47 protein-coding genes, 1 tRNA gene, 2 pseudogenes and 1 riboswitch (1 of these 51 running past the window's edge) are annotated in these 57,671 nt (G+C 49.3%); of the genes and pseudogenes, 34 read left to right on the forward strand and 16 right to left on the reverse strand.

The features are described from left to right. Positions 1-182: 182 nt before the first annotated feature. From nagB to ICL55_RS35120, 8 genes and pseudogenes are all read right to left on the reverse strand, one after another. Positions 183-2,114: pseudogene (gene nagB, locus ICL55_RS26415) on the reverse strand (glucosamine-6-phosphate deaminase); the annotation flags it as partial. Between the two features lie 257 nt (positions 2,115-2,371). Further along, complete coding sequence (locus ICL55_RS26420) at positions 2,372-4,660, reverse strand: glycoside hydrolase family 20 protein (protein WP_188103225.1); 2,289 nt, start codon at positions 4,658-4,660, stop codon at positions 2,372-2,374. Between the two features lie 26 nt (positions 4,661-4,686). Next, a complete protein-coding gene (locus tag ICL55_RS26425; protein WP_188103234.1) occupies positions 4,687-5,460 on the reverse strand; it encodes an endonuclease/exonuclease/phosphatase family protein in 774 nt (257 codons plus the stop codon). A gap of 96 nt (positions 5,461-5,556) precedes the next feature. Beyond that, positions 5,557-6,441: an alkaline phosphatase family protein gene (locus ICL55_RS26430; protein WP_188103237.1), complete on the reverse strand. Its 885-nt coding sequence runs from the start codon at positions 6,439-6,441 to the stop codon at positions 5,557-5,559. An 80-nt stretch (positions 6,442-6,521) separates the two neighbouring features. Next, positions 6,522-7,286 carry a copper homeostasis protein CutC gene (locus tag ICL55_RS26435; protein WP_246496647.1) on the reverse strand — a complete coding sequence of 255 codons (765 nt, stop codon included), beginning with the start codon at positions 7,284-7,286 and terminating at the stop codon, positions 6,522-6,524. A gap of 95 nt (positions 7,287-7,381) precedes the next feature. Then, a complete protein-coding gene (locus tag ICL55_RS26440; RefSeq protein WP_188103241.1) occupies positions 7,382-8,434 on the reverse strand; it encodes a glycosylasparaginase in 1,053 nt (350 codons plus the stop codon). Between the two features lie 32 nt (positions 8,435-8,466). Beyond that, positions 8,467-9,432 (reverse strand): ROK family protein, encoded by a 966-nt coding sequence (locus tag ICL55_RS26445; protein WP_188103243.1) that lies wholly within the window; start codon positions 9,430-9,432, stop codon positions 8,467-8,469. Then, positions 9,404-11,323: an MFS transporter gene (locus tag ICL55_RS35120; RefSeq protein ID WP_223151615.1), complete on the reverse strand. Its 1,920-nt coding sequence runs from the start codon at positions 11,321-11,323 to the stop codon at positions 9,404-9,406. The genes ICL55_RS26445 and ICL55_RS35120 overlap by 29 nt, the downstream gene beginning before the upstream one ends. A 195-nt stretch (positions 11,324-11,518) precedes the next feature. Between ICL55_RS35120 and ICL55_RS26455 the strand changes: the two genes are divergently transcribed. Both ICL55_RS26455 and galK read left to right on the forward strand, forming a co-directional pair. Further along, positions 11,519-12,838, forward strand: a complete 1,320-nt coding sequence (locus ICL55_RS26455; protein ID WP_188103246.1) for a sugar MFS transporter — start codon at positions 11,519-11,521, stop codon at positions 12,836-12,838. Between the two features lie 304 nt (positions 12,839-13,142). Further along, a complete protein-coding gene (gene galK / locus ICL55_RS26460; RefSeq protein ID WP_188103247.1) occupies positions 13,143-14,318 on the forward strand; it encodes a galactokinase in 1,176 nt (391 codons plus the stop codon). A gap of 93 nt (positions 14,319-14,411) precedes the next feature. Here the strand turns inward: galK and ICL55_RS26465 are convergent, their stop codons facing one another. Further along, positions 14,412-15,806: a Gfo/Idh/MocA family protein gene (locus ICL55_RS26465; RefSeq protein WP_188103251.1), complete on the reverse strand. Its 1,395-nt coding sequence runs from the start codon at positions 15,804-15,806 to the stop codon at positions 14,412-14,414. Positions 15,807-16,068: 262 nt separating this feature from the next. On the opposite strand from ICL55_RS26465, the gene ICL55_RS26470 reads away from it, so the two are divergent. The 16 genes from ICL55_RS26470 (at position 16,069) to ICL55_RS26540 (ending at position 31,744) form a co-directional block, all read left to right on the forward strand. Further along, a complete protein-coding gene (locus ICL55_RS26470) occupies positions 16,069-18,126 on the forward strand; it encodes an alpha-L-fucosidase (protein ID WP_188103253.1) in 2,058 nt (685 codons plus the stop codon). 414 nt (positions 18,127-18,540) lie between these two features. Continuing rightward, positions 18,541-19,335: a GNAT family N-acetyltransferase gene (locus ICL55_RS26475; protein WP_246496649.1), complete on the forward strand. Its 795-nt coding sequence runs from the start codon at positions 18,541-18,543 to the stop codon at positions 19,333-19,335. A gap of 57 nt (positions 19,336-19,392) precedes the next feature. Continuing rightward, positions 19,393-20,583 carry an argininosuccinate synthase gene (argG, locus tag ICL55_RS26480; protein WP_188103255.1) on the forward strand — a complete coding sequence of 397 codons (1,191 nt, stop codon included), beginning with the start codon at positions 19,393-19,395 and terminating at the stop codon, positions 20,581-20,583. A 15-nt stretch (positions 20,584-20,598) separates the two neighbouring features. Beyond that, complete coding sequence (argC, locus tag ICL55_RS26485) at positions 20,599-21,582, forward strand: N-acetyl-gamma-glutamyl-phosphate reductase (protein WP_188103257.1); 984 nt, start codon at positions 20,599-20,601, stop codon at positions 21,580-21,582. A 33-nt stretch (positions 21,583-21,615) separates the two neighbouring features. Next, entirely contained in the window at positions 21,616-22,740 is a 1,125-nt protein-coding gene (locus ICL55_RS26490) for an aspartate aminotransferase family protein (RefSeq protein ID WP_188103259.1), read from the forward strand. 5 nt (positions 22,741-22,745) lie between these two features. Further along, entirely contained in the window at positions 22,746-23,696 is a 951-nt protein-coding gene (locus ICL55_RS26495; RefSeq protein WP_188103261.1) for an N-acetylornithine carbamoyltransferase, read from the forward strand. A 2-nt stretch (positions 23,697-23,698) separates the two neighbouring features. Beyond that, on the forward strand, positions 23,699-24,487 hold the full coding sequence (argB, locus tag ICL55_RS26500; protein WP_188103264.1) for an acetylglutamate kinase: 789 nt from the start codon (positions 23,699-23,701) through the stop codon (positions 24,485-24,487). Positions 24,488-24,490: 3 nt separating this feature from the next. After that, on the forward strand, positions 24,491-25,555 hold the full coding sequence (locus ICL55_RS26505; RefSeq protein WP_188103266.1) for a M20 family metallo-hydrolase: 1,065 nt from the start codon (positions 24,491-24,493) through the stop codon (positions 25,553-25,555). Positions 25,556-25,628: 73 nt separating this feature from the next. Continuing rightward, the gene (argH, locus tag ICL55_RS26510; protein ID WP_188103269.1) at positions 25,629-26,963 is read left to right on the forward strand and encodes an argininosuccinate lyase; all 1,335 of its coding nucleotides are present in this window, start codon (positions 25,629-25,631) and stop codon (positions 26,961-26,963) included. A gap of 68 nt (positions 26,964-27,031) precedes the next feature. After that, positions 27,032-27,385 carry a hypothetical protein gene (locus ICL55_RS26515; protein WP_188103271.1) on the forward strand — a complete coding sequence of 118 codons (354 nt, stop codon included), beginning with the start codon at positions 27,032-27,034 and terminating at the stop codon, positions 27,383-27,385. A gap of 52 nt (positions 27,386-27,437) precedes the next feature. Then, complete coding sequence (locus ICL55_RS35125; RefSeq protein ID WP_223151616.1) at positions 27,438-27,956, forward strand: hypothetical protein; 519 nt, start codon at positions 27,438-27,440, stop codon at positions 27,954-27,956. 37 nt (positions 27,957-27,993) lie between these two features. Beyond that, on the forward strand, positions 27,994-28,791 hold the full coding sequence (locus tag ICL55_RS26520; protein ID WP_188103273.1) for a hypothetical protein: 798 nt from the start codon (positions 27,994-27,996) through the stop codon (positions 28,789-28,791). Between the two features lie 21 nt (positions 28,792-28,812). Then, on the forward strand, positions 28,813-29,400 hold the full coding sequence (locus tag ICL55_RS26525) for a hypothetical protein (RefSeq protein WP_188103275.1): 588 nt from the start codon (positions 28,813-28,815) through the stop codon (positions 29,398-29,400). Between the two features lie 18 nt (positions 29,401-29,418). After that, the gene (locus ICL55_RS26530) at positions 29,419-29,910 is read left to right on the forward strand and encodes a hypothetical protein (protein ID WP_188103277.1); all 492 of its coding nucleotides are present in this window, start codon (positions 29,419-29,421) and stop codon (positions 29,908-29,910) included. A gap of 20 nt (positions 29,911-29,930) precedes the next feature. Next, on the forward strand, positions 29,931-30,728 hold the full coding sequence (locus ICL55_RS26535) for a hypothetical protein (protein ID WP_188103279.1): 798 nt from the start codon (positions 29,931-29,933) through the stop codon (positions 30,726-30,728). 74 nt (positions 30,729-30,802) lie between these two features. Further along, entirely contained in the window at positions 30,803-31,744 is a 942-nt protein-coding gene (locus ICL55_RS26540; RefSeq protein ID WP_188103281.1) for a hypothetical protein, read from the forward strand. 23 nt (positions 31,745-31,767) lie between these two features. Here ICL55_RS26540 and ICL55_RS26545 read toward each other — a convergent pair whose 3' ends face one another. Beyond that, complete coding sequence (locus ICL55_RS26545; RefSeq protein WP_188103283.1) at positions 31,768-32,037, reverse strand: hypothetical protein; 270 nt, start codon at positions 32,035-32,037, stop codon at positions 31,768-31,770. Positions 32,038-32,195: 158 nt separating this feature from the next. Between ICL55_RS26545 and ICL55_RS26550 the strand changes: the two genes are divergently transcribed. Next, the gene (locus tag ICL55_RS26550) at positions 32,196-32,825 is read left to right on the forward strand and encodes a type 2 periplasmic-binding domain-containing protein (protein WP_188103285.1); all 630 of its coding nucleotides are present in this window, start codon (positions 32,196-32,198) and stop codon (positions 32,823-32,825) included. 80 nt (positions 32,826-32,905) lie between these two features. On the opposite strand, the gene ICL55_RS26555 is transcribed toward ICL55_RS26550, so the two are convergent. Next, a complete protein-coding gene (locus ICL55_RS26555) occupies positions 32,906-35,281 on the reverse strand; it encodes a TonB-dependent receptor (RefSeq protein WP_188103288.1) in 2,376 nt (791 codons plus the stop codon). A 316-nt stretch (positions 35,282-35,597) separates the two neighbouring features. On the opposite strand from ICL55_RS26555, the gene ICL55_RS26560 reads away from it, so the two are divergent. From ICL55_RS26560 to ICL55_RS26580, 5 genes are all read left to right on the forward strand, one after another. Next, entirely contained in the window at positions 35,598-36,005 is a 408-nt protein-coding gene (locus tag ICL55_RS26560) for a single-stranded DNA-binding protein (protein ID WP_188103290.1), read from the forward strand. Between the two features lie 107 nt (positions 36,006-36,112). Continuing rightward, positions 36,113-36,184 (forward strand) — tRNA-Met (locus ICL55_RS26565). A 115-nt stretch (positions 36,185-36,299) separates the two neighbouring features. Beyond that, positions 36,300-37,169, forward strand: coding sequence for a GTPase Era (gene era / locus ICL55_RS26570; RefSeq protein WP_188103292.1), 870 nt, complete (start codon positions 36,300-36,302; stop codon positions 37,167-37,169). 104 nt (positions 37,170-37,273) lie between these two features. Continuing rightward, positions 37,274-38,587: a ribosome biogenesis GTPase Der gene (gene der, locus ICL55_RS26575; protein ID WP_188103294.1), complete on the forward strand. Its 1,314-nt coding sequence runs from the start codon at positions 37,274-37,276 to the stop codon at positions 38,585-38,587. 87 nt (positions 38,588-38,674) lie between these two features. Beyond that, positions 38,675-38,902 (forward strand): hypothetical protein, encoded by a 228-nt coding sequence (locus ICL55_RS26580; RefSeq protein ID WP_188103296.1) that lies wholly within the window; start codon positions 38,675-38,677, stop codon positions 38,900-38,902. 160 nt (positions 38,903-39,062) lie between these two features. Here ICL55_RS26580 and ICL55_RS26585 read toward each other — a convergent pair whose 3' ends face one another. Together ICL55_RS26585 and topA are read right to left on the reverse strand one after the other, a co-directional pair. Then, positions 39,063-39,935, reverse strand: coding sequence for a transglutaminase-like domain-containing protein (locus tag ICL55_RS26585; RefSeq protein ID WP_188103298.1), 873 nt, complete (start codon positions 39,933-39,935; stop codon positions 39,063-39,065). 27 nt (positions 39,936-39,962) lie between these two features. Then, positions 39,963-42,317: a type I DNA topoisomerase gene (gene topA / locus ICL55_RS26590; protein ID WP_188103300.1), complete on the reverse strand. Its 2,355-nt coding sequence runs from the start codon at positions 42,315-42,317 to the stop codon at positions 39,963-39,965. Positions 42,318-42,661: 344 nt separating this feature from the next. Between topA and ICL55_RS26595 the strand changes: the two genes are divergently transcribed. The 4 genes from ICL55_RS26595 (at position 42,662) to ICL55_RS26610 (ending at position 45,673) form a co-directional block, all read left to right on the forward strand. Continuing rightward, the gene (locus tag ICL55_RS26595) at positions 42,662-43,426 is read left to right on the forward strand and encodes a Rossmann-like and DUF2520 domain-containing protein (protein WP_188103303.1); all 765 of its coding nucleotides are present in this window, start codon (positions 42,662-42,664) and stop codon (positions 43,424-43,426) included. 151 nt (positions 43,427-43,577) lie between these two features. Continuing rightward, positions 43,578-44,099 carry a KdsC family phosphatase gene (locus ICL55_RS26600; RefSeq protein WP_188103305.1) on the forward strand — a complete coding sequence of 174 codons (522 nt, stop codon included), beginning with the start codon at positions 43,578-43,580 and terminating at the stop codon, positions 44,097-44,099. Further along, positions 44,086-45,054, forward strand: a complete 969-nt coding sequence (locus tag ICL55_RS26605; RefSeq protein ID WP_281392606.1) for a geranylgeranylglycerol-phosphate geranylgeranyltransferase — start codon at positions 44,086-44,088, stop codon at positions 45,052-45,054. Before ICL55_RS26600 ends, ICL55_RS26605 begins: the two co-directional genes overlap by 14 nt. Before the next feature lie 40 nt (positions 45,055-45,094). Then, positions 45,095-45,673, forward strand: a complete 579-nt coding sequence (locus ICL55_RS26610) for a Maf family protein (RefSeq protein ID WP_188103309.1) — start codon at positions 45,095-45,097, stop codon at positions 45,671-45,673. Between the two features lie 224 nt (positions 45,674-45,897). On the opposite strand, the gene ICL55_RS26615 is transcribed toward ICL55_RS26610, so the two are convergent. Both ICL55_RS26615 and ICL55_RS26620 read right to left on the reverse strand, forming a co-directional pair. Next, on the reverse strand, positions 45,898-47,079 hold the full coding sequence (locus ICL55_RS26615; protein WP_188103312.1) for a homoserine dehydrogenase: 1,182 nt from the start codon (positions 47,077-47,079) through the stop codon (positions 45,898-45,900). 67 nt (positions 47,080-47,146) lie between these two features. Continuing rightward, positions 47,147-48,325 (reverse strand): trans-sulfuration enzyme family protein, encoded by a 1,179-nt coding sequence (locus tag ICL55_RS26620; protein WP_188103314.1) that lies wholly within the window; start codon positions 48,323-48,325, stop codon positions 47,147-47,149. Positions 48,326-48,504: 179 nt separating this feature from the next. Further along, positions 48,505-48,623, reverse strand: a riboswitch (SAM riboswitch). A 129-nt stretch (positions 48,624-48,752) separates the two neighbouring features. On the opposite strand from ICL55_RS26620, the pseudogene ICL55_RS26625 reads away from it, so the two are divergent. Next, positions 48,753-49,880: pseudogene (locus ICL55_RS26625) on the forward strand (DUF2851 family protein); the annotation flags it as partial. A 314-nt stretch (positions 49,881-50,194) separates the two neighbouring features. On the opposite strand, the gene ICL55_RS26630 reads toward ICL55_RS26625, so the two are convergent. Further along, entirely contained in the window at positions 50,195-50,602 is a 408-nt protein-coding gene (locus tag ICL55_RS26630; RefSeq protein ID WP_188103318.1) for an OsmC family protein, read from the reverse strand. 186 nt (positions 50,603-50,788) lie between these two features. Here ICL55_RS26630 and ICL55_RS26635 point away from each other — a divergent pair, with 186 nt between their 5' ends. The 5 genes from ICL55_RS26635 to ICL55_RS26655 form a co-directional block, all read left to right on the forward strand. Beyond that, positions 50,789-51,625 (forward strand): hypothetical protein, encoded by an 837-nt coding sequence (locus ICL55_RS26635; protein ID WP_188103320.1) that lies wholly within the window; start codon positions 50,789-50,791, stop codon positions 51,623-51,625. Between the two features lie 36 nt (positions 51,626-51,661). Beyond that, positions 51,662-52,561 carry a lipoyl synthase gene (lipA, locus tag ICL55_RS26640; RefSeq protein ID WP_168869667.1) on the forward strand — a complete coding sequence of 300 codons (900 nt, stop codon included), beginning with the start codon at positions 51,662-51,664 and terminating at the stop codon, positions 52,559-52,561. A 388-nt stretch (positions 52,562-52,949) separates the two neighbouring features. Beyond that, positions 52,950-54,284 (forward strand): TolC family protein, encoded by a 1,335-nt coding sequence (locus ICL55_RS26645; protein WP_188103323.1) that lies wholly within the window; start codon positions 52,950-52,952, stop codon positions 54,282-54,284. Positions 54,285-54,302: 18 nt separating this feature from the next. Next, a complete protein-coding gene (locus ICL55_RS26650) occupies positions 54,303-55,439 on the forward strand; it encodes an efflux RND transporter periplasmic adaptor subunit (RefSeq protein WP_188103325.1) in 1,137 nt (378 codons plus the stop codon). A 29-nt stretch (positions 55,440-55,468) separates the two neighbouring features. Continuing rightward, a protein-coding gene (locus ICL55_RS26655) for an efflux RND transporter permease subunit (protein ID WP_188103327.1) crosses the window boundary here: on the forward strand, positions 55,469-57,671 show its 5' portion. 980 nt of this gene lie beyond the right edge of the window; only the first 2,203 of its 3,183 coding nucleotides appear in the window; it begins with the start codon at positions 55,469-55,471; the stop codon falls past the right edge of the window.

Here is a 57,671-nt window from a genome sequence, read left to right on the forward strand (position 1 = left end):
TAAGAAAAACAAAGGGGCGAAGATCAATTTTTCACGCAAAGGCGCTAAGCAGCCAAGTGACAAAGGATATTAAGCGAGCTAAGAAAATAAAAGGAGCGAAGACCGCTATGATCTCCGCTCCTTTGTTATCTTATAAATCTTAAAAATTCTTTGCCGCTTTGCTGCTTAGCGCCTTTGCGTGACTACATGAAGTGGTAACGTACAAACGCTTCCATCGCGGAGTATTTCTGCAGACCCAGCTGGTCGTACAGGTTAGCGGTATTGGCGTTACGGTCTTCCGCACGTTGCCAGAATTCGCGCAGGTCGGTACCCTGGAAAGGCACCACGTCTTTCTGGCTCTGGTGGATGAAGATACCGAGGCGTTTCTGCAGCACCTGGTCGGGGCTCATGGGAACAGCCATTTCGATTTCATGGATATCCCATTCCTGCCATGCGCCTTTGTAGAGCCATACCCAGCAGTCTTTCATCCATTCTTCGTGTTTCAGTCTGTCGAGTGCAGCGAAGATGATGTCCAGGCATACTTTGTGGGTACCATGCGGATCGGCGAGGTCACCGGCGCAATAGATCTGGTGAGGTTTTATTTTGCGGAGCAGGTCTACTGTCAGCTGGATATCTTCTTCACCCATTGGTTTCTTTTCCACGAGACCTGTTTCATAGAACGGCAGGTTCATGAAGTGGGCGTTTTCTTCGGCGATACCAACGTAGCGGCAGGTAGCTTTTGCTTCACAACGACGGATCAGGCCTTTGATGGCGCGGTTTTCCGGCGTATCCTTCTGGCTCGGTTTTTTACCACGGATAAATGCTTTGGCTTCTTCCAGGATCTGGGAGCTCTTGCTTTTATCGATGTCGAACATGCCTTCGAAGCCTACGGCGAAATCGATGAAGCGCAGCAGGAACTCATCGGTAACAGCGATGTTGCCGGAAGTCTGGTAAGCTACGTGTACATCGTGGCCTTGTTCGTGCAGACGGATAAAGGTACCGCCCATGGAGATGATATCATCATCAGGGTGCGGAGAGAAGATCAGCACACGTTTTTTAGCGGGCTCGGAACGCTCAGGGTGATTAGGCAGCTGAGGACCGGGTTTGCCACCAGGCCAGCCGGTGATGGTATCGCGGATGGCGTTGAATTCTTTGATATTAAGCTCATAGGCAGAACCATACTGTACGATCAGGTCGTTGAGGCCATTTTCGTTATAGTCTTTATCTGTGAGCATCAGGATGGGTTTGTTCAGCTTCAGGGCCAGGCTGGTCACGGCTTTGCGGATCAGGCCGGGAGTCCATTCGCAGTCGCCGGTGAGCCAGGGTTCTTTGAAGCGGGTGAGCTCAGCAGAAGCCTGTTCGTCGATCACGAATTTGCAGTTAGGATGCTGTTGCAGCAGGGAAGCAGGCACCTGGTCAGTGCTGTGGCCTTCTACAGAACGGCAAACGATTTTAGCTTTATGAGAGCCCCATGCCATCAGGATTACCTTTTTGGCTTTGAAGATGGTGCTCAGGCCCATGGTGATGGCCAGACGAGGCACCTGGCTCATATTGGGGAACTCGTAGGCGTTAGCCAGACGGGTGCTGTTGTCCAGCGTTACCAGGCGGGTGTGAGAGTTGATGTTGGAACCCGGCTCATTGAAGCCAATGTGGCCGTTGTTGCCGATACCCAGGATCTGGATGTCGATACCACCGGCTTCTTCAATACGTTTGTCGTAATCAGCGCAATATTGTTTGATCTGATCTTTCGGTATGGTGCCATCAGGAATATGGTATTGTCCTTCCGGTATATCGATGTGATTGAAGAGATGTTCTTTCATAAAGCGATTGTAGCTCTGCAGCGCATCCGGCTCTATGGGATAGTATTCGTCGAGGTTAAAGGTGATCACATTTTTGAAGCTCAGTCCTTCCTCTTTGTGCAAACGAACCAATTCGGCGTAGAGATATTTAGGGGTAGAGCCAGTAGCCATACCCAGCACGCATTTTTGATTGGCAGCTGCTTTTTCGCGAATTAACGCGGCTATTTCATGGGCCGCTGCTTTGGAACCCTCTTTCGCAGAAGGGTGGATCTCCACAGCAATTTGTTCAAAGCTGTCAATCAGTTCGATTTCCTGATGATTAATCGTCATTTGTAAACGTTTTTGATTAGATGCGGTTTAAAAACGAGCCGGAAAATTAAATAAAATACTGCTAATCTTTGCTAAATTTTAGCTCTTATTTAATTTAAATTTATTTTAACTTAATAAGAGCGTTTTTTATATTGTAATACATTCTTATCCGGCGTTGTTTTCCCGGGACTAAAGTCCAGGGCCGCAACATTCCTGTTAATATTGGTGTAGGAGTCATTCATAAATAAAATCGCCCGGCCTGTAAGCCGGGCGATTTTGCTATGTTACTGTATGATCATTTCATCTACGAAGAGCCAGGCAGGACTACCGGCGCCTTCGCCTCCGGCCGGAATAGTACCGAAGTTGGTGGCGCTGAGTTTTACAAAACGTCCGCGGGCTTCCACCTTGCCTCGTACCTGGTTAATACCGGTTTGATTGAAGGCGGTCTGTTTGTATACCTCTTTATAGGTTTTGCCGTCTTCGGATACGGAGAAGGTGACCTGTTTGGGCGGATATATCCAGTTGGGCCGCAGGTTCAGCGTGTTCAGGCCCACCAGCCGGATGTCCTGGATGCTGTCCAGTTCCACCACGGCTTCCATGTTTTTGCCATTGTAGCCAAACCACTGACCGTCATTATAGGAGGCGATGCCTTCGATACCGTTTACCAGTGCGAAGGGGGTGCCCGGGTCATAGTCCTTGCCGGGCGGGGCTGCGAGGGTTACTTTTTTACCCAGGCCTTTATGGAACACAAAATGCTGGCTGTATTCATTGCCGAAGGGCTTATCGCCCTCAAATACCTGCGCCCGCAGGGTACCGGACTGTTGTATCTGTACCGGTCCGCTATAGGCTTTTGATTGCAGGGAAGGAGCGCTGCTGTCGAGGGTATATACTATTTTGCCGCCATCCAGCTTGCTGTCGAGCTTTACTTCCACGCCGCCTTTTTTAGTATCCGCTACCACGCCGGTCACTTCAAATACGTGTTTGGCGTAGTTTACCTTTTTCTGATCGAGGCGTTTTACATGTACTTTCAGCCTGTCCACGAAGTTATCGTAGTTGCGTTTGTCGGCTGGTGTCCACAATACTTCTGCCAGTGCGGAAGCGCGGGGATATACCATGTACTCGAGATAGTCGGTATTGGCGATGTATTCGGTCCATAGGTTGGCCTGTGCGCCTTTGATGTATTTGGCTTCTTCTTTGGTCAGTTCTGTGGGCACGGGTTCGTAGCTGTATACTTTGCTGACAGGGGTGTAGCCGCCGATCGCCAGTGGTTCGTTGTGGCCCTGTGACTGATAGTGGTCAAAGTAGCAATAGCTGCCCGGTGTCATGATCACGTCGTGGTGCTGTTTGGCGGCGGCGATACCGCCTTCAATGCCGCGCCAGCTCATCACGGTGGCATTAGGGGCGAGGCCTCCTTCCAGGATTTCATCCCAGCCGATGATCTGCCGGCCTTTGCTGTTCAGGTATTTTTCCATGCGCTGTATGAAGTAGCTCTGCAGGGCATGGGCATCTTTCAGGCCTTCCTGTTTCATGCGGGCCTGGCATTTAGGACATTTTTCCCAGCGTACTTTAGGGCATTCATCGCCGCCGATGTGGATGTATTTGCTGGGGAACAGCGGCAGTACTTCGTCCAGTACATCCTGGAGGAAGGCGTACACGCTGTCGTTACCGGCACAGTACACGTCGTCATACACGCCCCAGCGGGTACCTACTTCGTAGGGGCCACCGGTACAGCCCAGGTTAGGATAGGCGGTGAGGGCCGCGAGTGCGTGGCCGGGCATCTCTATTTCCGGGATGACCGTTACAAAGTGGTCGGTAGCGTACTTCACCACTTCTTTCACCTGTTCCTGTGTATAGAAGCCACCATAGGGTTTTCCGTCGTACTTGTTGTCAGCATAACGGCCTGCCATGGTTTCTTTACGTTTGGAGGCCACTTCCTGCAGCCGTGGATATTTTTTGATCTCGATGCGCCAGCCCTGGTCCTCTGTGAGGTGCCAGTGGAAGGTGTTGTATTTGTGCATCGCCAGCAGATCGATATATTTTTTGATGAATTCCACGGGGAAGAAGTGACGGCCCACGTCGAGGTGGAGGCCACGATAGGCGAAGCGGGGAGCGTCGGTGATGCTGACACCGGGAATGTACATGGCATCGGCCTTTTGTACGGGTAGCAGCTGTATGAGCGACTGTACGCCGTAGAACGTACCGGCGCCGCTGTTACCGTTGATGGTAACCCCTTTGCTGTCTACATTCAGCGTATAGCCTTCAGCGTGGGTGCTGTCATTACCGGTATGCAGGGTAATGGCGTTTCTGTCGCCTGTTTCTTTGATATCCAGTTCATAACCGGTCAGTTCTTTCAGCCAGGCGTTGAAGAGGGCCGCTGTTTTGCGGTCTGCTTCGCCGGTGGCGACGAGCACGGTATGTTTGTCGAGCAGGAATGAATCCTGTTTCTCGGTCACACTGGCCGGCATCGGAATGATGCTTACTTTTCCTTTGGGCGCATCTGTGTGGCGGGATCCCGAGCAGCTGCCCAGGGCGGCTGCGCCACCCAGAAGGCACAGGTAGAATAATTTTTTCATTGACACTTTTAGCATTTCGATGATCGTTATTTCAGTTCCAGTTCACTGAGCATGGGGCGATGGTCAGAAGCCACGGCTTCTTCGATGATCCTTGCTCCGGTGACGCTCCAGCGGTTTTGTGGGTGTACCATGATATAGTCCAGTTTCACCCGTGGGGAGTCGGCCGGAAAGGTAGGTCCCATCTGCTGGGTGGCGTCAGTGAATATCTTTTTTAATGTTTTAATTTCTTTGCTGGCGGGAGGTGCGTTAAAGTCGCCGGCGAGTATCACGGGTGTTTTTGTTTCCCTGAAGTAGGTCACCAGCTGGTTGGCCTGTGCGATACGGTTGGCAGCGGGCTTTTCCGCGTCGAGGTGCGCGCTCACAAAGTGCAGCAGGCTGTCACCCGGGAGTTTCACGGTGATGATACCGGCCACGCGTGGTTCCACTTCTTCCTTGGTGACGGAGGGCAGCGGGAGCGTGATGGCTTCTGTGATGGGGAAGCGGGAGAGTATACCGGTGCCATAACCGCCGCCGTCAAAGTTCATGGCTTTGGCAAAATAAGTGTACATGCCGGTGATCGCTGCGAGTTCTTTGAGCTGATCGGTGTTTTTAGTGCGTTGGGTAGCACTGTCAACTTCCTGCAGGGCTACCAGGTCCGGATTGGTAGCGAGGATCACGTTGGCGATCCCCTGAAGGTCCAGCAGGCCTTTCATGTTTTCGCCGTGATGGATGTTGTAGGTCAGTACTTTCACCTTTTGCACCTGGGCTGTGAGTGATAATCCTGTCAGACAAACGACGGTGACGAGCAGCAATCTTTTCATAACACTTAGATTTAGATATTTTCAAATTTGGTTATTTGATCATTGGTATAAGGAGTCTTGCATACTTTCCAATAGCCAAATTTCAAAATAACCCCATTACTTAAAAGCCTCTTTCACAGGTCTTCCGGTCCATACCTGTGGTGTTTTCAGGCCAAAGATCCAGGCGAGGGTGGCGGCGGTATCGTACGTAACAACACTGGTGCTTAGCTCTTTGTTTGCCTTCACGCCCGGGCCGCGGATAATCCATGGAATCTGCATTTCTTCCATGGTTTTGCCGCCGTGGCCTTTTTTGATACCGCCATGATCGGCGGTGAGGAGGATAATGGTGTTATCCCATATGCCGGCATCTTTGACGGCTTGCAGAATTTTGCCCAGCAGCTCGTCATTCTTTTTCACCTGATCGAAGTAAGGCTGGATATTGTGACCAATATTGTGCCCAACACCGTCGGGCTGGTCGAAATGTATAAAAAGGAAGTCTGGTTTTTTCTCTTTGATGTACGCTACAGATGCTTCAGTAGCCAGACTGTCATTGTCTTTGGTGCCGAGGTCTTTGTTGACCGCTGCTTTGGGGAAGAGGTATCCGATACCTTCCCAGCTGTAGATCACGCCGATTTCCGCGTTGGGCTTTTGTTCGCGCAGGATGGTGTAGATAGAAGGGAACATGCCGTATTGATCGAGTGTACGGGACGGCAGTTCGGGCTTACGGCTGTCCCATTCCGTATAGCCGTGCACTTCAGGGCCTGCGCCCATCACCATGGAAGCCCAGTTGACAGCGGAGGAGGAAGGCAGTACGCTGCGTGCCTGCAGTGTCCAGGCGCCTTCTTTCATCAGCTGTTTCATGTTGGGATTGTCCACCTTCGGAAAACAATAAGCGCCAAAGCCGTCCATGCCTATCAGGATGACATGTTTTACGCCTTTGACCTGTGCCTGCGCGAATAGACCGCCCAGCAACAGTCCGGTTGCAATGATCAGTTTTTTCATTTCGTTGTTCACTTTTAAAAGGCTTGCACGGCCGTATAGGGGCCGTGCAGCATAATAGGTTTGTTCTCTGCTAAGATAGCCTACTGATTGCTCTCCTGCAAGGCTTTTTCCCCTCTTTCACGAATTAATAATACTTCCTGGCGTTGGGTTTGGGAGATGCCGTATTCCGGCACGCCGGGGATGCCGCCCATGCTTACATTGGGATTGCGGTATACCATGCCGCTTTCTTCATAGGCTTTGGCGGTGGTGTGGTATTCTGTGACGCCGGTGGTGTTGATGAGCTCCGCGATATTATGCGCCCTGACGCCGGAACCGGCCATGATAGCGACGCGGTCGTTGGCACGTTCCACCAGGTCTTTCAGCAGGGAAGCGCCTTCCACGGCGGTATTACGGGCGCCGGAAGTGAGAATGCGTTCACAGCCGATTTCAATGATCGCTTCCAGTGCTTCGAACGGGTTGTCGGTCATATCGAATGCGCGGTGGAAAGTAACGCCCATCGGCCATGCCAGGTCTACCAGTTCTTTGCAGCGGGGTTTGTCTACCCGTCCGTCTGGTGTGAGGATACCGATTACCACGCCATTGCAGCCGAGTTGTTTGCAAATAGCGACATCTTTTTTCATCACTTCAAATTCCAGGTCGGAATAGAGGAAGTCGCCGCCTCTGGGGCGTATGATGGGATAGAGATCTATTTTTACTTTTTCGCGTGCTACAGCGATGGTGGCGTAGCTGGGGGTGGTACCGCCTTCCAGCAGGTTATCGCACAGTTCTATGCGATTGGCGCCGCCTTCTTCGGCTGCGATGCAGGAAGCTACAGAGGCAGCGCATATTTCGAGGACAAAAGACATAAGCATTTGGATATTTGATTATTTGGTTATTTGATTATTTAAAAGAGCTCAGCGTCCTTCAAATATCAAAATAACCAAATAACCCAATGGCAAAATTAGAAATAGTGTTTCCCGTCTATCAGCGTGTTGTTCACCTCTTTGTTGAGGACAGCGTAGCTGAATCCTTTCTGGAGGCAGTAAGCGCCGTATTGTCCTTTTTTATTGAGGGCGAGGAAGCCTACCTGTATTTCTTTCGCTTTGGAAGGGCTTCTTTTCACGATGCGTTCTACCGCTTCTTTGCAGGCTTTTTCCGGGGGGTATCCCTGGCGCATCAGTTCCACGACGAGGTGGCTGCCGACGATTTTGATGACTTCTTCGCCGACGCCGGTGCTGGTAGCGGCGCCTATTTCGTTGTCCACATATAGTCCTGCGCCGATGATGGGGGAGTCTCCCACGCGGCCGTGGAGTTTGAAGGCCATACCGCTGGTGGTGCAGGCGCCGGAGAGGTTACCTTCCGCGTCCATGGCCACCATACCGATGGTATCGTGGTTATACACATTGCCTGGCAGCATCAGCGGGTTGAAGGCAGTGGCACCGTTGGTGGGTGTGTACGATTTGTTTTCTATGTTGATGACCGGTTTATATTCAGATGTTTTGAGCCATTCTTTCCATGCTTTCTCTGCCTCGGGGGTGAGCAGGTTTTCTTTTTTGAAACCGTTGGCCAGCGCGAATTGCAGGGCGCCGTCGCCTACCAGCATGACGTGCGGTGTTTTCTCCATCACGAGGCGTGCCACGGAGATGGCGTGGGTAACATGCTCGAGTGCTGCCACAGAGCCGCAGTTGCCGTGTTCGTCCATGATGCAGGCATCGAGGGTTACGCGGCCGTCGCGGTCCGGATAACCGGAATAGCCTACGGTGTGGTTATTGGGGTCGGCTTCAGGGACGCGTACGCCGGCTTCCACTGCATCGAGGGCGCGACCGCCTTTTTTGAGTATTTCCCATGCGGCTTCATTGGCGGCACGGCCGAAATCCCAGGTGGAGATCACGATGGGTTTTCCTTTTACGGGTGCTTTGGCTTGTGCGCGTGCAGCCGTGGATGTTACACTGTCTAAAGAGAAAACAGCGGCACCAAGGGCCGCTGTTTTCAGAAAACTTCTTCTATTTTTCATATTATTTTTATTAGCTGTCAGGTAGCCGTGGGCTAGTCTTTCATTTCCCAGGCCAGGGCGCTGGCACCGAGGATGGCGGCGTCGCTTTCCTTCAGTTCAGAGAACAGCAATTTAACTTTATTCTGGAAGATGGGCAGCAGATTTTTTTCCATGTGCTCTCTTACCGGTTTCATGATCACATCGCCTGCCTGTGTGAGGCCACCAAAGAGGATGATGGCTTCAGGGCTGGAGAACATCACGAAGTTGGCCAGGGCAGCGCCCAGTATCTGGCCGGTGAACTCGTATACTTCCATGGCCAGCGGATCGCCTTTCATGGCAGCTTCGTAGATCAGTTTGGAATTGATTTCCTCTTTGGTGTGCTCGCGCATGATGCTGGGCACATCCGGACGGGTGGCGAGGAATTCGATCGCGGTGTTGGTAACGCCCGTGGCAGAAGCGTAGGCTTCGAGGGAGCCATAGGCGCCGGTACCAGGGTGGTAGCGGCCACCAGGGATCACGATAATATGACCCAGTTCACCTGCAAAACCATCATGACCATATATCAGCTGGCCGTTGGCCACAATACCGCTGCCTACGCCGGTGCCGAGGGTGATCACGATAAAGTCTTTCATACCGCGGGCAGCACCGTAGATCAGTTCACCCAGTGCGGCTGCGTTGGCATCATTAGTTAATACAGCCGGGAGCCCGAATTTTTTCTCGAGCAGGCTGGCTAAGGGAACTACGCCTTTCCAGCGCAGATTCGGAGCATATTCAATATTACCGTTGTAATAGTTGCCGTTGGGTGCACCAACGCCGATACCTTTGATATTTTCGATCCCTCCTACCGCTGCTATCAATGTAGACAGCTGTTGGTGAAGTTCATCCAGAAAGCAGTTTACGTCTTCATGTTTATTCGTTAACATACGACCATCACACAAAATATTACCTCTGCGATCTACAATGCCGAATTTGGTATTAGTCCCTCCGATATCAATGCCCACCACTAGTTGCTGACTCATAATCGATTCCTTGAGATTTTAATATGTTTTTAACTCTGAATGCAAAAAATGCAAGATAAGCGAAGCACAGCGCCGGAATAACATAAGAGGCGTGGATGCCGATGCTTGGGATGTCTGCCAGGCCGCCCTGTACCGGAGGTACGAGAGAGCCGCCGAGGATCATCATGATCAGGAAAGCAGAGCCCTGACCGGTGTATTTACCCAGGCCGCCGATAGAGAGGGCGAAGATGCTGGGCCACATCACGGAGCAGAACAGGCCGCCGCTGATGAACGCGAAAGTGGCGAGCGCACCGCTGGTGAACAGGCCTACCAGTACGGTACCTACCCCCAACAGGCCAAATACCATGAGGGTTTTAGCGGGTTTATCCTGACCGGCGAAGAAACCGATGATCTGGATAACGATGCAGATAGCATAAGGATACAGTGCGCTGACATCGTTGCCTTTGATCACGTTGGCACCGAGGATAACGCCATAGGCCACGAAAGGTACGATCACGCACAGAATTTTACGGGTAGTTTTAGATACGTTGAATACGCTGATGGCGCCGGTCCAGCGGCCGATCATCATACTGCCCCAGAAGAGCGACACGTACGGGTCCAGCTCAGATTCCGCCAGTCCTTTCGGTGTGAGGAAACCCGGATGTTTCAGCAGGGCGCCGAGGTTGCTGGCGATGGTTACTTCCACACCTACATAGATGAAGATGGCCAGCATACCGAGGGTGAGCTGCGGATATTTCATGGCGCCCCATCCTTCGCTGCCACCGGCAGATGACATTTTAGCAAAGAAGAGGATGCCGATGATACCTACGATACCGGCAACGAAGAAAGGCAGTTCATATTTCAGTACCAGTCCGAGGAGGATCAGGATAAACATGAGGGTGATGCCTATGATGGATTTGGTTGCTTTCGGAGATGTTTCGAATGCTTCATCCTGGTCCTGGCTTTCCGGCATTTTCACGAAGGCGAAGATAGCTGCGGCCACGAGGAACAGTACGATGAGCAGGATATAGAGCGTGTTGATTTTGCTGATGTCGGTGCTCACGTCGCCGCCTTTGATGTTACCAAACAGCAGCATGCTCACGATGATGGGGCCGATGGTAGTACCGAAGGAGTTGATACCGCCGGCGAGGTTGAGACGGTGGGAGCCTTTGGCAGGGTCGCCCAGCAGGATGGCAAATGGATTGGCCGCTGTTTGTTGCAGCGAGAAACCGAGCGCCACAATAAAGAGGGCCATCAGGATCAGGGCAAAGTAACCGAAGGTCACTGTTTGCTGGTGGTCAGCAGAGAGGGTGTTGATCACTTTCTCCAGGCTGGATTTGTTGAAGATACCAGCATATTGATGATGTTCTTCGTCTTTGGTGAATCCCTGCGGTATGGCTGCCAGGAGGTGTGGGTTGTTGATGTATTTGTCAGCGCCCTCATTACCGGAGATCAGCAAAGCATACGTGTCTTTTTCTTTCTCACGACGGATTTTCACCTGACGGTCAGACGTTTGCAGTTGCTGCTCTACCTGGAAACTGCTGATGTCGCTCAGGGTTTCCTGAATAGGAACGATCTTTTCTTTGTTGACACAAGGGATCATAATTGCGGACCCCAGTACAGAAATTAATAAACCGTAAATAATACCCTTCTTATATCCTATTTTATTGAGGATATCTACTTTTCTTGCTGCAGATGCCAGATACAGGATGAGGGAGCCGATAAAGTAGGCACTGTAAAAGGAGAAGTCAATCAGCTGAGACTCAAGTTGGGTAAGGTTGAAGTGAGATTTACAGAAAGGGATAAATATACTGTTGGATGCAGCCAGGAAACCCCAGAAAAAGAACACCAGTATAAGCACAAAAAACGACGGGTGTGTACTTTGTGCGCCTTGCTTTGTTTGCTGAGCCATAAACGTGTTAAGTTACAATGAAATTTTGCCGGATAAATGTATAATATTTTTTTAAGGAATTTCTAAAAAACCGAATAAACCGTTGCATTTTTTTTCGATAGTAAAACGTTTTAGCTAATATATTTATGAATTATAGCATAAAATATAACGGAGTTTCACTATGTTCGCGTTTATCTAAAAATCAAACAGACAGCTATGTCCAACCAAACAGCAACAATGAATATACCCAAACAGGCGGGGTACGGCCAGGCGATGGCGATCATCTGTATTTTGTTTTTCGTGTTCGGCTTTGTTACCTGGCTTAATGGAACGCTGATCCAGTTTTTCCAGATTGTGTGTGAACTGAACGTGTCGCAGGCGCTGCTGGTAACAATGGCCTTTTTCATGGCTTATTTCTTTTTATCGATCCCTTCCTCTTTTATCCTGAACAAAACAGGGTTTAAAAATGGTATGGCGTTAGGGCTGCTGATCATCGCGATCGGTTCGCTGGTATTCATCCCTGCGGCTAACGCCCGTAGCTTTGGTATGTTCCTCACCGGCCTGTTTATTCAGGGGGCGGGACTGGCATTGCTGCAAACAGCTTCTAACCCGTACGCCAGTATTATTGGTCCCAAGGAAAGCGCTGCCAAACGTATTTCTATTTTGGGCATCTGTAACAAAACTGCCGGCGCGCTGGCTCCGCTCATCCTCGGCTCTATCATCCTGAAAGGTGCAGAGAAACTGGAGGCAGACATCGCTGCGGCAGTAGATCCTGTACAGAAATCAGCGCTGCTCGACAGCCTGGCTTCCCGTGTGATCAGCCCTTACGTGGCGATCGCCATTGTACTCACCATCCTCGCTTTCCTGCTGAAACGTTCCTCCCTGCCGGAAATCGACACCGACGCAGAAGACGCGACCACTGCGGCTTCCACTAACGGAAAAACCAGCGTGTTCCAATTCCCGCAACTGGTGCTGGGCGTGATCTGTATTTTCATGTATGTAGGCGTGGAAGTAATGGCCGGCGACGTGATCGGTCAGTATGGTAAAGCACTGGGCATGAGCATCGCAGACACCCGCTACTTCACCACTTTCACCCTGGTGGCCATGCTGGCAGGTTATGTGATTGGTATCGCTACCATTCCGAAATACCTCACCGGTAAAAAAGGTCTCCAGATCTCCGCTGTACTGGGCGTATTCTTCACCATCGGCGCTTACCTGAACACCGGCTTCTCTGCGGTGACTTTCATCGCGTTGCTGGGTCTGGCCAACGCACTGATGTGGCCTGCTATCTTCCCGATGGCTATCGACGGCCTGGGCCGCTTCACCAAAATCGGTTCCGCCCTCCTCGTGATGGGTATCGCCGGCGGTGGCGTCATCCCACAGATCTACAGTGGTATGTTCGATCAGCACAGCATGTTCAGCTTCCTGTACAGCAGCAGCATCGACTTCAGACATGCGTTCCTGTATTGCATGGTGCCCTGTTATCTCTACATCCTGTTCTACTCACTGGTAGGAGACAAGATCGGCAGAAAATAAGTCCTGCATCAACCTGAAAAATAACAACACCCGGGGGCTATTCCAGGGATAGTAAATGATATATAACAGCAGCGGTCTATGCAGGCCGCTGCTGTTGTCCTTTAACCCCCAGGGTTACGAGGCTGTATTGATGCCCAGGGCATGATGATAGGTTGGTATAGTGGCGACTACGTTTGCACAATGTAATGAGGGAGCGGCTAACCACCTTTTCGACAAAAATCTTTTCATCTTCCGCAGAACATCCTTCTCTTTTATTGTTTTTTTTATATTTTTAGGCGTAAAATTTACGTTTAATAATTTTCTGATGATACAGCAAACAAGGGAGAAATTCATCCAGTTATTCGGAAAAGAGCCGCTGATCGTAGTTTCCCCGGGAAGAATTAACCTCATCGGCGAACACACCGACTATAACGACGGCTTTGTGTTGCCCGCCGCCATCGATAAAAAGATTGTATATGCGGTAGCGCTGAACGGTACCCGCAAATGTAACGCCCACGCGGTTTTTACGCATGAAACGGTTTCATTCGATCTCGACAATGTGGTGCCTACTCCCGGATGGATCAACTATCTCATGGGCGTGGTGTATCAGCTGCAACAAGGCAATTATCCGGTGGAAGGGTTCGACTGTGTGATTGCCGGTGATATTCCTGTCGGTGCCGGCATGTCTTCTTCCGCAGCAGTGGAAGGTGGACTGGTAGCGGCACTCGACGAAATTTTCCAATACGGCATGAGCCGCATGGACATGGCTTTGCTGGGCCAGCGGGCAGAACATTCGTTCCCCGGCGTGAAATGTGGTATCATGGACCAGTTTGCCAACCTGCATGGTAAAAAAGACCAGGTGGTACGACTGGACTGTCGCAGCCTGGAATACGAATACTTCCCGTTCGATTTCCCGGAATACCGTATTGTACTGTGTAATTCCATGGTGCATCACTCTCTCGCTTCATCAGAATACAACGTGCGCCGCCAGCAATGCGAGGAAGGTGTGAAAACCATCCAGGCGCAGCATCCGGAAGTAAAGTCGCTCCGCGACGCCACCCTGCCTATGCTGGAAGCCGTAAAAGCACAGCTGCCTGCCAAAGTATATGACCGCTGTAAATATGTGATCGAAGAAATTCAGCGTGTACAGGACGCTACAGCGCTGTTGAAAAAGGGAGACCTGCAGACTTTCGGTCAACTGATGTATGCTACCCACGAAGGATTGAGTGTGCTTTACGAAGTTAGTTGCCCTGAACTGGATTTCCTGGTATCTCTTGCTAAGGAGCGACCGGAAGTGACCGGCGCCCGTGTGATGGGTGGTGGTTTCGGCGGTTGTACTATCAACCTGGTAAAACAGGACAAGGTAGATGCTTTCCGTGATTTTGTGACGGCACGTTATCAGCAACAATTTGGCAAAACACCGGAGATTTATGTGACAACGATAGAGAATGGCACTACGGTGGAGAAAGTTGCGGCCAGCGCGTCTGATGCGCGCGTATAAAGATGGATAACCGAAGGTTATTGTTCATATTGTATTAAAAAGAAAATCGCCCATTGACTACTGTCAGTGGGCGATTCTTTTTTATGTTCATCACTAGTACTGATCGTCCAGTGCGAAGATCGGTTTTCTGTTCATCCAGCGACCGCGGGTGAAGTCGGGGATGTACTGCACGCTGCCGCCTTCGAGAATAGATTGTTCGCTGAGCGGAGTGATGGCGTACCAGGTAGCCATATCGTATACGTCGAGCTGATAAGGAGCGCCGCGTTTGATGCTTTCCACGAAGGAGTTGAGCACGTACCAGTCCATACCGCCGTGGCCTGCGCCTTTAGCGTCGCTGGCGTAACGTTTCCACAGCGGGTGGTCGTACTTACCGAAGTAGCTGTTGGCATCTTCCGGTTTACCGGTTTTTTCCCACTCATCGTATGGGCTTTTCTTTTCGATATATATGGAGTCCTGATCATCCATCCACAGGCCGTTGGTACCCTGAACGCGGAAGTTGAGGGAGTAAGGGCGAGGGGAGTTGGTATCGTGCGACAGCATGATGGTTTCACCGTTGCTGGTCGTCATCAGGGAAGAAACGATATCACCGAGTTTGAATTTCACTTTTGCGTTCGGATGGCTTTCGCTGCTGTTGTCCACGATGTATTTGTGGAGGCCGCGGGATTTGGTAGCCACGGAAGTGATGGTCATGAGGCGGTTGCCGCGGTTCATGTTGATCACGTTACCGATAGGACCGAGACCGTGAGAAGGGTACAGGTCAGCGTTGCGGTGAACGGAGTGGTTCGTTCTCCATTTTGCTTCAGACAGCGCGTTTTCACCGAATTCCACGCCACCGCCGTAGTATTGTTTGCCGTTGTTGAATTTCACCCCGCGGAGATCGTGCTGGTAGCCGCCCTGCAGGTGGGTGATTTCGCCAAACAGGCCCTGACGCGCCATGTTCAGTACCGCCATGACGTCTCTGCGGTAGCATACGTTTTCCATACCGAAAACCTGCACGCCGGTGTTTTCGCTGGTGTTCACCAGTTCCCAGCATTCCTGGATATCGGAGGCGCCGCAAACTTCCACCGCAGGGGTTTTGCCGGCTTTCATCGCAGCAATGGCCATGATGGAGTGCCATTCCCAGGGGGTAGCGATGATCACCGCATCGATGTCATCTCTTTTCAGCAGGTTATGGTAATCTTCCGGACCGTTGGTGTATTCAGCCACTTTTCTTTTGCCGCCGTATACCTTGGTGATCATATCTCTCGCTTTCGGAACGGTGTAAGCAGTGTCGGGGTCCGCAAAAGCTATTACGTCTACGTCTTCGCGATGCAGGCAGAGGCTGAGATGACTCAGGCCGCGGGCGCCTACGCCGATCAGACCAATTCTTACCTTGGGTTTCTTTTCATTGGCAAACAGTTTTGCAGAGGAGCCGAGCATAGAGAGTCCTATACCTGCGGCCGCCGTGTTTTTGAGAAAACTTCTGCGATGCAGTGGTTGTTTATTCATTGTTCAGTTTTTAATATCGTATAATGATACGTTGTGAAGGGACTAAATTTATAAAATTTGCCCCGTGTAAACCAACCCGGGTAGGTTTTTTATTACATTTTTGTGATAAACGGCGAAAAACGCAACCGATTGTTGGTTAATATTGAATTATGAATAGAGAATACCCGATCATCTCCGATAAAGGATGCGGATTATCTTCGCTCAGCATGAAGTAGGGAAAAGATTTTGGCGCTGACCTGTAATCCGTAATTTATCCAGTGAAATGAAAAAGACCAATTTATTATTAGCCGGCTTGTTTGCCTGTGGCATGGCCTCGGCGCAGAAGATCCAGCCTTATGGCGCGCTGCCGTCCCAGGCGCAGGTAGCCTGGAATGACATGGAGTATTACATGTTCATCCACTTCGGGCCCAACACCTTTACCAACAAAGAGTGGGGACATGGTGATGAGGATCCGAAAGTGTTTAACCCTACCCGTCTCGATGCCCGTCAGTGGGCGCGTACCGCCAAAGAGGCCGGTATGAAAGGTATTGTGATCACGGCCAAACACCATGACGGTTTTTGTTTGTGGCCTTCTAAATACAGTACCCATACTGTTCGCGAGAGCGCGTGGAAAAATGGCAAAGGGGATGTACTGGCAGAACTGTCAGCCGCCTGTAAGGAATATGGCCTGAAGTTCGGCGTGTACCTGTCGCCATGGGACCGTAACCATCCTGAGTATGGTACCGCCACTTATAACCAGGTATTTGCCAATACTTTGGAAGAAGTGCTTTCCGGCTACGGCCCTGTATTTGAGCAGTGGTTCGACGGCGCCAATGGTGGTAATGTGAAACAACCTTATGACTGGGACCTGTTCCATAAAGTAGTGTACAAACACCAGCCCAACGCCGTTATCTTCAGCGACGTAGGACCGGGCTGCCGCTGGGTAGGCAATGAAAACGGCATCGCCGGCACCACCAACTGGAGCACGCTGAATGTAAAAGGATTTTCACCCGGCGCTGGCGGTCCTCCCACCAAGTCGCTCAACGAAGGCAACGAAGACGGGGAGAAATGGATACCGGCAGAATGCGACGTGTCTATCCGTCCGGGATGGTTTTACAGCCCCGATACAGACGATAAGGTGAAGTCTGTAAATACGCTCCTCGATATTTATTACGGCTCTGTAGGCCGCAATGGCAACCTGATTTTGAATGTGCCTATCGACCGGGAAGGATTGATCCATCCAAATGATTCCACCCGTTTGATGGAGCTGCGTCGTGTACTGGATGCCACCTTCAAAAACAACCTCGCGAAAAATGCGGTAGTAACGGCAACGGATACACGTAAAGATAATCCGGAAGTAAAAGTATCTCATCTCACAGATGGCACGAATGCTACCTATTGGGCTACGCCGGACAACGTTACTAAAACAACGGTGAAGTTGACATTTAAGCAGCCCGTGACTTTCAACCGGGTGGTGTTGCAGGAGTATATCGCGTTGGGGCAGCGGGTGAGCGCTTTCAGCGTGGAGATCCTGGACAAAGGCGTGAAGAAGGAGATCGCCCGGGAAACCACTATCGGGCACAAGCGCATCCTGCGCCTGCCTGACTACACCACTACGGAAGTATATATTAATATATTAGACGCCAAGGCGGCGCCGGTGATCAGTGAAGTGCAGCTGTATGAAGCGCCGGGCATGCTGGCCACGCCGGAGATCCGTCGGGCTAAAGACGGCAAGGTGACTATTACCGCCGCTTCTGCCGATCCGGAAATACATTACACCACCGATGGCGCTACACCGACGCTCCGCTCTCCGCTGTATACGCCGAAAACGGTTATCAGCCTGCCACAGGGCGGCGAGGTAAAAGCCAGGGCATTCCTGCGCAAAACGAACGCTGCCAGCCCGGAAGTAAAAGCTATTTTCGATGTGGCGCCTGCCAAATGGAAGGTAGTGGCCCCTGCTACTGCGGACGCGGCTAAGGCCATCGACGGCAATCCTGCTACCGTGTGGGCATCTGACAAAAAAACGACACAATACCCACATCAGCTGGAAGTAGATCTGGGTGAAACGTTGACACTGAAAGGGTTTACCTACACGCCCACCACCAATGAGCACATCAGTGGAGTGATTTATGGTTACGCCTTCTACACCAGCGCCGACGGTAAGAGCTGGGGGCAACCGGCAGCTGCCGGCAGCTTCGCCAACATCAAAAATAACCCGGTACAGCAGACCATTAATTTTGCGCCGGTGAAAGCCAGATTTATCCGTTTGGTGGCCACCGCACCCGCCACCGAAAAAGATAATCAGGCCAGTGTGGCCGAATTGGGGATTATTACTAAATAGTATATAAATAATTAAAGTATAAGACGGCTGGGTCCTGACGAGTTGGGCACAGCCGTCTTTTTGTTAACGGTTTGAAAAAAATCGGCATTCCCCAAAAAAAATTCGATTGATTAAAAAGATATTATTATAACTTTGCGGTTAATCTAAACTAAAGACAATATTTATAACAATTTAACGCTGAACTGAAGTTGGAAAAAACCGCAACTCATACCAACATCTCTGCATATCATCCCGCTTTAAATAAAGGGGTATATTCTGTTGGGTTCAATGTCTTTAGATTCCTTTCCCGACGACCCAGGATTTGATAGCGCTTGTCATACAACCGCTATCGCGCCGGATATCCCCATGTCCGGTGAATGTTCCGTAATGGAAGACTTCAATCTATTTATTGATTCACGATTTCAATTTTAAAAGTTGGAAAATCAGCATATCATCGTTAGGGTAGCCACACCTGACGATATACACTATTCAAAAACCATCACTGATGAGATGGAGGCGTCTGCAAAAGCGCGTGGGACCGGTATTGCGAAACGTTCACCGGCTTATGTGGAGCTTAAAATGCAGGAGGGAAAGGCTGTTATTGCGTTAACCGAAACGGGCGACTGGGTAGGCTTTTGTTATATAGAGGCCTGGGGTCATGGAAAATTTGTTGCCAATTCCGGGCTGATCGTGAATCCCGCCTTCCGTGGGCATGGCGTGGCTAAGTCCATCAAACACAAAATCTTTGAACTGTCAAGAGAAATGTACCCCGAGTCCAAAATCTTTGGCCTCACTACCGGTCTTGCTGTAATGAAGATCAACTCTGAGCTGGGTTATGAGCCCGTTACCTATTCCGAACTGACTGACGACGAGGAATTCTGGAAAGGCTGCCGTAGCTGTGTGAACTTTGATATCCTCACCAGCAAACAGCGGAAGAACTGCCTGTGCACCGCAATGCTGTATGATCCGGCTGAAAAGCTGAAAGAAGCAGAAGAGCGGGCGATGGCTGATGCCAAAGCCAAACAGGAAGCGGCAGCTACCGCTGCACAGCCTGTCAACCAGCTGTCTGTGACTGCTGCCGGCCAGATCCACCACGAGAAAAGACGTCGGAGATTTAAAGGAAACATAAAGCTCTACGAGCGTTGGTTAAGATTTAAAAGATTTGTTTTGCTCAACAGCAAAAAAGAAGGTGGCGCTACCGGCACCAGGAAAAAATTTTTCCTGTTCTGAAGTCTGCCACACACCGTCTGAAAATATAGTTCTGAAAATATAAATGATGTCGTAAAAATGAAAAAAGTAGTACTGGGATTTAGCGGAGGACTTGATACTTCCTATTGCGTTAAATATCTGACCGAAGAAAAAGGATATGAGGTGCATTCCGTAATCGTCAACACCGGTGGATTCTCTGAGGAAGAGCTGCAGGAAATTGAGAAACGCGCTTATAACCTGGGCGTTAAAAGTCACAAGACTGTTAATGCGGTCCGTTCCTACTACGACGGCGTTATTAAATACCTGATTTTCGGTAACGTACTGAAAAATAATACCTATCCGCTGAGTGTGAGCGCAGAGCGTATGAGTCAGGCACTGGCCATCGCGGAGTATGTGAAAGAAGTGGGTGCTGATGCCGTAGCGCATGGCAGCACCGGCGCCGGCAACGACCAGGTGCGTTTTGACATGGTGTTTCACATCATGATCCCTGGTGTGGAGATCATCACGCCCATCCGTGATATGAAGCTGAGCCGTGAAGAAGAAATTTCCTACCTGCAGTCCAAAGGCGTGAACGTGAATTTCGAGAAAGCCATGTACTCTATTAATAAAGGTATGTGGGGCACTTCCGTAGGCGGTAAGGAAACACTGACTTCCAACGGTATGCTGCCGGAATCAGCATGGCCTACCCAGCTGACCAAACAGGGTGAAGAACAAGTAAAACTGACTTTCGAGAAAGGAGAGCTGGTTGGTGTGAACGACCAAAAATTTGCTCACCCGTCTGAAGCTATCCAATATCTGCAAACGATCGCAGGGCCGTTTGCTATCGGCCGTGACATTCACGTAGGCGATACCATCATTGGTATCAAAGGCCGTGTAGGCTTTGAAGCCGCTGCGCCGATGGTGATCATCAAAGCGCACCACGCACTGGAAAAACATGTGCTCACCAAATGGCAGTTGACCTGGAAAGACCAGCTGGCACAGTTTTACGGCAACTGGATGCACGAAGGACAGATCATGGACCCGGTGATGCGCGATATCGAAGCCTTCCTGCAACACACACAGGAAAATGTTTCCGGTGAAGTGTTCGTAACACTGATGCCTTACCGTTTCCAGGTAACCGGTATCCAGTCGCCTTACGACCTGATGAGCAGCAAATTCGGCAAGTATGGCGAAATGAACAGCGGCTGGTCAGGCGAAGATGTAAGAGGCTTCAGCAAAATTTTTGGTAATCAGACGATGATCTGGCATCAGGTTAAAAACGCTCTCTAAAATCAGCATCGAAAAATGGCAAATGATAAAAGGGTAAGGGCAGGCATTGTTGGTGGGGCAGGGTATACAGGCGGAGAAATGATCCGGTTGTTACTGAACCATCCGGACGTATCCATTTCGTTTGTGCATAGCCGTAGTAATGCAGGTAATCCGTTGTACGCGGTACATGCCGACTTGCTGGGCGAAACAGAACGGTCTTTCACCGCCGAGCTGAGCAACGATATTGACGTGATGTTCCTGTGTCTTGGACACGGAGAATCCAAAAAATTCCTGGAAGCAACGGATGTTGCTCCCCATGTAAAAATAATAGACCTGAGCCAGGACTTTCGTTTAGGCGAAAGCGTTAAAGGACGGGAATTTGTGTACGGGCTGCCGGAGCTGCAGCGGGAACAGATCCAGCAGGCCAGCAATGTGGCCAATCCCGGCTGTTTTGCCACCGCTATCCAGCTGGGCATTCTGCCGCTGGCCAAAGCCGGTCTGCTGAAAGAAGTACATACCACCGGCATCACCGGGTCTACCGGCGCCGGACAGAGCCTGCAGGCTACTTCCCACTTTACCTGGAGGGCTAACAATATCTCCACTTACAAAGTGCTGAGCCATCAGCACCTGAAAGAAATACGACGAAGCCTGGTACAGTTGCAACCCGGCTTCGAAGAAGCGGTCAACTTTGTGCCGGTACGCGGTGATTTCCCCAGAGGTATCTGGGTAACCTCTTACCTGCAGAGTGACGTGACCCTGGAAGAAGCAGTGCAGCTGTACAAAAACTACTATGCCGGTCATCCTTTTACGCATGTGAGCGAAAAACAGATCGACCTGAAGCAGGTAGTAAATACCAACAAGGTATTGCTGCAATTGGAGAAAGTGGGCGACAAACTCATCATCCACGCTATCGAAGATAACCTGGTAAAAGGCGCTTCCGGTCAGGCTGTACAGAACATGAACCTTATGTGCGGGCTGGATGAAACGGCCGGACTGAAACTGAAGTCCATCGTGTTCTAACCGTTTTTATCATTTTCAATTTTACCTGACATCATGAAACTTTTCGACGTTTATCCAGTAAACGACATCGTTATAGATAAAGCTGCCGGTTCCAACGTATGGGACGATAAAGGCACCGAATACCTGGACCTGTACGGTGGTCATGCCGTTATTTCTGTTGGACATACTCATCCGCACTACGTAAAAAGACTGACCGACCAGCTGCATAAAGTAGGCTTCTACTCCAATTCCGTGAAGATGCCGCTGCAGGAAGAGCTGGCCGCTTTGCTGGGCAAGGTTTCCGGCAAAACAGACTATCAGCTGTTTCTGTGCAACTCCGGCGCCGAAGCTAATGAGAACGCGCTGAAACTGGCTTCTTTCTACAATGGCAAAAAGAAAGTGATCGCTTTCCGCAAGGCCTTCCACGGAAGGACTTCCCTCGCTGTAGCGGCCACCGATAATCCGAAGATCGTAGCGCCAGTGAACGAAACCGAGAACATCGTGTTTCTGCCATGGGAAGACGAAGCCGCGCTGGAAGCCGCTTTCAAACAACATGAAGTATCTTCTGTTATCATTGAAGGTATTCAGGGCGTGGGTGGCATCAACGTAGCCAGCGAGTCTTTCCTGCGGAAGATCCGGAGCCTGTGCGACGCGCACAATGCCGTATTTATCGCCGACTCCGTACAATGTGGTTACGGCAGAAGCGGTAAATTCTTCTCTCACGATTTTGCCGGTGTGGACGCCGACATCTACTCCATGGCAAAAGGCATGGGTAATGGTTTCCCGATAGGTGGCATTATCATCTCCCCCAAATTTAAAGCAGTACATGGTATGCTGGGCACCACTTTTGGTGGTAACCACCTGGCCTGTGCAGCAGCCCTCGCCGTACTGGAAGTGATCGAAAGCGAAAAGCTGATCGACAACGCCGCCAGCATAGGGGCATACCTGATGGAAGAGCTGCGGAAGTTCTCCCAGGTAAAAGAAGTAAGGGGTCGTGGCCTGATGATCGGTATCGAGATGCCGGAAGAACTGGCCCATGTAAGAAAGAACCTGCTGGGTGTTCATAAGATCTTTACCGGAGAAGCCAAGCCTAATGTAATACGGCTGCTGCCTTCCCTGGCATTGACCAAAGCCCATGCAGATCAGTTTTTGGAAGCGTTTAGAAAAGAAGTCAAATAGCAATAATGAAGCAGTTTATTTCAACAGCAGATGTGCCCAGTGTCCCGCGGTTGGTGGACATTGCCATGAACTACAAGAAAGATCCTTTCATCGATAAGGAATTGGGAAAAAATAAGACTTTGGGAATGATTTTCCTGAATCCCAGTTTGCGAACACGCTTAAGTACACAGGTAGCCGCTAAAAATCTGGGTATGGAAGCCGTGGTGTTCAACATCGACAAAGAGGGCTGGGCGCTGGAGATGAATGATGGTGTAGTGATGAATGGTAATACCACCGAACACGTAAAAGAAGCTGCCGCCGTGATGGGGCAATACTTCGACATACTGGCTATCCGCACCTTTCCGGGGTTGAAAAACAAAGAGGAAGATTATACCGAGAAATATATCAACCAGTTCATTAAATATGCCGGTGTTCCGGTGGTGAGCCTGGAAAGCGCTACCCTGCATCCTTTGCAGAGCCTGACCGATGTGATCACCATCAAAGAAAACTGGCAGCAGCCCCGCAAACCGAAAGTGGTGATGACCTGGGCGCCGCACGTAAAATCGCTGCCACAGGCTGTTCCCAACTCTTTCGCACAGTGGATGAATGCCTGGGGAGAAGTGGATTTTGTGATCGCTCATCCCGAAGGGTATGAACTGGACGAAAAATTCTCCGGCAACGCCCGCATAGAATACAATCAGGACAAAGCACTGGAAGGCGCTGACTTTGTGTATGTGAAAAACTGGTCTTCGTATAGGGATTACGGTAAGATCACCTGCACAGACCCCAGCTGGATGGTGACCAATGATAAACTCAAACATACCAATACCGCCAAAGTAATGCACTGTCTGCCGGTGAGAAGAAATGTGGTGATTGCAGATGAAGTACTGGACGGGCCTCAATCCATCGTGATCCCGGAAGCGGGCAACCGGGTATGGGCTGCACAGGCGGTATTAAGCGAAATATTGAAAGGATAATCATGATTGATCTGTTTATTATCAAAGTAGGCGGAAACGTTATCGATAACCCGGTATTGTTGCAGGCTTTCTTAGAGAAGTTTGCAACGATACCCGGTAAAAAAATACTGATACACGGTGGTGGTAAAATCGCTACCCGTATCGGTGACCAGCTGGGCATCGAATCCAAATACGTCGATGGCCGCCGCATTACCGATGCCGCCACTATCGACGTGGTGACCATGGTATATGGCGGGCTGGTGAACAAACAGCTGGTAGCCAAACTGCAGGCTGCGCAATGTAACGCCATCGGGCTTACCGGCGCGGATGCCAATATCATTCCTGCTACCAAAAGACCGGTGAAAGAAATCGACTACGGTTTTGTAGGCGACGTAAAACCGGAGATGGTACAGGCAACGGCGCTCAAAGCATTGCTGGAAGCTGGCCTCACCCCGGTGTTTGCACCGCTTACCCACGATGGTAATGGACAGATGCTGAACACCAATGCAGACACTATCGCCGCTTCGCTGGCCATTGCTTTGTCTGCCAGCTACCAGGTAAGGCTGATCTACTGCTTCGAGAAAAAAGGCGTGCTGCGTGATCCGCAGGACGACAATGCAGTCATCAACCTGATCAACAAAGAAATCTACCAGCAGCTGCTCGACGAAAAGGTATTGACAGACGGCATCCTGCCTAAGTTACAGAACGCCTTCTCTGCCATCGATAACGGTGTGAAGGAAGTGCTGATAGGACACGCCGACGATGTGCTGAGCAACACCACCGACCAGGTGGCGGGCACTTTAATATGCTAGTCTATGTGGAACGAAAAATTATATGACGTGGCTGTGGCGCTGTTAAAACAGCTCATAGCCACGCCTTCTTTAAGCCGGGAGGAAGATGGTACCGCCCAGGTGATCAGTGACTTCCTGACCGCTATGGACATACCACACGAAAGGCACCTCAACAATGTGTGGGCTGTCAATAAACATTTTGACCCTGTCAAACGCAATATCCTGCTCAATTCCCATCATGATACGGTGAAGCCTAATCCGCAGTATACCCGCGACCCTTTCAGTCCGGACGAGGAAGATGGTAAACTGTTTGGTCTGGGCAGTAACGATGCCGGCGGCTGCCTCGTTAGCCTCATCGCCACCTTTCTGCATTTCTATCACCGCACCGACCTGGGCTACAACTTCGTACTGGCGGCTACCGCAGAAGAAGAGATCAGCGGCGCTAACGGTATTGAGAGCATCCTCGACAAACTGCCTGCCATCGATTTTGCAGTAGTAGGAGAGCCTACGCTGACGCAGCTGGCCATCGCTGAAAAAGGGCTGATGGTGCTGGATTGCACGGCTTATGGCAAGGCTGGTCATGCTGCCCGCGAAGAAGGCGAAAACGCCTTATACAAAGCGTTACCGGATATTACCTGGTTCCGTGATTTCCGTTACCCGAAAGTATCCGATACATTAGGGCCGGTGAAAATGAGCGTGACCGTTATCAACACCTCCAACAAGGCGCACAACGTGGTGCCGGCAGATTGCAGCTTCGTGGTGGACGTACGGGCCACCGACCAGTACACGCTGGAAGAACTGCTGGAGATCATCCGGGCGAATGTGCAATGTGAAGTGAAGCCCCGTTCCATGCGGATGCGGCCTTCCTTCATCCCGATGGAGCATCCGTTTGTACAGGCAGGCATCACGCTGGGAAAAACATGGTATGGCTCACCCACCACGTCAGATCAGGCGCTGATACCAGCGACCTCCGTGAAGATGGGGCCTGGTGATTCTGCCCGTTCCCATACGGCAGATGAATTCATCTACCTGGAAGAAATCAGGGCTGGTATCGATAGTTATATCCGTACGCTTGAAATGATCCAGTAATCCCCGCGCACGCAAAGATTTTTATGAGAGCAAAGCGCGCTAAGCTTTTAGTGTTTGCTATAAAATATTTTTTATGAAACTGTGGCAAAAAGACAAGGCATCACTGGATGCCGTAGAGAAATTCACCGTCGGCAAAGACCGTGAAATGGATGCTTTCCTGGCGCCGTTCGATGTGCTGGGCTCTATGGCACACATCACCATGCTGCAAAGCATCGGGCTGCTGGAAGCCGGTGAGCTGACCATCCTGAAGCAGGAGCTGAAGAAGATCTATCAGGCTATCCAGGAGGGTAACTTTGTGCTGGAAGATGGCGTGGAAGATATTCACTCACAAGTAGAATTATTGCTGACCCGTCGCCTCGGCGAAGTAGGCAAGAAGATACACAGCGGCCGTTCCCGTAATGACCAGGTGCTGGTGGACCTGAAGTTGTTCCTCCGCCATGAGTTGGAGACCCTGGTGTCTTCCGTAAAAGCGTTGTTCGACCTGCTGCAACAGAAAAGCGAGCAATATAAAGATCATCTCATTCCTGGCTATACCCACCTGCAGATCGCTATGCCTTCCTCTTTCGGGCTGTGGTTTGGCGCATATGCAGAGAGCCTGGTCGACGACCTCACCATGCTGCAGGGCGCCTACAAAGTGGTGAATAAAAACCCGCTCGGCTCCGCTGCCGGTTACGGTTCTTCGTTCCCCCTTGACCGTGAGATGACCACCCGTTTGCTCGGCTTCGACGCGCTCAATTATAACGTGGTATACGCCCAGATGGGCCGTGGTAAAACCGAAAAGATCGTAGCCTTTGCGCTTTCCGGTATCGCCGCTACCATCGCCAAAATGGCCATGGACGCGTGTTTGTTCATGAACCAGAATTTCGGCTTTATCAGTTTTCCGGATGAACTGACCACCGGTTCCAGTATCATGCCGCATAAAAAGAACCCGGACGTATGGGAACTGATCCGCTCTCATGGCAATAAGTTGCAGGCATTGCCCAACGAAATCGCCATGATGATCACCAACCTGCCTTCCGGTTACCACCGCGATCTGCAGCTGCTGAAAGAGAACCTGTTCCCCGCCTTCCAGACACTGCGTGACTGTATTGATATGAGTCGCCTGATGCTGGAGAATATCCGCATCAAAGAGAACATCCTCGATGACGACAAGTACCAATACCTGTTCAGCGTGGAAGTGGTGAATAACCTGGTGCTGCAAGGCACGCCGTTCCGCGAAGCGTACAAACAAGTAGGGATGGACATCGAGCACGGTACCTTTGCTCCTTCCAAAGAAGTGAAACATACCCATGCCGGCAGCATCGGTAACCTGTGCACAGCGGAGATCGCCGCGCAGATGGACAACGTGATCAAAGGGTTTCCTTTTGAAGCCGTGGACAAGGCAATCGCGCAGTTGCTGGCGAGTTAAATTATCTTGATAGGAAAATAACGGCCCTCTTCGTGATATGCGGAGAGGGTTTTTTATTTTTAGTGAATATGGATAGCTATACCTTTATATCAGCCAATGTTTTTGTAGGCGACCTGTTGATCGGTACGGCTGAATTGTTGCCGGGAGACGTGTCTATGGGTGGGTTATATGGCCTGTTTACCCCCAACGAAAACTACTTTGCCGAAATACAGCCACTGGTACATCGGTTCAATAATGATCGCCAGAGAGACATCGCTGAGTGGATAGGCATTGATTTTCGGGTGCAGCTGCAGGATGGGTATCAACTGCAGCCGGTAGGAGGGTATACTTTTGAAGATGTGCCGGAGTTGCCGGAAGAGCCGATCCGGTTGGAGATCGGTGGTGTTGATACAGCCGTGCTGGAGAAGTATTTTAGGATATGAAGGTCCTGCTGCTCAATTATCGGCAAGGGAGCAATCAACTAAATGTAGTATTATGGACATAACGAGAGATGTTTTGAAAATAATCAACAGATCGAAAACCGGGATGCGCTTAATATATCCTACCATTATCCTGTTGTTTGGCTGCATTGGTCTAAATGCGCAGGTAAAGCCAATTTACTACAGATTTGACAAGGAGGTCCTTGCTGAAATTAATAAATGTATTAGTAAGCTGCCACTGAATGATACGATAAAGCCATATGTCCAGTGGTTCAACACGGGCGATACCACAGAAATTATGCTCACCAAATATTGCGCGTCCTGTACGTCGAGTTCACATACATGGATTGTTCAGAATTCGAATAGATTTGTCAAAATTGCTGATGATAGGGAATTGCCCATTATATTTGGAGAAGACCTCGTTTTCACGGATAAATTAAACCTCGTTGCTGACACAGGGACGCCAAAAGAAAATATCACTACCCAACGATACTTGCTTTCTGGATGGGTAATAAGGTTTGTGGAGAGGAACGGTGTAATGAGGCTGGTGAAGACTTATTATTTTCAAGCATAGCCTCAGTCTTCTGTGTTTTCCCTGATAATTTTGTTGTATGTCTTGTAATTTAACTATAGCAGGAAAGGACTTCGAAATCTCTTCCTTTTTAAGTTCGACAGCGTTGCAGGTTGTAAAAACCGGAACTAAGGGGGAGCCTCGCTCTCCGTTAAGACCGGATGGAGAAAAACTATCGTATTCCTTTCTGACTATCGAAACGAGTAAGGCAGACTTTAGCGATTTCAATACGCAGGTACAGGATACTGTTGCATATTTTCAAACGCACCGTCAACAGCTTTCCCTGATCAAAGAAACCAAAGGAATCGATCAGGTCAGTCTGGACTTTGGGATTGAATCCTCAGAAGCACGGATTTCGCAGCAAATATTCCTGCCGGTTGAGCTAATCGGTTTGGCAGCGGAGTTAGGTATCAGCATTCAGGTCTCCATTTATCGGGGTGAATATTATGAAAAACTAATAGGCCGGAACGAAGTCCTGATGAATTATTTTTCAGAAAAGGTCAATCTGCTTAGTGCAGAAATGTATAAAATAGACATCCATAACTGTACTGAATCGGAAGTGGCTATTGATCTGTATTTTAAATTGCTTTATGCCGATAAACATCACCTGATCCGGATTTCTTTTAAAGAAATTGAGGAGTTTTCTTTTTACCATGGTAAGAAGAACTATTTTTATTATGTGGAGAGATATACGTTCTTCAGGCATAAGGATTACTTTTACCTGTGTTTAGACCCATCTGAAGAAGCGGAGGTGATTTCGGAAGATGACCAGAATTTTGTTTTGGCGAAGGAAGTTGAAGGATATGTGTTACAAGAGAAGGATACTGCCCGTTTATGATAGACGAAACGCCTTATATACATGATTACCGGTTATGTTATTGCAAGAAAGCCAATGTATGATGGTAGCGATGTTATGATCGGGAGAAACTCATTGCTCCGGATAGAAGATAAATATTATCATGGTATCGACAGATTAAGCTGGGTCGATGCCGAAATTCCTGAAAACCTTTTGAGTATATATGCCGATCCTAAAGCTTCGGAACAGGATTTAACTGGTATAAAAGTCCTGAAAAAATATGATGAAGCGATAGCGTTATTGTCGCTGAACGATGAAGTGGCGCTTAAGAATGAAGTGTTGGTGATTGCGTCAGATAAACTAAATCAGATCAAGGGGCCAGGAATGGTGACACAGCAGACCATAAGATGGTTAGGGTATGATGTTGTCCTTCTTGGAGGATGGTCTTTAATAAGGCATGCTATTTTCGAGAACAGGCAGATGAGTCTATTGGAGATGGTGGACCTGAACAGTTTTGGGCTGTTGGATAATGTGGAAGAGGTAGCAGGTTTTCTGAAGGAATATGATAGATTGGCTGATCTGGACAAAGTGGACCCACTTCTTAAAAATAGTAGTTATGGAGTAGATTGTATAAGAGTAGGTGTTTTGTAGCAATAAATATTTCCCCCTATGAAAATTGTTTGTTTAGTAGGCATATTTTCACTCTTGATACTTGTGTCCGGCTGTTACCGTTATGCCCGTAGCACTTTCCTGGAAAAGTATGCAGACGAGGATTTTTCTCCATTCAAAAATATATATATCCTGAACAGAGACTATGACCCTGATAAACACACATCGATATTGTTTGTCTTTGATGAACGGGAGGATGGGCCATATGTGGTGAGGGTTAATAGTACCTTGGGGAAAATTGTAGGCACCAGCACTCATATGATGGATGACGCCCGTAATCCGGATAGCATCCTGAAACAGCAACTGGCATTGAAATTTATGCAGTACCATATATCCGCACTGGATGTGGATAGTGTAGGCAACGTACGTGTTTGGATGAAGCACGAACATCCCGACCTGATAAGAGTTTCCAACGTGATGAACATCCCTGAATACAACAGAAGCGATTATAAGAAAATAAAAGGCAACTGGTACGTTAACACAGAATGGTGAAAGATAATTGTTCCCTGGTTATGAAAATACTTACGATTTGTTTATTATGGATTTTGGCCACCGGCTTTAATCGCCCGGATCCGCCCCATCGCAGGACGTTTAGCCGTTTTCTGGATAGCCTTTGCCAACAGCCGGGAGTGGTGATTAAAAAAACACCGGGGATAGCCAGGAAGGAAAAGATATATCCGCTGCCGGGAGGCGGAAGATGGGACCGGATCCGCGATTTGGGATTGGTACGGCAATATTATCAACACGTGGCAACTAAAGAAAATCCTTTTTGGTGGCCACGGTACAGCTTACTGATGCTGGGGACCAAACTCTTTGCAACAGATACTTTCGCTCACTGGCAGGAGTTTCGCTATGTGAAAGCAGGAAAGATGGTATATGGTCAGTCTTCATTTGTTGCACTGAGCGCCGGCCCTCCTGATGATTGTAATGGCGTTGCCTGTAGAACAAATTCCTATCCCGTTATAGGTATGTATAAGTCGGATACCAGCATTTATACCTTTGTCAACGTAGACGATGTTGCCGGGCTTAACTACGGAGATTTTAATCATGATGGATACCTGGATTTTCTGGACATAGAGAGTTTGTTTTTTAATGAAGATGCGGAAATGCTGAGCAGACATAATAAGAAATTCGATCGACATTCCTGTGAAAGAGGAGTGTGCTATAAAATAATGGCTGTCACTTATCGGAAAGGAAAGTGGGAGCGGCTGAAAGATAGACAAGGGAGGGAGTATGCGATCTGGCTTACGCTGGACGACGTATTAAATCCTGATGCTACCTTTAAACTGTTGATGTCTCGCTGGATGTAGTCTGCGATGATCCTGCGGGTGACGAGGGCCATAAGTGACCTCTGATAATAAAATCCCTACATGAAAATTGGAATATGCTTAGAATATTAATAATTATAGCCCTCTCCGGTTTGGTTGGTACTACCGCCAAAGCAGATTGGGTTCTTTCTGTATCTGCCAGTGGAAAATTTATCGTGATTAATTCTCAAGAAGGGAAGAAGGTATTGATGAATTCTCTTCAAAAGAAAGTTTTGTGCGAATTAGATAGTTTGTTTGAGCCAGTAAGCTGGATAAAGGATTCTGTTCTCATTCTTCAGGAAGAAAAAGAGATGCGGGCGATTTACCGCTCTTATAATATCAATACAGGAGAATACAAGGTGCTGGATTCCATTGCGAAGAAGGATTGGGATTTGATGGGAAGCGTGTGTTATGGTAGTTGTCCACTTCACATTGAATCGTGGGAACAGTTTTTTATCGTTTTTTATCGGGATAATAAATTATATAGATATTCTTTCAAAGAACAGAAAGCGACGTGTATATATGAGCTTGCATTGGCCTCAGAAGAAGACATAGACAATATATCGGTTAACTACGATGGTACACAGCTTGTTGTCAGTCTGGCGGGTAAAACAACAGGGAGACATTTGATTATATATCCCGACAAACAACGGTCCTGCGTATTGAATAAATTTAAAACCTTCGGGAGTTCGGGTAGTCAGTGTTATTTTGTGAATGCTGATAATATCGTACTGTTCAACGTGGCAGAAAAAAATGATGTCAGAAAAACGGTGGTGGAAGTGTTCAATACAAAACGTTGTGTGAAGAAGAAGTTGACCACGGTAGAACATTTAACCCTGGTAAACCCTTATGCGTTGCCACTTCAGCATGAAATCGCCATTAATGCGCTGGCTCCGCCGTCTTACAGCGTTGATCTTTCAAAGGAGCCTCAGGGGTGGATTAGACTGTTGGACGATTATTTTTCATCTATGCATACAGTTGCATTTAAGTATCATTTTGATCGTGTTAAGCCTGATTAATACCTATGTATAAGATAGTTTCTTTATTGATAATATGCTTCTTTGTAAGCAGCTGCAAGTATAATACCGAAATTATTAGTAGTGAGAATGTCAGCGATATGTTCATTACGAATAACGATACAGCAGATAGCAGTTGTGTTAAACAGCACCATATTTCGGATGAAGGGGCTATTAAGAGCATAATCAGCGAGCTGAATAATTGCAGGCAAGAAGCCCTGATTTTTTATCCAACACATATCCTGCTTATAAAATATAGCAATAATAAAGTAATCAATATCAGCGGTAATGGCCATGGGCTATTAGATAACGAGGGTAGGACGTATAGAATGAAGAAGACAATAGAAGAGATTCTGAAATAATACCTTATAAAACATACCTTCCTGTATAATTGGATGTCAAAGAAACCTCAATGGATACGGGAGAAATCTAGAACTTAAAAAGTTTGTATAACATGAAAATACTTGTGTTAGCCGTAATTGTAATGTCATTATCAATACGGGGAAGTAGTCAAATGTTGAATAAGGTGGTCCCTACCGCGGATGATAAGCGAAATGGTGTGGTACTTAAATTCGGCTACTCTGCAACAGATAGTCATGGTGTTATTTGGCTGATACTTAAAAAAGACAGCAGTTATTTCTACAGTTTAAATACTGCCGGGCTCTATAAAGTTAGTGAAGGTAAATGGAGTATCTACAAAGATGTATTAACATTGGAAAGTACGCTTCAGATGGATAATATTCCTGCTAAAATAAGCTATGACCAGAGTGGCACGTTTGCTGATAGTTTTAATGTGGCTATTGTGAAAAATATAAAGAATGAGTTGCTGACAGACGCGTTTGTATTAATTAATAGTGACTCAATAAAGTGTCTGCCGATGATAGGAGATTGCAACGGGTCATTTGAAAGGATAAATAAAGTGAAAATTCTTTTTGAAAATGGTATGTCATCAAAGTGGATGATGGTTAAAGAGGGGGCAGGAAAGATACAACTAACGGTATTAACTGACACTTTCATTGGAAATTACCATGTCATGCATCATCAAAAATTCAAAGTAAGTAGGGATCGTTTAATTTATCAGTAAATAATACTTCACTCATCATGGGGAAATAAAAAGCCAGCTTGTTTTACAAGCTGGCTTTTTATCTTTATAAAGACTTCCGGTTAAAACCCTACATTCACCCCCACAAAGAAGTTAAACCCTGCCATAGGATAATAGTAATTATCATACACCACTTTGTTCTGCTTCAGATCGTAGCTGCTATAGGTACTTCCGTTCGGTTCGTACTTCGCGTCAAAGATGTTGTTCAGCAGCAGCTGTACGCCTAACTCCCGGAATAACGGCTGCGGCACTACGTAGTTAAACCGCAGGTTGTTCACATAGTATGGGTTCAGACTGGCCACTTTGCTGGAGGTGTTGTCCATATACTGACGGCTCACATACTTGCCAATGAGGTCGACCGTCAGTCCTTTCAGCGGACGGGCTGTCAGCGTATAGCCGCCTACGAAAGAAGGGGAGAAGGAGATATCCGTTTTGTTGTAGGTTTGGGTATGGGCTACGTAGTTGCTATCGTAGGAGACGGCGTTGTAGTCCAGTACTTTATTCTGGCTGAAGGCGGCGTTGGCGCCAACAGTGAAGATGTCGTTCAGTTTTACGTTGCCACTCACCTCTACGCCTGCACGATAGCTTTTAGGGATGTTGGTGCGTACGTAAGCGCCTACATCGGTGAGCATACCGGTTTGCACCAGCTGGTTTTTGTAGTTCATGTAGTACACGTTGGCCTGGAGGGACACGGTATTGTTGCTCCAGGAGTAGCCGGCTTCCACGTCGCGGAGTATTTCCGGTTTGGGCTGGGCTACGCCGTAGTTGGATTCGAAGTCCACGCGGTTAGGCTCTTTGTGCGCGATGGCGATGGAGGCGAACACGCGACTGAGCGGCGTGAGATAATAAGATATGCCCACTTTGGGGTTGAAGAAGTTGTACTTCACATGTGGCATGTAGGTAGGGGCGGCTTCGAAGCCGTCCATGTTATAGGCGATGTTGCGGTATTGCAGCTCGGCGAATGCACGCAGCGCTTCGGTGATTTTGTATTCTCCTTTCCAGTAGATGTTGAAATCGTTTTTGTCGGCGGGGTAGCGATAGTATTCGTGGTCTTTATCGATACCGGCTTTCGCCCAGATCACTTTGCCGTAGTGGTCGCCGGTGTAGCGGTTCCAGCCGCCGCCGAGGCTCCAGTTGAATTTGTTGCCGGTGCGGTTTATGGAGAATACGCTGCCGTAGAAGTAGTTGTCGAGCCATAGTTGTTGCACGAGGTCGGTGGTATCTAAGATAGCGCCGTTGTGTTCGTACGGAGGCAGACCATAATCCGCGAGGGCTTTATTGGCTTTATAGTTTTCATAGTAGCCGCGGCCGCGGGTGAGGTGGAGGGCTACGTTGAAATTAAGGCTGGAATTGATTTCCTGGTTGAGGAACAGCTGGTAGTGGTCCTGTTGGTAGTTATCAGTTTCGTTGTCGTATGGGGTGCCGGGCTTCTTTGTGCCGGCGGAGTTATAAGTCCTGTCGATGCCCAGCAGTGCTTCCGGCACGCCGTTCCAGGCCTGGTATGTTTTTTCTTTACCGGAGAAGATGTTGAGGCGTACAGCTGTTTTTTTAGAGATGTAGGCCGCGGAGGTATAGAAGGAGCGCAGATCGGAGGTAGCGCGGTCTATATATCCGTCGGAGCTGATTTTAGAGAGGCGTGCGTCGATGGTGAAGTGGTCGTTGATGAGGCCGGAACCTGCTTTGACCGTGTTTTTCCAGCTGTTGAACGAGCCGAAGCTGCTGCTGATTTCACCGTAGGCTTTTTCGCGGTATTCGTTGGTGCTGAGGTTGAGCGTGGCGCCGAAAGCGGCTGCGCCGTTGGTGGACGTGCCTACGCCACGTTGCAGTTCGATGCTGCTGACGGAAGAGGCGAAGTCGGGCATGTTCACGAAGAAGGTGCCTTGTGATTCCGCGTCGTTGATGGGAATACCGTTGACCGTAACATTGATGCGGGTGATATCGGAGCCGCGTACGCGCATGCCTGTATAGCCGATACCGGCACCGGCGTCTGAGTTAGTGACAACGCCGGGCTGCTGATCGAGCAGCTGTGGCAGGTCCTGGCCGAGATTGCCTTTTTTGATGTCGGCGGCGGTGAGCGTACTGTTGACGAACGGCGCGTTTTTACCGGCGCGGAGACTGCTGATCTCCACTGGTTTCACGAGCAGACCGGTTTCTTCGAGCACGATGTCTGTCACCTGTGTGCTGTTGGTGGACTGGACCGTTGTGGTGTACGATTTATAGCCTATATAGCTGGCCTGTAGCGTATAATTTCCTTTTTTAGGGAGATGAATAGAGAAGTGTCCCTGCCGGTCTGTTAAGGCGCCGGTTTGATTCACAGATATGGTAACGCCTTCCAGCGGCTTACCGTTGGTTTTGCTGGTAACGGTACCAGTAACCAGGGATTGTGCGTGTAAAGTGCCTGCCATAGAGAGCAGCACCAGCAACATCAGCTGTTTCATTTCTAGTATGTCTGTTTTCTGTTTTTCAATTTCCTAACCAGCATTACCTGGTCCAGGTTCTGTGGGTGTGATCTCAGCCTGAAAAGTAAGGCACCCCATAAATCGCGAAGGAACGGTTGACATCCTTGCGAAGACACAAAGGTAGCACAAAAAAACATCTTTTGTGCCTTTGCTTTCCTGGTGCGCTTTGCGTGACAGAAAAAATACTTTGGTTTCTTCGCCCCCTTACGTATTCTTTGCGTGAAAATGCTTAATTTCCTTTTACGCTTCTCTCAATCATCTTGTATTTAATTTTTAACCATTAAATCTTTATGAGATGATGAAACTTCAGTTTATCGGTCATCTGGGCCGGGATGTTGTCAGGAAAGAAGTGAACGGCCAGGTAGTGCTCAATTTTCCGGTGGCCGTGAATGAGCGTTTCCGTAACCGTGACGGGATACTGGAAGAACGTACCACCTGGGTGGACTGCTCTTTGTGGAACCGCGAAGTGATGGCAGCGCACCTGCATCAGGGAACACTGGTGTATGTGGAGGGCGGCTTCAGGGTAGAAGGGTACATTACCAAGGCCGACCAGCCCGCGGCAGCCGTCAGGCTTCGGGTATACCACCTGCAGCTGCTCAGCCGTAAGGACGATGAAAGACGCCGTCCCGCTCCCGTAGAAGTCCCTGCCGTTCCGGAACAGGAGCTGGTAGAAGAACAACCCGCCGATGACCTGCCCTTCTAAAAAACATGCATTCCAATATGAAAGCCAACCAGTTATGGTTGGCTTTTTCAATTTCTTTGAAAAAAGTTTTGGTGCGAATGAAATTAATACTATCTTTGCACCCTCATTGCGAGGTAGAGCAGAGGTAGCTCGTCGGGCTCATAACCCGAAGGTCAGTGGTTCGAATCCGCTCCTCGCTACAAAAAAAGCGCATCAGCGCTGGTAAAGAGACCAAAAAGAGCCGAAGAAATTCGGCTTTTTTTATTTCCGTAAGTTTGAGTAGAGAAAAAGCAGCACAGCCTTTATTAGATCGTCATGCACAAAGCAGGTTTTGTAAACATATTCGGTAAGCCCAACGCGGGGAAAAGTACCTTGCTCAACGCCATCATCGGCGAAAAGCTCGCTATTATATCCCCTAAAGTGCAAACCACCAGACACCGCATCACCGGTGTCATCACCGAGCCCGGTTATCAGATCGTATTCTCGGACACACCGGGTATCATCGACCCGAAATACAAACTGCACGAGAAAATGATGGGTGCGGTGAAATCCGCGCTGGAAGATGCAGACGTAGCTTTGCTGATCATGGACGCGAAAGACTCGCTGGAAGAGAACCTTGAACTGTTCGACTCCCTGCGGCTCAAAGTACCGGCCATCCTCATCCTCAACAAAATGGACAACCTCTCCAAAGAGGATATGGACACCCTCGTGGAGAAAGCCAAAGCATGGGGCAAAGCGAAAGTGATCGTACCTATCTCTGCCAGACAGAAGAAAGGTATCAAAGAACTGATGCAGGAAATAGTAGCGCTGCTGCCCGAAGGCAACGCCTTCTATCCGGACGATACCCTCACGGACAAGTCTACACGTTTTCTCGTGGCAGAGATGATCCGGGAGAAAATCTTCCAGCTGTTTGAAGAAGAGATCCCTTATCATACTACGGTGATCGTTACACAGTACCAGGAAAAGGAAACACTGACGAAAATAACAGCGGAGATCATCGTTACCCGCGAAACACAGAAAGGCATCATCCTCGGAGAGAAAGGCAAATCCATCCGTGAGCTGGGCACCCTGGCCAGACAGGACATCGAGAAATTCATCGAACGCAAAGTATTCCTCGAACTGTTTGTGAAAGTACGCGGCAAATGGAGGGATAATGACTTGTACCTGAAAGAATATGGATATTAAATTACGAATTACGGATTATGAATTACGAATTAGGAAGTAATTCGTCGTCTGTAACTCGTAATGAAGCTCGTAATTCGTAATTCGTAATTCGTAATTAATTTAAAATGGCTGGATTTACAGTAGCTATAGTGGGCCGCCCGAATGTGGGCAAATCAACGTTGTTCAACCGTTTGCTGGAACAGCGCCGCGCTATCGTGGACGATCAGAGCGGTGTTACCCGCGATCGTCAGTACGGTATCGCCGACTGGAACGGCAAATCTTTCAACGTGATCGATACAGGTGGGTTTGTGACCAATAGCGATGATGTTTTTGAGCGGGAAATCCGCAAACAGGCGAAAGTGGCCATGGATGAGGCTAACGTACTCATCTTCATGACCGATGTGACAACCGGCATCACCGACCTCGATACTGATGTGGCCAACCTGCTGCGCCGTACTTCCAAACCAGTATACCTGGTGGTGAATAAAGTAGATAACGCCCAGCGTCAGCTGGAAGCGAACGAATTCTACAGCCTCGGCTTCGATAACACTTATTTCCTCTCTTCCATGAGCGGCAGCGGCACCGGCGAACTGCTGGACGCCGTAGTGTCCCATATCACCGATGATATGGACGACCCGAACCTGGAAGCTGATGTGCCGAAAATCGCCATCATCGGCCAACCGAATGTGGGTAAGTCTTCCCTGCTCAACGCGCTCGTAGGGGCCGACCGTAACATCGTTTCCGATATCGCCGGCACTACCCGCGATACGATTCATACCCGGTACAATATGTACCAGAAAGACTTTATCCTGATCGATACTGCCGGTATCCGCCGCAAACAGAAGGTGAATGAAGATCTGGAGTTCTACTCCGTGATCCGCGCCATCAAAGCGGTAGATGAGGCCGATGTGGTCATGCTGCTGCTGGATGCTGAAAAAGGTATCACCGCGCAGGACCTCAGCATCTTCAGCCTCGCTGCCCGCAAGGGTAAAGGCGTAGTGGTGCTGGTCAACAAATGGGACCTGGTGGAAAAAAGCACCAACACGGCACGCGATTACGAAAAGGAACTGAAGAACCGCCTGGCGCCATTCTCTGATGTGCCCATCATCTTCACTTCCGTAGTGGAAAAGCAGCGTATCTTCAAAGCCATCGAAACAGCGCTGGAAGTATACGAAAACCGCCTGCGCAGAGTACAGACGGCCCGCCTCAATGAGGTGATGCTGAAAGCAATTGAAGCGTACCACCCGCCGGTAGTAAGAGGGGTGCCTATCCGTATTAAATATGTAACGCAGCTGCCTACACACACACCAGCGTTCGCGTTCTTCTGTAACCTGCCTGATGATGTGAAGACGCCGTACAGGAACTATCTGGAAAACCAGCTCCGTACCAACTTCAACTTCAGCGGGGTGCCCGTGAAGATCTTTTTCCGGAAAAAATAGCCGAAAAAAAAGGGAATGAATAGATTTTGTATTCTGAAATTATTCAATACCTTTGCCGCGGTTTTAAAAAAATAAAACAAACTGAAAATGAAAAAAGTATTTGTATTTGCAATCGCAGCTGGTATGTTCTTCGTAGCTTGTAACGGTGGTAGCACTCCTGCTGCTGACTCTACTGCTACTACTGTAGACACAATGAACGCTGCTCCTGTAGCTCCTGCTGCTGATTCTGCTGCTGTAGTAGCTCCTGCTGCTGACTCTGCTGCTGCTCACGCTCCTGCTGCTGATTCTGCTGCTGCTGCAACTCCTGCTAAGTAAGCGAATATTATTGCTAATAATATCAATTCTTGCAAGAATAGAAAAGCCGGTCACGAATGTGACCGGCTTTTCTATTTGGATATTTTTTTATTTAATCATTTAATTAAATCGCTACGGTCTTAATAGCTAAATAAAAAAATGACTAAATGAACAAATGATGTTATTCTTCGAGCAGCGATGCCAGGTTGCTCAGCTCATCCTGACGATAAGCGTCTTTATCATCCCGGAAACATTTCGCTAATTCTTCCAGCAGAAACTGAATGATGCGTTTGTTGGACTGAGGTTTGAAATAGGAAGGAACAGATGGTACGGAAACCCTTTTCAGGTAAGTATCCACATCCTGTTGGGTGTAGATCTGGCCCTGGATGGGATCTATGAAGAACAGGATGCGCTGGTCGTCCGGCTCTACAGGTTCATCAAAATCGATGAAAGTATCAAAATAAGCGAGGATAAACTGCCGCGGGATATTAACCGCATATACCGGCAGGTCCAGCATGGCGCACAGGCTCTGATAGATGATACCGTTGGTAACGGGATTCCCTTTTTTGGATTCTATCACCTGATTGATGAAAAACTGATTTTTCCGCTGATAGGACACTTCTTCCCCTTTTAGTCCGAAGTAATTATAGATCATGCTGTTGAGCACATTGATCTTTTCCAGCGGCGTCAGGTAGTTATTCAGCTCCAGCCAGATATTACGTTTAATACGTTCTATTTCGTTGAGCACCTGAGAAGGTACGAGATCGGGGAACTGGTAGCGGGCCACCAGAATGGCGCCCTGCATGAGGTCCTGTAGCTCCGATAAACTCCATGCACGCAAAGCTGCCTGCAGGTCCTGATAATGGACCCGATGGATCAGCAGCTCTATCCTTTCCTGTATGGATTCATCCACGGTATTCTCCCATAAATTCTCCAGATTGGGAATGATCTCCTTGCCGTACAGCAGAATTTTGCTGGCAACGGTGTCGAATACTTCCTGGTCCGGATCATCCAGCAGGTGGAACAATGCGTTTATTTCCTTGTTTTCGTGCATACGCAGTGTAATATGCCCGGTTACGGGTTATTCAGCTTTCTTCTTCCGTGGCGGCGCTTTTTTCTTAGGCGGATTGGCTTTGGCCTCTTCGATAATGGCTTTGGCTTCTTCCACGGTCAGGTCCGCAGCGGTGTCAATTTTCTCTTTCGGTATCTTGAAGTTCTTCAGGCCCTGTTTGATGTAGGGGCCGTAAGGACCTTTCAGTATCTGGATCTTTTCCTTCTCAAATATTTTGATGGTCCGTTCGTCTTTGGCAGCTCTTTTTTCCACGATGAGCGGCGCTACTTCGTCCAGTTCCACGGTGTAAGGGTCCATTTCCTTTTTGAGGGAGTAGAACTTCTTGTCGTGTTGTGCATATGGACCGAAGCGGCCGATGTTGATGATCACATCTGAATCTTCGAACTGTCCAAGGTTGCGGGGCAGACGGAACAGCTCCATCGCTTCTTCGAGGGAGATGGTTTCGATGCTCTGGGTAGCTTTCAGTTTGGCGAAGCGGGGTTTTTCCTCGTCTTCCACCTTACCGATCTGGATCATCGGGCCATAGCGTCCCATGCGGGCCACGATGGGTTTGCCGGTAGATTCTTCGATGCCCAGCTGGCGTTCACCTTTTACGCGTTCAGCGTTTTCCAGCGTGTTTTCCACATCTTTATGGAAAGGCTTGTAAAACTCTTTCAGCATTTTGTTCCACACCTTCTTGCCATGGGCGATTTCGTCGAACTCTTCTTCAATTTTAGCGGTGAAACCGTAGTCCATCACGGAATTGAAGTATTGGTTGAGGAAGTCGGTCACGATCATGCCGAGGTCGGTAGGGAACAGTTTGGATTTTTCGGCGCCGGTGTTTTCACTTTCGGTCTGTTGGCTGATTTTATCTGCTTTCAGTACCAGAATGCGGAATTCTCTTTTGATGCCTTCCTTGTCTCTTTTTTCCACATATCCTCTTTTCTGGATGGTGGTGATGGTGGGAGCGTAGGTAGACGGGCGGCCGATTCCCAGTTCTTCCAGTTTTTTTACGAGGCTGGCCTCTGTATAGCGTGGCGCAGGGCGGGAGAATCTTTCGGTGGCCTTCATTTCTCTGAGGTCCAGCGTTTGTTTCACGGCCAGTGGCGGCAGTGACCCTTCCTGTGCATCGTCTTCGTTGATATCTTCATCGTCATGGCTTTCCATATATACTTTCAGGAAGCCGTCAAATTTCAATACTTCACCGCTGGCGGTCAGTTCTTCGTTGTTGGTGGAGATATTGATTTTAGCGATGGTTTTTTCCAGTTCAGCGTCAGCCATCTGGCTGGCGATGGTACGTTTCCAGATCAGTTCATACAGTTTGCGGGTATCGCTGTCGTCTACAGTGGAGTTTTCCATGTAGGTAGGGCGGATCGCTTCGTGCGCTTCCTGAGCGGATTCGTTTTTGTTTTTGAATTTGCGGAACTGATGGTAGCGATCGCCGAAGCTGGTTTTAATCGCTTTTTCGATTTCCGTTACCGCTGTGTCAGACAGGTTCACGGAGTCAGTACGCATATAGGTGATAAAACCGCCTTCATACAGCTTCTGGGCCAGCAGCATAGTTTTAGACACGCTGTATCCCAGTTTGCGGCTGGCTTCCTGTTGCAGGGTGGAAGTGGTGAAGGGGGCGGCAGGTGACTTTTTGCCGGGTTTTACCTGTATATCTTTAACGGAATAGACCGCAGCGACACATTCCTTCAGGAACTTCTCTGCATCTTCCGCTGTTTTAAATTTATTGGGGCCTTCGGCCTTAAAGGAGATGTTTTTACCGTTGATGTCTTTACCGGTGAACCATGCCTCTACCTTGAAAGTGCTTACGGCAGTGAAACCGTTGATTTCTCTTTCTCTTTCCACGATCAGGCGTACCGCTACAGACTGCACACGGCCGGCAGAAAGGGAGTTACGCATGCTCATTTTGCGCCATAATACAGGAGAAAGCTCAAAACCCACGATCCTGTCGAGGATACGGCGGGCCTGTTGTGCATTTACGCGGTCCATGTCCAGCTTGCGCGGGTGCTGTACAGCGTTTTCGATGGCCGGTTTGGTGATCTCGTGGAATACGATACGTTTAGTTTCTTTCGGATCGAGGCCCAATACCTCGCACAAATGCCATGAAATGGCTTCCCCTTCACGGTCCTCATCCGTTGCCAGCCAAACCTCATCGGTTTCCTTCGCCAGCTTCTTGAGATCTTTCACCACCTTCTCTTTGTCTTCCGGTATTACATACTTAGGCTTGAAGTTATTTTCGATGTCTATACCCATGTCGTCCTTCTCCAGGTCACGGATGTGCCCGAAGCAGGATTTGACTTCAAAGTCCTTGCCCAGAATTTTTTCAATGGTCTTGGCCTTTGCCGGGGACTCTACTATAACTAAATTTTTTGCCATGTATGCTTCTTTAATATGCTGCTAAATACGTAAAAAATCGTAAAATAAATACTAATAGAATTTTGCAATGATATAAAAGGTCCTTCAAAATAAAAAATAAGGCCCCTTGGTAAAATTACGAATTACAGATTACCAATGGCGAATTCCGGATCATGAATTATGAATGAGGCCGGTTTTGTTGTCCATTATTATATAGAAACCTGCCCATTTAAAGTTTTTCATATAATTAAATATTTCAATTTGATTGAAAGGGTTATTGGTAACCGTCCCTGTCAGAACAGCTTAATTCATAATTCGTCTGTTGTAATTGGCCATTCATAGTTGGTAATTCGTATTTTTAGTTTATGGATATAGTAATCATCGGTACCGGAAACGTGGCCCATTGTTTCGGACAGTTGTTAAAACTGCATGGCCACCAGATCAAGCAGGTGGTAGGCCGCAATCCTGAACATGCCCGAGAGCTGTCGGAAATGCTGAACTCCACTTTCACCACAGATCTGATGGATATAAATATGGAGGCAGACGTGTACCTGCTGGCGGTCAGCGATGCGGCCATCCCGGAACTGAATGATCAGCTCCGCCTGGGCAAACGGATCGTGGCCCATACCGCCGGCGCCGTGCCCCTGAGCGCCATCTCCCGGATATCGGTCAACACCGGGGTACTGTACCCGCTACAGTCTATCCGTAAAGAGCTCAAAAATTACCCGCCCATACCCATTATGTTGGAGGCAGGCAATGACGATGTGCTGAAACGCCTTCAGGCCGTAGCCGGCAGTATCGCCTCCCGTATCACCGTCGCCGATTCCGACCAGCGCCTGAAGTACCACTTCACCGCAGTGCTGTGCAATAACTTCACCAACCACCTTTTTGCGGAAGCGAAAGCGTATTGCGACCGGGAGCAGCTCGACTTCTCCCTGCTGCAACCTATTATTAAGGAGACGTTTGACCGGCTGGAGAGGTATGCCCCGGAAACAGTGCAAACAGGTCCGGCGCTTCGCAACGATGAAACAACCATGGAACTGCACCGTACCCTGCTGGCCGGCAACGAACAGCTGAAACGGGTATACGATGTGATGAGCGAAGCGATCTACCAGTTACACCATAAATAATAATTACGAATTACGAATTACGAATTACGAATTACGAATTACGAATTTTGGCTGCTATACAGCCCTGATTTATAATAAAATAAAGCAATGTATCGTGAGTGGCTTCTAAATTCGTAATTCGTTATTCGTAATTCGTAATTACATTTGTTGGATGAACGTACTAGCTTTATTCAAGCCCATTACCACTTTCGTACTGGATGTGGACGGGGTACTGACGGATGGCACACTGCAGTTATTGCCCGGCGGGGAGATGTCGCGCAAAATGAATATCAAAGACGGTTACGCCTTACAACTGGCCGTGAAAAAGGGATACCGGGTGGTCATCATCTCCGGCGGAAAATCGGAGAGTGTGGTCAGCAGGCTGCAAGGCCTGGGTATCACCGATATCTATACCGGCATACACGATAAAAAAGAAAAACTCCGGGATTATGTGTTTGAGCATGATCTCACCTGGGAGGAAATTCTGTACATGGGCGATGACATCCCTGACTATCAGGTGATGCAGCTCGTAGCCCTGCCTACCTGTCCTGCTGATGCGGCCAGCGAGATCAAAAGCATCTCCCGGTATGTATCCCCGGTAGCAGGCGGACAAGGCTGTGTACGGGAAGTAATAGAAAAAGTCCTGAAGCTCAACAATCACTGGCTGATGGACGAAGGCATTGCATCGAAATAATAAACAGAACACTATGAAGCTCTGGGCTGCGTTTTTTAAGCTGGTGAGATATCCCAACCTCATTTATATTGCCCTTACCCAGTTCCTGTTACAGTATTGCGTGGTGGAGCCGGTGTTGCACAGCAGCGGTGAAGAACCCTCCCTGTCGGTAGTGCAGTTCGTGCTGTTGAGCCTTTCTACTGTACTGATTGCTGCTGCGGGGTATATCATCAATGACTATTTTGACATCAACATCGATATTGTCAATAAACCGGACAAGATGGTGCTGGACAAAATCATCAGCCGCCGCTGGGCTATGGCCTGGCATACCATATTTAATATGGCTGGCGTGTCGCTAGGTTTTATGGTGGCCTGGAAAACGGGTCAGATTTATCTGGGCTTTACACAGGTGATCTGCTCCCTGCTGCTCTGGTTTTATTCTACCTCTTTCAAACGGCAGGTGCTGATCGGTAATGTGGTCATCTCTCTGCTGACCGCCTTGTCGGTATCAGTGGTGGGCTTTTACGAGAAACAGATCTACGAAAGCTTTGAAGCCATCCTGTCGCCTACGGGCCGTAAACTGATACAGATCATCGGCGTATATGCGTTGTTCGCCTTTATCATCTCCATGGTACGGGAAGTAGTGAAAGACCTGGAAGACATGATCGGCGACAGCAAAGATGGTTGCCGTACCATTCCCATCATCTGGGGCGTGCTACCGGCCAAAAGACTGTGTAATATGCTGTTGCTGGCCTTGCAGGTAACCATCATTGCCGTGGAGGTAAGGGTATGGCTGCTGGGTTGGTACATCGCTATCGCCTATCTGGTACTGCTGGTACAGGTCCCCTGCGTATATGCCTACACGTTGCTGAGGAAAGCCCATCTCCCGGAACATTATCACCGGGTCAGCTCCGTGGTAAAATGGGTAATGCTGACCGGAATTTTATCTATGATATTTTTTAAATGCTATCTGTAGCATCATAAATATCAAAATAACAAAACACGAAAATATCAAAATGTACAAAGGCGCTCCTGTGGTGCTGGCTTCCCAGTCGCCCCGCAGAAAACAATTGTTGGAACAGGCGGGTATTCCTTTTGAAGTAAGAGTGGTGGAAACAGCGGAAACTTACCCTGCCGGACTGGAGATTGAACAGATTCCTGTTCATATCGCGCAGCAGAAAGCGGCCGCCGTGATGGCGCTCTGCAAACCGGAAGAAGTCATCATTGCAGCAGACACCGTAGTGGTGCTCGACGATATCATCATCGGCAAACCCAAAGACCGCGATGATGCCATACGTATCCTGACGGCGCTCAGTGGCCGTGAACACCGGGTGATCACAGGGGTGGTAATCCGCCGCAACGGCAGTGAAAAAGCTTTCTCCCAGACCACTACCGTACATTTTAAGCCGCTCACCACCGAACAGGTAACCTACTATGTGGATAACTTCAAACCATACGACAAAGCCGGTGCATACGCTATCCAGGAATGGATTGGCGCAGTAGGCATCGACAGTATCCATGGTTGTTTTTATAATGTGATGGGACTGCCTGTCAGCAAAGTGGCGGAAGAGCTTAATCGGATTACCCAGGGCTGAAGCCCTGGGCTACATTTTGATATGGATTCCTTCATCAGAAGGGAATTGAATAATGCCTTAGCTTAAATATTATTCACGGCCGGGAGAAAGGCTTCTTCATCAGCAAGAAATTGAACAACAAAGGTAGCCCAGGGCTTCAGCCCTGGGACGCCGAAATAAATTAGGCCAATCCAAAAAGGATTGGCCCATTGTAAGTGGTTGGTTGTGCCCTTGGCACCAATGTCTTATTCGAGGACCAACAGGTTAACGTCTTTCTTTTTCAGCCAGCCTGCTTCTCTCAGTTTTTGCAGGTTGATGGTACCTACTACATATCTCCACTCAGGTGATTCATATTTTTCAGAGATGTTGAAGAACTCAGCCAGGTCTACCTGATCGGGTGTTTTGTAGCGCAGGTACACTTTCAGTTTCACATCGTTGGTGAAATTGGGTTGGTTATTCTGTTTGATTTTTTTGTATTCATAACGGTAATTGTAAAGCAGGGCGGAGATGTCTGACAGTACAGCGCTGCCGGTAGCGGTGCCGCCGGCGCCTTTGCCCACGAAGAACTGTTTGTCGGTGAATGCGCTCTCGAGGAGGATGCCGTTGTATTCGTTGTACACATCGTAGAGGAGGTTATGTTCTTTCACGAGGTGTGGCAGTACGTAGGCGAATACGCTTCCGTTCTGGCGGCGGCATTGTGCGATCAGTTTAACGGTACAGTTGCGTTGTTTGGCAAACTGGATATCGAAATCGTTGAGGTGGTGAATACCGAAGTTGTATACTTCTTCGGGTTTCACGAAGGTGCCGAAAGCGTGGAGCAGCAGGATCACGAGTTTGAATTTCGGATCGTAGCCTTCGATATCGAGGGTAGGGTCTGTTTCGGCAAAACCCAGGTCCTGCGCTTGTTGCAGGGCGGTTTCGAAGCTGAGGTTTTCCTCAAATATTTTAGTGAGGATATAGTTCGTAGAGCCGTTACAGATACCTTCCACTGCGTTGAGCAGGTCGTTATCGTAGTATTCTTCCAGGTTGCGGATGATGGGAATGGAAGCGCAGCTGGAGGCTTCGTAGAGGAAAGGTACTTTATTGGCGGACTGCAGTTCGTACAGTGCCGGCAGGTTTTCGGCAATCATGCGTTTGCTGGCGCTGACAACCGCTTTACCGTTGCGCAGGGCGGTGCTCACGATGTCGAAAGCGGCTTCTGTATCGTTGATCAGTTCCACCACTACGTCGATAGTAGGATCTTCAAGGATTTCATTTTTATCCGTTGTAAAATAGCTACTGTCGATAGGTCTTGATTTGTTGGGGTCTTTAATACAGATTTTTTTGATACGTGCATTAATACCTTTGGTCCTGTTCAATACCTCGTACAGACCCTGGCCTACTACGCCGAAACCGAAAATACCCAGATTGATGATCTTGTTTTCCATACTTTAGTTCATAATTGGTTGGTGCTGTCAGCGTTCCTGGCGAAGTAGCCGTGGGGGCGGCTGACAGCTATTGTAAAACAGTGATTTGTTTGCCGGCCGGATGGTTTAATTTATCCAGCGCTTGTTTCAGGTCGTTGATAAGATCTTCTGCATCTTCGATCCCTACGGAGAGTCGGATGCAGGAGTCCTGCAGGCCTGTTTTTTTCCGGAATTCTTCCGGTATGGTGCGATGTGTCATAGTGGCCGGGTGGGCCAGCATGCTTTTCACGCCGCCGAAGCTTTCCGCGAGTTTAAACAGCTTGGTAGCGTTGACGATGCGGATGGCGTTCTTAATATTGTCGGCTTTGAGCGAGAAGCTAACGAGCGCGCCGTAGTTCTTCTGCTGTTTGCGGGCAATGTGATGATTTTTATGCGTGGCCAGTCCGGGGTAGAACACTTTGTCTACTGCCGGGTGGGTGGCGAGCCAGTTGGCGATGGCGCTGGCGTTGCTGCATTGTTTCTCGAACCGGAGGTAGAGTGTTTCAATGCCGCGGATGGTGAGCCATGCTTCAAATGGGCTCAGGATGCTGCCGGAGATGTTCTGGTTGTACCGTATCTGGTCGGCCAGTGCTTTTGAGTTCACCACTACCAGTCCGGCTATCACATCACAGTGGCCTGCCAGGTATTTGGAGGCGCTGTGGATAACGATATCGGCGCCGAGTGTTAGTGGCTGTTGCAGCAGCGGGGTGCTGAAGGTATTGTCTACCGCCAGCAGGATATTATGTTGTTTGGCGATCTTGCTGACGGATTTAATGTCAGACACGCGCAAAGTAGGATTGGTAGGGGATTCCAGCCAGATGATGCGGGTTTTGGGCGTGATAGCGGCCAATACCTTGTCGAGGTTGCTGGTGTCCACGAAATTTACTTTGATGCCAAAGCGTTCAAACATGTGGTTGAAGATCTGGAAGATGCCACCATAGGTATCTTCCACGGCCATGATCTCGTCGCCGGATTTCAGCAGTTTGAGTACGGCGTCGATGGCAGACATGCCGCTGGCGAAGGCGAAGCCGGCATATCCTTCTTCCAGGCTACAGATGAGCTCTTCCAGCACTTTACGCGTGGGATTGTTGGCCCGCGAAAATTCAAAACCCTTATTGATGCCCGGTGATTCCTGCACGAAAGTGGACGTCTGATAGATAGGCACTGAAATGGCGCCTGTCAGTTCGTCTACCGGAATGCTATGAATCAGTTGTGTAGCTGTTTTCATGTTAATAAAATTTTAATGATGTCACGAAGGTCACGCAGTTTCGTGCAACTTTATCATTAAAAATCTATTTTAACAACCTTATTTCCAGGAAGTGGGCGGGAGAAGGCATAAAAAAAGCCCTTCCGGGTGTTGGAAGAGCTATTAATCAATTATATATCTGGTGAAGATTTATCTCTGCCAACTTATCTTTCCCCGGTACACCGGGGCAGGAATTAGCACCTTTTTCCCGACCATTGCTGGTTTGGAAAGGTTGCTAAGGCATCGCAGGGCCAAGTCCCTCCGCCTTTCTGGATAAGTGATGTTAAGAACTGGGTGCAAAGGTAATAGCAGTTTTATCAATTTTCCAAATTTGACCGATAAAATTATTTTCCGGCAGATGGTGTTTCGTTATCTTTAGGAACATTGTTTTACTGACCAACCATATCTTATGCACGTTAACCCCCCGCTCTCGGAAGCGCTATTCCAGCATATCTGGAAGTGCCGGCTATACCGGCAGGAAGGCCTGGTAACTACTACCGGAGAATCTGTACAGGTGATCAGCCCTGGTACCCATAATCATCACAGCGGTCCTGATTTTGCAGGCGCCCGGATAAAAATCGGTCCTGTTTTATGGGCAGGCCCGGTGGAGCTGCATCTGCGGTCGTCCGACTGGTACCGCCATGGTCATGCCGGCAATGCGCAATACGGGCATATCATCCTGCATGTGGTATATGTGCACGACCTGCCAGCCGGTATCGGCGGACATATACGCTGCCTGGAGCTGCAGCCCTATATTTCCAATCTGTTGCTACAGCGCTATGAAGAACTGCGGCAGTCGGCCGCTTTTGTGCCCTGTAGCGCCCATGCCGGCAGGGTGCCGCCGCTGGTGTGGACGTCGTGGCAGGACCGGCTGCTGGCGGAGCGCTGGGAGCGGCGCCAGCGGGAGCTGCTGCACTGGCTGTCGGTGAACCGGCACGACTGGGAGGAGACCTGCTACTGGGCGGTGGCCCGCAGCTACGGCGCGCCGGTCAACGCCCCGGCTTTTCTGGCGCTGGCACAGTCGCTGCCCTACCGGTTATTGCAGCAGTACCACGACCGCCCGTTGGCGACAGAAGCGCTGCTGTTCGGTCAGGCCGGCATGCTGGAAGATGTATTCTCTGACGTATATCCTTTACAGTTACAGCAGGAATACCGGCAGCTGCGGCAGCAGCACCGGCTGGAGCCTTTGCCGGCACATGGCTGGCGGTGGCTGCGGATGCGGCCCTCGTCGTTCCCGTCTATGCGTATCGCTGCTTTGGCGGCGTTGCTGCAACGCAGTAGGCGCCTGTTTTCGGCTATGCTGGAAGTGGCCGCCGGGCGGCAGCTGGAGCAGCTGTTTTTCGTACCCCCTTCACCGTACTGGCATACGCACTACCGGTTTGAACGCCCCGTCCGGCGGGCCTCCCAGCCAGGGCGACAGGCATTGCATGCGGTGCTGATCAATAGTGTGCTACCCCTGATGCACCTGTATGGCCGGTACGGGCAACAGCCAGACTATCAGGAGCTGGCGCTGACGCTATTACAGGAACTGCCGCCGGAAGACAATCATGTCATCCGGGAGTGGGAGCAGCTGGGGGTGGCGCCTGCACAGGCATTAGGCTCTCAGGCCATGCTGGAACTGAAGCAGTATTATTGTGAGCAGAAGAGATGTCTGGAATGCGCGGTGGGAACGCGAATACTCACGCAGCGGGAGTTCACGCAAAGGCGCTAAGCAGCAAAGACGCAAAGGATTAAATAAGAATTGTAAGAAAGCAAAGGAGCGGAGATCAGATTTGATCTCCGCTCCTTTGCTTTCTCTGCTCGCTTATATCATCTTTGCGTCTTTGCTGCTTAGCGCCTTTGCGTGAAAAACTACCAATTGAAGGTTATATCCTGTTTAATATCCGGATGAACGCTGTATGCTACCGGGCAGGTGTGGGCGGCTCTTTCCAGGATGGTCCTTTCCTTTTCGCCCAGGTTATGGCCGGCCGGCATGTCAAAAACCACGGTGATACCGGTGATGCGGCGTGGCTCTGTGCCCATGATCTTGGTGACGGTCACTTTGGTGCCTTCGATATTCCAGTTGTTGTCTCTGGCTTTGATGCCCATAATGGTGAGCATGCAGTTGCCCAGGGCGGTGGCTACCAGGTCGGTAGGGGAAAAACGTTCTCCTTTGCCCTGATTGTCAACCGGGGCATCGGTTTCTATCACAGTGCCGGACTTCAGGTGCGTAGCGGTGGTTCTCAGATCGCCGTTATAGATAATTTCAGCTGTTGCCATAATTTTTTATTTTAGAAGATGTTTTTGCTGTTTGATATCAACCGTAAAATAAGTGTATTTTTAGTAGATCAGGAAGACCGGAGAAGATGGCCTGGCAAACTCAAAAAAAATTAGGTACGTTTGTAATATTAATATAACAATACCTTTGTTCAAGCGTTTATTTATTACAATAATAGCCCATTCACTGTGAAGAAATTATACATCATCCTATTTTTAGCAACCATCAGCGGCGGGTTGTACGCACAGACAACAGGCCGGGAATCTACGTCCTCCCCGAAAAAAAGCGAGAAAGAACAGCGTAAACTGAAGCGGATTTCTGTTTTCCGGGAACAGGAAGAGGGAGAGAACCTGTTTCAGCGTGATTTTTCCGCAGGTGCCCGTTTGAATACCGATGGCTGGTCCGGCTTTGTGGAGATGGGCTATCGCAAAAACCGGAAGGTGGTGAATTATTTCCAGTTTGAGTTCGCAGAGAAAAAGGACCCTAAAGAAACCAAGCGCCAGGGCAATGGCGGCAGCGGCTTTTCTTTTACCGAAAGGCCTTTTATATATGGTAAAGTGAATAACTTCTACCAGGCCAAGCTGGGTATCGGTCAGCGCTACCTGATCGGCGGCAAAGCCAATAAAAACGGTGTAGAAGTAGACGCTATTTATTATGGCGGCATCACTTTCGGGCTGCTCAAACCTTACTATCTGCGCGTGAAGAGCCAGGAGGGACCTGAAAAAGAGGTGAAATATGACGTCAATGACCCCAATAATAACTTCCTCAAAGAAGACAAGATCATTGGTGCTGCCGGATTTGGCAAAGGATGGAGCGACCTGGACTTTGTGCCTGGTTTGCATGCGCGGGCCGGCCTCCGTTTCGACTGGGCCCATTTCAATGAGATCGTCAGCGCCCTTGAGGTAGGTGTGAACGCCGAAATGTATTCAAAAAAGATACAGATTATGGCAGAACAGAAAGATAAACAGTTGTTTTTTAATGCATATGTTAGCTTGCAATTTGGTAAGCGCTGGAATAGGAGATAAGTGTTAACTTTGTTTTTTTAAAGAAAGGAGTTAACGATGCAAGAACTACCCGTTATAGCAGCAGAACCAGCCACCACCAGAGTGAAGAAGCCAGACTGGCTGCGCGTTAAGTTACCGATAGGCGAGAACTACAAGCAGGTAAGAAACCTGGTAGATACCCATAAATTACATACCATCTGCGAAAGCGGCAACTGTCCCAATATGGGCGAGTGCTGGGGCGCCGGTACGGCCACTTTCATGATCCTGGGCAATATCTGTACCCGTAGCTGCGGTTTCTGTGCCGTAGCCACCGGCCGTCCGGAAGCCGTGGACTTTGATGAGCCGCAGCGTGTGGCGGAAGCTATCTACCTCATGAAGGTAAAACATGCGGTGATCACCTCCGTAGACAGGGACGAGCTGAAAGATGGTGGTTCCATTATCTGGGCCAATACCATCAACGCAGTAAGGGCACTGAACCCCGAAACCACCATGGAAACCCTCATTCCGGACTTCCGTGGCCAATGGGAGAACCTGCAGCGTATCATCGATGTGGCGCCCGAAATCGTTTCCCATAACCTGGAAACAGTAGAACGCCTCACCAAACAGGTAAGGATACAAGCCAAATACCACCGTAGCCTCGAAGTGATCCGCCGCCTGAAAGAAGGAGGCATGCGCACTAAGAGCGGTATCATGCTCGGACTGGGAGAAACCAAAGAAGAAGTGGTGCAGGCCATGCAGGACCTCTACGATAATGGTTGCGATGTGGTAACACTGGGCCAGTATCTGCAGCCTACACCCAAACATCTGCCGGTAGTCCGCTTCGTTCACCCGGATGAATTTGCTGAATTACGCGAGATCGGTTATAACATGGGACTCGACTACGTAGAAGCAGGACCGTTAGTAAGATCTTCCTATCATGCAGAGAAACATATTTTCAGCGGTCGTAATAAAGGATGACCGGAGAAGAATTTCAATCAATTGTTAAAATCCACCCAATGGGTGGATTTTTGTTTAGAGAAGGTTATCTTAGCGCCTCAATTTTAATTTTACCTAAGTAACAGATCAACTGTTATACTACCTACTTCGCTGTTGTCGGATGTTGTTCAAAAGGTGAAAAACCCGCCTGTGGGCTATGCCACGGTGTAACCTGAATAACCAGCAATTTTTATCAAGCCTACCTGTTTTCCTGCGATTGCAGCATGTAGTGGTCATTACTATCATGTGTGACTATGTGCAGAGGAAATCTTTAGCATTAATGGAGCATGAATGGTCCGTGACAGGTTCGCCTGCTGATATTTCATGCTCACGATTGGTACAATGAAGAACTGAATGTCAAAAGCCTTTTATGAAAAGAGCATTTTACTTTTTGGCTGCTGCCTGTGGGATAATGTTATCGCCACCGCTGTATGCGCAGCAACCTGCTGATTCTGTTTTAACCAGCGCCACGCTGCAGGATTGTATCCGGTATGCCCTGGCCCATCAGCCTGTGCTGAAACAGTCACAGATCGATGAAGCCATCACCGACCGGACCGTCAAAAGCAAGCTGGCCGACTGGTACCCCCAGATCAACCTGGACTACAACCTCCAGCATTACATGGAGCTGCCCACCTCCATCTTTGGCGGTAATGCCACCAAAGTGGGCGTAGCCAATACTTCCACCGCCGGATTTGGGCTTAACCAGAACATCTTTACCCGCGACCTGCTGCTGGCCTCTAATACGGCCAAGGCTGTACGAAAACAAAGCAAACAGAACACCGTCCGCAATCAGATCGATGTGGTGGCCGATGTCAGCAAAGCGTATTATGACATTCTGTTGAACAGCCAGCAGATACAGGTATTGGATGAAGACATCATCCGGCTGGAACGCAGCCTGAAAGATGCCCGTAATCAGTATGAGAGTGGTACGGTAGACAAGATCGACTTTAAGCGCGCTACCATCTCCCTGAACAACGCGCGTGCACAACAGAAATCTGCCCGTGAACTGCTCACGGCCAAACAGGTCTACCTGAAACAACTGATGGGCTATCCGGAGAGCGCCGGTAACGTGCCGCTGGTATATGATACCGCACAGATGGCGCAGCTGGTGACAGGAGCAGATACCACCCTGACAGCTGACTACCAGAACAGAATTGAATATCAACAACTGCAAACACAACAGAGCCTGCAGAAAGCCAACCTGCAATACAATAAGTGGAGCTTCCTGCCTGCTGTGTCAGCATTTGTGAATTATAACTTCGTCTGGCAAAACCAGACTTTCAGCAAACTATATAATACCGATTATCCCAACTCCCTGCTGGGATTGAAACTGTCGCTCCCGATTTTCCAGGGCGGCAAACGGATACATAATATTAAAATGGCCGAGCTGCAGCTACAGCGCGTGGACTGGGATTTCGCTACCCTGAAGAACCAGATCAACACACAGTATGCACAGGCCATGGCTACTTATAAAAGTAACCTCAACGACTTCAACACCCTGAAAGAAAACGTGGCGATGGCGCAGGATGTCTATAATATGCTGCAACTGCAATACAAGGAAGGCATCAAGACGTACCTGGACGTGCTGATTTCAGAAACAGACCTGCGCACAGCGCAGCTGAGTTATTACAACGCTATGTACCAGGTGCTGTCCAGCAAGATAGACCTGCAAAAAGCATTAGGAACCTTAACTGCTAATTATTAAATGGTAACCGGATCGGATATGAAAAAAATGAACCACTTTGTCTTAATCAGCGCTACCGGCCTGTTGGGCTTCGCCGCCTGTAAAGGGCCTGCCCAGAAAGGAGCGCCAGCCATGCCCCCTACATCGGTTAATATTACGGAGGCATCCGAAGCGCCGGCCGTTTATTATGATAAATTCCCCGCTACCGTCACCGCACTGAACAATGTAGAACTGCGTTCTCAGGTAGCAGGTTTTATCACCGGTATTTTCTTTAAGGATGGAGAAGTTGTGCAGCAGGGAAAACCTTTGTATGAAATAGACCGCCGTAAATATCAGGCTGCCTATCTTCAGGCAGAAGCTAATATCGCCAGCGCGAAGGCCAACTATAACAGGGCTAAAAAAGATGACGAACGTTACAAACGCCTCGCCGAACAGGATGCGGTAGCCCGTCAGATACTGGATAATGCAGAAGCTACGCTGGAAACCACACGCAGTGCGCTCGCCGCGGCAGAAGCCAATCTGGCTGCCGTACGCACAGACCTGGACTATTCCCTCGTGAAAGCGCCGTTCACCGGCCGTATCGGTATTTCCCAGGTAAGGCTGGGTGCACAGGTAAGTCCCGGTACCACTCTGCTGAATACCATCTCCAGCGAAAATCCGATCGCAGTGGATTTTGTGATCAACGAAACAGACCTTTCCCGCTTCGCTGCCATGCAGGGTAAAAGCATCGGCGCCGGTGATTCCACTTTCCGCCTGCAACTGCCTGATGGCACCATGTACCAACATGGCGGCCGTATACTGGCCATCGATCGTGGCGTAGACAATCAGACGGCTACCGTGAAGGTGAGAATTGAATTCACCAACCCGGAAAATCAACTGAAAGATGGTATGAGCTGCGTATTACAGGTGCTCAACGAGCAGTCCGGCCATCGTTTGCTGCTGCCTTATAAAGCTGTTACCGAACAAATGGGCGAATACTTTGTGTTCGTGGCAAAAGATACCATCGCTGTACAAAAGAAAGTACACCTTGGACCTAAGATTGCCGATAAGATCGTGATCATGGACGGTATTCAGGCCGGTGATAAAGTGATCACAGAAGGTTTCCAGCGTCTGCGTGACAGCGGCCGGATACAGATAGGAATGCCACCCGCACAGGGCGCACCGCAGAAGAAATAGTTTATTAGTAGAATCAACAGCAGAAACTCATGATTGCAGATACTTTTATAAAAAGGCCGGTGACCGCAATAGTGATCTCTATTGTACTGGTGCTGGTAGGGATACTGGCGATGATGAACCTGCCCATAGGGCAGTACCCTGAGATCTCGCCCCCTACGGTACAGGTGACCGGCAACTATACCGGCGCGGACGCGCAGACGGTAGAACAAACGGTGGCCACGCCCGTGGAAGTGCAGGTAAACGGTACCCCCGGTATGACCTACATCTCCACCAACAACACCAGCAGCGGTCAGATGAGCATGACGGTCAACTTTGAAGTAGGTACCGATATCAACATCGCCGCGCTGGACGTGCAGAACCGTGTAGGTATTGCGCAGCCCACCCTGCCACAGGAAGTACAGCGTTTAGGTCTTACCGTTAGAAAACGTAACCCCAGCATCCTGATGCTGGTGGCCCTTTACTCACCTAAAGGCACACACGATATTACCTTCCTCGACAACTACACCAACGTATATGTAAAAGATGCGTTGCTGCGTGCGAAAGGGGTGGGTGATATCTTCACCCGTGCCGACGACTTCAGTATGCGTATCTGGCTGAAGCCCGATAAGCTGGCACAGATGGGCGTTACCGCCGAAGACATCCGTGCCGCGCTGGCCGAACAGAACGCGCAGATCACGGCCGGCTCCGTAGGTGCGCCCCCGCAACAGACAGGACAAACTTTTGAATACAATATCTTCACCAAAGGCCGTTTGACTACGCCGGAAGAATTTGGCAATATCATTGTCAAAACCCGCCCGAACGACGGTTCACTGGTGTACCTGAAAGATGTGGCCCGTATTCAGCTGGGTAAGTTCAACTACTCCGGTAACAACTTCGTGGATGGCAAACGTGCCGCCTACCTCCTGGTGTACCAGGCGCCCGGCAGCAACGCGCTGGAAACAGCTGCTAACGTTACCGAGGCGATGGAGCAGCTGAAGAAACAATTCCCCAACGATGTGGATTACGTAGTGCCGTTCGAGTCAGTGTCTGTGGTGAAAGTATCTATCGAAGAAGTGTTGCATACACTGGTAGAAGCCCTGATACTGGTGGTGATCGTGGTGTTCCTGTTCCTTCAGAGCTGGAGGGCTACCATCATCCCGATCCTGGCCATCCCGGTGTCTATCATCGCCACGTTCATCTTCTTCATCCCGCTGGGCTTTACCATTAATACCCTGACATTGTTCGGCTTCGTACTGGCGATCGGTATTGTGGTGGATGACGCCATTGTGGTGGTGGAAGCGGTGCAGCATAATATCGATCACGAGAAGATGTCGCCGAAGGATGCCACCATACAGGCCATGAAAGAGATTTCCGGTCCGGTAATCGCCATCGCGCTGATCCTGGCAGCGGTATTTGTGCCGGTAGGGTTTATCCCCGGCATCGTAGGTCGTCTGTATCAGCAGTTCGCTATCACTATCGCGATCTCCGTACTAATCTCCGCTTTTGTGGCGCTGTCGCTCACGCCGGCATTGTGTATGCTGCTGCTGAAGCCCATGCATCTCGACAAAGATTCAAAAGGTCTCAATAAGTTCTTCTATAAATTCAACCGCTGGTTTGGACATACCACTTCCCGTTATTCCATGGGGGTGAAAAAGAGCATCCGGTATGCCCGTTTCGGTATCATCCTGCTGCTTTGCATCTTCGTAGGCACGGTGATGCTGTTCAAAGCCAAACCATCCGGCTTTATCCCAACAGAAGATGAAGGCCGTCTGATCATTACCTTCGACCTGCCGGAGTCCTCTTCCACAGAGCGTACGGTGGCGGTGATGAGCCAGATGATGAAAGACCTCGACGAAACGCCTGGTATCAACCACTATGCGGCGCTCGGGGGCCTGAACGCGGTGAACTTCTCCACCAAATCCAACAGTGCCACGATCTTCTGTTCCCTGAAACCCTGGAGCGAACGTAAAGCGGATTCCCTTCAGATCTTCGGGATGGTAGCTGCCGTGCAGAAAAAACTCAGCAAGTACAAGGAAGCCAATGTGGTGGTAATTCCGCCGCCTGCGATCCCTGGTCTGGGTCAGACTGCCGGTTTCTCCTTTGTATTGCAACAGCGTGGAAGCGGCGATATCAAAGCCTTTGAAGGCGTGTTGCAACAGTTCATCGGGGCTGTCAACAAACGGCCGGAGATAGCGCGAGCCTTCTCTTTCTTCACTGCCCGTACGCCAGGTTATCAGCTGGACATCGACCGTG

The organism is Chitinophaga varians, assembly GCF_014529945.1.
In the GTDB taxonomy this organism is placed as follows: Bacteria; Bacteroidota; Bacteroidia; order Chitinophagales; family Chitinophagaceae; genus Chitinophaga; species Chitinophaga varians.

Coding starts and splice junctions, on each gene's coding strand:
- ICL55_RS26540 (WP_188103281.1), top strand. CDS start 30,803: ATGCTTAGAATATTAATAATTATAGCCCTCTCCGGTTTGGTTGGTACT.
- ICL55_RS35120 (WP_223151615.1), bottom strand. CDS start 11,323: ATGGCTCAGCAAACAAAGCAAGGCGCACAAAGTACACACCCGTCGTTT.
- ICL55_RS26610 (WP_188103309.1), top strand. CDS start 45,095: ATGTACAAAGGCGCTCCTGTGGTGCTGGCTTCCCAGTCGCCCCGCAGA.
- ICL55_RS26495 (WP_188103261.1), top strand. CDS start 22,746: ATGAAGCAGTTTATTTCAACAGCAGATGTGCCCAGTGTCCCGCGGTTG.
- ICL55_RS26465 (WP_188103251.1), bottom strand. CDS start 15,806: ATGAATAAACAACCACTGCATCGCAGAAGTTTTCTCAAAAACACGGCG.
- lipA (WP_168869667.1), top strand. CDS start 51,662: ATGCAAGAACTACCCGTTATAGCAGCAGAACCAGCCACCACCAGAGTG.
- ICL55_RS26505 (WP_188103266.1), top strand. CDS start 24,491: ATGTGGAACGAAAAATTATATGACGTGGCTGTGGCGCTGTTAAAACAG.
- argC (WP_188103257.1), top strand. CDS start 20,599: ATGGCAAATGATAAAAGGGTAAGGGCAGGCATTGTTGGTGGGGCAGGG.
- ICL55_RS26595 (WP_188103303.1), top strand. CDS start 42,662: ATGGATATAGTAATCATCGGTACCGGAAACGTGGCCCATTGTTTCGGA.
- argG (WP_188103255.1), top strand. CDS start 19,393: ATGAAAAAAGTAGTACTGGGATTTAGCGGAGGACTTGATACTTCCTAT.
- ICL55_RS26545 (WP_188103283.1), bottom strand. CDS start 32,037: ATGGCCATTACCGCTGATATTGATTACTTTATTATTGCTATATTTTAT.
- ICL55_RS26455 (WP_188103246.1), top strand. CDS start 11,519: ATGTCCAACCAAACAGCAACAATGAATATACCCAAACAGGCGGGGTAC.
- ICL55_RS26600 (WP_188103305.1), top strand. CDS start 43,578: ATGAACGTACTAGCTTTATTCAAGCCCATTACCACTTTCGTACTGGAT.
- ICL55_RS26520 (WP_188103273.1), top strand. CDS start 27,994: ATGTCTTGTAATTTAACTATAGCAGGAAAGGACTTCGAAATCTCTTCC.
- ICL55_RS26430 (WP_188103237.1), bottom strand. CDS start 6,441: ATGAAAAAACTGATCATTGCAACCGGACTGTTGCTGGGCGGTCTATTC.
- ICL55_RS26525 (WP_188103275.1), top strand. CDS start 28,813: ATGATTACCGGTTATGTTATTGCAAGAAAGCCAATGTATGATGGTAGC.
- ICL55_RS26650 (WP_188103325.1), top strand. CDS start 54,303: ATGAAAAAAATGAACCACTTTGTCTTAATCAGCGCTACCGGCCTGTTG.
- ICL55_RS26425 (WP_188103234.1), bottom strand. CDS start 5,460: ATGAAAAGATTGCTGCTCGTCACCGTCGTTTGTCTGACAGGATTATCA.
- ICL55_RS26515 (WP_188103271.1), top strand. CDS start 27,032: ATGGATAGCTATACCTTTATATCAGCCAATGTTTTTGTAGGCGACCTG.
- argB (WP_188103264.1), top strand. CDS start 23,699: ATGATTGATCTGTTTATTATCAAAGTAGGCGGAAACGTTATCGATAAC.
- ICL55_RS26550 (WP_188103285.1), top strand. CDS start 32,196: ATGAAAATACTTGTGTTAGCCGTAATTGTAATGTCATTATCAATACGG.
- topA (WP_188103300.1), bottom strand. CDS start 42,317: ATGGCAAAAAATTTAGTTATAGTAGAGTCCCCGGCAAAGGCCAAGACC.
- ICL55_RS26440 (WP_188103241.1), bottom strand. CDS start 8,434: ATGAAAAATAGAAGAAGTTTTCTGAAAACAGCGGCCCTTGGTGCCGCT.
- ICL55_RS26620 (WP_188103314.1), bottom strand. CDS start 48,325: ATGAAAACAGCTACACAACTGATTCATAGCATTCCGGTAGACGAACTG.
- ICL55_RS26555 (WP_188103288.1), bottom strand. CDS start 35,281: ATGAAACAGCTGATGTTGCTGGTGCTGCTCTCTATGGCAGGCACTTTA.
- era (WP_188103292.1), top strand. CDS start 36,300: ATGCACAAAGCAGGTTTTGTAAACATATTCGGTAAGCCCAACGCGGGG.
- ICL55_RS26535 (WP_188103279.1), top strand. CDS start 29,931: ATGAAAATACTTACGATTTGTTTATTATGGATTTTGGCCACCGGCTTT.
- ICL55_RS26615 (WP_188103312.1), bottom strand. CDS start 47,079: ATGGAAAACAAGATCATCAATCTGGGTATTTTCGGTTTCGGCGTAGTA.
- ICL55_RS26445 (WP_188103243.1), bottom strand. CDS start 9,432: ATGAGTCAGCAACTAGTGGTGGGCATTGATATCGGAGGGACTAATACC.
- galK (WP_188103247.1), top strand. CDS start 13,143: ATGATACAGCAAACAAGGGAGAAATTCATCCAGTTATTCGGAAAAGAG.
- ICL55_RS26560 (WP_188103290.1), top strand. CDS start 35,598: ATGATGAAACTTCAGTTTATCGGTCATCTGGGCCGGGATGTTGTCAGG.
- ICL55_RS26435 (WP_246496647.1), bottom strand. CDS start 7,286: ATGTCTTTTGTCCTCGAAATATGCGCTGCCTCTGTAGCTTCCTGCATC.
- ICL55_RS26580 (WP_188103296.1), top strand. CDS start 38,675: ATGAAAAAAGTATTTGTATTTGCAATCGCAGCTGGTATGTTCTTCGTA.
- der (WP_188103294.1), top strand. CDS start 37,274: ATGGCTGGATTTACAGTAGCTATAGTGGGCCGCCCGAATGTGGGCAAA.
- ICL55_RS35125 (WP_223151616.1), top strand. CDS start 27,438: ATGGACATAACGAGAGATGTTTTGAAAATAATCAACAGATCGAAAACC.
- ICL55_RS26530 (WP_188103277.1), top strand. CDS start 29,419: ATGAAAATTGTTTGTTTAGTAGGCATATTTTCACTCTTGATACTTGTG.
- ICL55_RS26420 (WP_188103225.1), bottom strand. CDS start 4,660: ATGAAAAAATTATTCTACCTGTGCCTTCTGGGTGGCGCAGCCGCCCTG.
- ICL55_RS26630 (WP_188103318.1), bottom strand. CDS start 50,602: ATGGCAACAGCTGAAATTATCTATAACGGCGATCTGAGAACCACCGCT.
- ICL55_RS26645 (WP_188103323.1), top strand. CDS start 52,950: ATGAAAAGAGCATTTTACTTTTTGGCTGCTGCCTGTGGGATAATGTTA.
- ICL55_RS26585 (WP_188103298.1), bottom strand. CDS start 39,935: ATGCACGAAAACAAGGAAATAAACGCATTGTTCCACCTGCTGGATGAT.
- argH (WP_188103269.1), top strand. CDS start 25,629: ATGAAACTGTGGCAAAAAGACAAGGCATCACTGGATGCCGTAGAGAAA.
- ICL55_RS26490 (WP_188103259.1), top strand. CDS start 21,616: ATGAAACTTTTCGACGTTTATCCAGTAAACGACATCGTTATAGATAAA.
- ICL55_RS26470 (WP_188103253.1), top strand. CDS start 16,069: ATGAAAAAGACCAATTTATTATTAGCCGGCTTGTTTGCCTGTGGCATG.